The organism is Clostridium sp. MSTE9, assembly GCF_000277625.1.
Taxonomy (GTDB): Bacteria; Bacillota; Clostridia; order Oscillospirales; family Acutalibacteraceae; genus Faecalispora; species Faecalispora jeddahensis.
In genome coordinates this window covers 1-57,482 of the sequence record NZ_AKFU01000032.1, presented here as the reverse complement: position 1 = coordinate 57,482, position 57,482 = coordinate 1, and the positions used below count along the sequence as shown (strand labels likewise).

53 protein-coding genes and 1 tRNA gene (1 of these 54 running past the window's edge) are annotated in these 57,482 nt (G+C 52.5%); 25 read left to right on the top strand and 29 right to left on the bottom strand.

The window, feature by feature from the left end; all coding sequences use genetic code 11:
- The 6 genes from HMPREF1141_RS07050 to HMPREF1141_RS07025 all read left to right on the top strand — a co-directional run.
- On the top strand, positions 1-664 hold the end of the coding sequence (locus HMPREF1141_RS07050) for an ABC transporter ATP-binding protein (protein ID WP_009062722.1). 878 nt of this gene lie to the left of the window's left edge; 664 of the gene's 1,542 nt are visible here — the last part of the coding sequence; its start codon lies beyond the left edge, outside the window; the stop codon is at positions 662-664.
- Positions 648-1,775: an ABC transporter permease gene (locus tag HMPREF1141_RS07045; protein WP_009062659.1), complete on the top strand. Its 1,128-nt coding sequence runs from the start codon at positions 648-650 to the stop codon at positions 1,773-1,775. The genes HMPREF1141_RS07050 and HMPREF1141_RS07045 overlap by 17 nt, the downstream gene beginning before the upstream one ends.
- Positions 1,765-2,691 carry an ABC transporter permease gene (locus tag HMPREF1141_RS07040; RefSeq protein ID WP_009062736.1) on the top strand — a complete coding sequence of 309 codons (927 nt, stop codon included), beginning with the start codon at positions 1,765-1,767 and terminating at the stop codon, positions 2,689-2,691. Before HMPREF1141_RS07045 ends, HMPREF1141_RS07040 begins: the two co-directional genes overlap by 11 nt.
- Positions 2,692-2,706: 15 nt before the next feature.
- Positions 2,707-3,375 carry a deoxyribose-phosphate aldolase gene (gene deoC / locus HMPREF1141_RS07035; protein ID WP_009062605.1) on the top strand — a complete coding sequence of 223 codons (669 nt, stop codon included), beginning with the start codon at positions 2,707-2,709 and terminating at the stop codon, positions 3,373-3,375.
- A gap of 10 nt (positions 3,376-3,385) precedes the next feature.
- The gene (locus HMPREF1141_RS07030) at positions 3,386-3,874 is read left to right on the top strand and encodes a cytidine deaminase (protein ID WP_275051686.1); all 489 of its coding nucleotides are present in this window, start codon (positions 3,386-3,388) and stop codon (positions 3,872-3,874) included.
- 142 nt (positions 3,875-4,016) lie between these two features.
- Positions 4,017-5,333 (top strand): pyrimidine-nucleoside phosphorylase, encoded by a 1,317-nt coding sequence (locus HMPREF1141_RS07025; protein ID WP_009062679.1) that lies wholly within the window; start codon positions 4,017-4,019, stop codon positions 5,331-5,333.
- 151 nt (positions 5,334-5,484) lie between these two features.
- Here HMPREF1141_RS07025 and HMPREF1141_RS07020 read toward each other — a convergent pair whose 3' ends face one another.
- From HMPREF1141_RS07020 to HMPREF1141_RS06985, 8 genes are all read right to left on the bottom strand, one after another.
- Positions 5,485-6,291, bottom strand: a complete 807-nt coding sequence (locus tag HMPREF1141_RS07020) for an ABC transporter ATP-binding protein (protein WP_009062556.1) — start codon at positions 6,289-6,291, stop codon at positions 5,485-5,487.
- Complete coding sequence (locus tag HMPREF1141_RS07015; protein ID WP_035316710.1) at positions 6,288-7,304, bottom strand: iron ABC transporter permease; 1,017 nt, start codon at positions 7,302-7,304, stop codon at positions 6,288-6,290. The genes HMPREF1141_RS07020 and HMPREF1141_RS07015 overlap by 4 nt, the downstream gene beginning before the upstream one ends.
- Positions 7,301-8,449, bottom strand: coding sequence for an ABC transporter substrate-binding protein (locus HMPREF1141_RS07010; RefSeq protein WP_009062530.1), 1,149 nt, complete (start codon positions 8,447-8,449; stop codon positions 7,301-7,303). The genes HMPREF1141_RS07015 and HMPREF1141_RS07010 overlap by 4 nt, the downstream gene beginning before the upstream one ends.
- A gap of 107 nt (positions 8,450-8,556) precedes the next feature.
- Complete coding sequence (locus HMPREF1141_RS07005) at positions 8,557-9,708, bottom strand: nitrogenase component 1 (RefSeq protein WP_009062783.1); 1,152 nt, start codon at positions 9,706-9,708, stop codon at positions 8,557-8,559.
- Positions 9,709-9,714: 6 nt separating this feature from the next.
- The gene (locus tag HMPREF1141_RS07000) at positions 9,715-10,977 is read right to left on the bottom strand and encodes a nitrogenase component 1 (RefSeq protein ID WP_009062730.1); all 1,263 of its coding nucleotides are present in this window, start codon (positions 10,975-10,977) and stop codon (positions 9,715-9,717) included.
- Positions 10,970-11,728, bottom strand: coding sequence for a nitrogenase iron protein NifH (locus HMPREF1141_RS06995; protein WP_009062805.1), 759 nt, complete (start codon positions 11,726-11,728; stop codon positions 10,970-10,972). The genes HMPREF1141_RS07000 and HMPREF1141_RS06995 overlap by 8 nt, the downstream gene beginning before the upstream one ends.
- A 254-nt stretch (positions 11,729-11,982) precedes the next feature.
- A complete protein-coding gene (locus HMPREF1141_RS06990; protein ID WP_009062594.1) occupies positions 11,983-12,522 on the bottom strand; it encodes a methylated-DNA--[protein]-cysteine S-methyltransferase in 540 nt (179 codons plus the stop codon).
- Positions 12,523-12,537: 15 nt separating this feature from the next.
- Entirely contained in the window at positions 12,538-13,998 is a 1,461-nt protein-coding gene (locus tag HMPREF1141_RS06985; RefSeq protein WP_035316708.1) for an AlkA N-terminal domain-containing protein, read from the bottom strand.
- A gap of 510 nt (positions 13,999-14,508) precedes the next feature.
- Between HMPREF1141_RS06985 and HMPREF1141_RS06980 the strand changes: the two genes are divergently transcribed.
- A complete protein-coding gene (locus tag HMPREF1141_RS06980) occupies positions 14,509-15,252 on the top strand; it encodes a glucose 1-dehydrogenase (RefSeq protein ID WP_009062573.1) in 744 nt (247 codons plus the stop codon).
- Positions 15,253-15,438: 186 nt separating this feature from the next.
- Here the strand turns inward: HMPREF1141_RS06980 and HMPREF1141_RS06975 are convergent, their stop codons facing one another.
- The 15 genes from HMPREF1141_RS06975 to HMPREF1141_RS06910 form a co-directional block, all read right to left on the bottom strand.
- The gene (locus HMPREF1141_RS06975) at positions 15,439-16,083 is read right to left on the bottom strand and encodes a hypothetical protein (protein ID WP_009062578.1); all 645 of its coding nucleotides are present in this window, start codon (positions 16,081-16,083) and stop codon (positions 15,439-15,441) included.
- A 237-nt stretch (positions 16,084-16,320) separates the two neighbouring features.
- Positions 16,321-16,602 (bottom strand): hypothetical protein, encoded by a 282-nt coding sequence (locus HMPREF1141_RS06970; protein ID WP_009062811.1) that lies wholly within the window; start codon positions 16,600-16,602, stop codon positions 16,321-16,323.
- Positions 16,603-16,746: 144 nt separating this feature from the next.
- Positions 16,747-17,079, bottom strand: a complete 333-nt coding sequence (locus tag HMPREF1141_RS16875) for a hypothetical protein (protein WP_051044285.1) — start codon at positions 17,077-17,079, stop codon at positions 16,747-16,749.
- A 152-nt stretch (positions 17,080-17,231) separates the two neighbouring features.
- A complete protein-coding gene (locus tag HMPREF1141_RS17510) occupies positions 17,232-17,408 on the bottom strand; it encodes a hypothetical protein (RefSeq protein ID WP_009062833.1) in 177 nt (58 codons plus the stop codon).
- A 325-nt stretch (positions 17,409-17,733) separates the two neighbouring features.
- Positions 17,734-18,321 (bottom strand): hypothetical protein, encoded by a 588-nt coding sequence (locus HMPREF1141_RS06960; RefSeq protein ID WP_009062671.1) that lies wholly within the window; start codon positions 18,319-18,321, stop codon positions 17,734-17,736.
- A gap of 345 nt (positions 18,322-18,666) precedes the next feature.
- The gene (locus tag HMPREF1141_RS06955; protein WP_009062444.1) at positions 18,667-19,269 is read right to left on the bottom strand and encodes a helix-turn-helix transcriptional regulator; all 603 of its coding nucleotides are present in this window, start codon (positions 19,267-19,269) and stop codon (positions 18,667-18,669) included.
- Positions 19,270-19,499: 230 nt separating this feature from the next.
- Positions 19,500-20,645 carry an MFS transporter gene (locus tag HMPREF1141_RS06950; protein ID WP_035316706.1) on the bottom strand — a complete coding sequence of 382 codons (1,146 nt, stop codon included), beginning with the start codon at positions 20,643-20,645 and terminating at the stop codon, positions 19,500-19,502.
- Entirely contained in the window at positions 20,635-21,084 is a 450-nt protein-coding gene (locus HMPREF1141_RS06945) for a MarR family winged helix-turn-helix transcriptional regulator (RefSeq protein ID WP_009062752.1), read from the bottom strand. Before HMPREF1141_RS06945 ends, HMPREF1141_RS06950 begins: the two co-directional genes overlap by 11 nt.
- Positions 21,085-21,667: 583 nt before the next feature.
- A complete protein-coding gene (locus HMPREF1141_RS06940) occupies positions 21,668-22,015 on the bottom strand; it encodes a 2-dehydro-3-deoxy-phosphogluconate aldolase (RefSeq protein ID WP_009062519.1) in 348 nt (115 codons plus the stop codon).
- Between the two features lie 206 nt (positions 22,016-22,221).
- A complete protein-coding gene (locus HMPREF1141_RS06935) occupies positions 22,222-23,502 on the bottom strand; it encodes an SLC13 family permease (protein WP_009062698.1) in 1,281 nt (426 codons plus the stop codon).
- 153 nt (positions 23,503-23,655) lie between these two features.
- The gene (pdxA, locus tag HMPREF1141_RS06930; RefSeq protein WP_035316705.1) at positions 23,656-24,744 is read right to left on the bottom strand and encodes a 4-hydroxythreonine-4-phosphate dehydrogenase PdxA; all 1,089 of its coding nucleotides are present in this window, start codon (positions 24,742-24,744) and stop codon (positions 23,656-23,658) included.
- A 16-nt stretch (positions 24,745-24,760) separates the two neighbouring features.
- On the bottom strand, positions 24,761-25,669 hold the full coding sequence (gene dapA / locus HMPREF1141_RS06925) for a 4-hydroxy-tetrahydrodipicolinate synthase (RefSeq protein ID WP_009062625.1): 909 nt from the start codon (positions 25,667-25,669) through the stop codon (positions 24,761-24,763).
- A 27-nt stretch (positions 25,670-25,696) separates the two neighbouring features.
- Positions 25,697-26,860 (bottom strand): iron-containing alcohol dehydrogenase, encoded by a 1,164-nt coding sequence (locus HMPREF1141_RS06920; RefSeq protein ID WP_009062807.1) that lies wholly within the window; start codon positions 26,858-26,860, stop codon positions 25,697-25,699.
- Positions 26,861-26,913: 53 nt separating this feature from the next.
- Complete coding sequence (locus HMPREF1141_RS06915) at positions 26,914-28,077, bottom strand: sialidase family protein (protein WP_009062600.1); 1,164 nt, start codon at positions 28,075-28,077, stop codon at positions 26,914-26,916.
- 15 nt (positions 28,078-28,092) lie between these two features.
- Entirely contained in the window at positions 28,093-29,352 is a 1,260-nt protein-coding gene (locus HMPREF1141_RS06910) for a four-carbon acid sugar kinase family protein (protein ID WP_009062814.1), read from the bottom strand.
- A 246-nt stretch (positions 29,353-29,598) separates the two neighbouring features.
- On the opposite strand from HMPREF1141_RS06910, the gene HMPREF1141_RS06905 reads away from it, so the two are divergent.
- A complete protein-coding gene (locus HMPREF1141_RS06905) occupies positions 29,599-31,383 on the top strand; it encodes a PrpR N-terminal domain-containing protein (RefSeq protein WP_009062613.1) in 1,785 nt (594 codons plus the stop codon).
- A gap of 356 nt (positions 31,384-31,739) precedes the next feature.
- Here HMPREF1141_RS06905 and HMPREF1141_RS06900 read toward each other — a convergent pair whose 3' ends face one another.
- Positions 31,740-32,339, bottom strand: a complete 600-nt coding sequence (locus tag HMPREF1141_RS06900) for a hypothetical protein (RefSeq protein WP_035316702.1) — start codon at positions 32,337-32,339, stop codon at positions 31,740-31,742.
- Between the two features lie 348 nt (positions 32,340-32,687).
- Positions 32,688-32,763, bottom strand: a tRNA-Pro gene (locus tag HMPREF1141_RS06895).
- Positions 32,764-33,089: 326 nt separating this feature from the next.
- Between HMPREF1141_RS06895 and HMPREF1141_RS06890 the strand changes: the two genes are divergently transcribed.
- From HMPREF1141_RS06890 to HMPREF1141_RS06875, 3 genes are all read left to right on the top strand, one after another.
- Positions 33,090-34,364 carry a HAMP domain-containing methyl-accepting chemotaxis protein gene (locus tag HMPREF1141_RS06890; protein ID WP_009062433.1) on the top strand — a complete coding sequence of 425 codons (1,275 nt, stop codon included), beginning with the start codon at positions 33,090-33,092 and terminating at the stop codon, positions 34,362-34,364.
- Between the two features lie 285 nt (positions 34,365-34,649).
- Positions 34,650-36,596 (top strand): 2-dehydropantoate 2-reductase, encoded by a 1,947-nt coding sequence (locus tag HMPREF1141_RS16870; RefSeq protein ID WP_009062655.1) that lies wholly within the window; start codon positions 34,650-34,652, stop codon positions 36,594-36,596.
- A gap of 27 nt (positions 36,597-36,623) precedes the next feature.
- Positions 36,624-37,982: an MATE family efflux transporter gene (locus HMPREF1141_RS06875; protein WP_009062830.1), complete on the top strand. Its 1,359-nt coding sequence runs from the start codon at positions 36,624-36,626 to the stop codon at positions 37,980-37,982.
- 139 nt (positions 37,983-38,121) lie between these two features.
- On the opposite strand, the gene HMPREF1141_RS06870 is transcribed toward HMPREF1141_RS06875, so the two are convergent.
- A complete protein-coding gene (locus tag HMPREF1141_RS06870; RefSeq protein WP_009062677.1) occupies positions 38,122-39,708 on the bottom strand; it encodes a peptide chain release factor 3 in 1,587 nt (528 codons plus the stop codon).
- 406 nt (positions 39,709-40,114) lie between these two features.
- Here HMPREF1141_RS06870 and HMPREF1141_RS06865 point away from each other — a divergent pair, with 406 nt between their 5' ends.
- The 5 genes from HMPREF1141_RS06865 (at position 40,115) to HMPREF1141_RS06845 (ending at position 42,928) form a co-directional block, all read left to right on the top strand.
- The gene (locus tag HMPREF1141_RS06865; protein WP_009062536.1) at positions 40,115-40,489 is read left to right on the top strand and encodes a demethoxyubiquinone hydroxylase family protein; all 375 of its coding nucleotides are present in this window, start codon (positions 40,115-40,117) and stop codon (positions 40,487-40,489) included.
- A gap of 26 nt (positions 40,490-40,515) precedes the next feature.
- Entirely contained in the window at positions 40,516-41,331 is an 816-nt protein-coding gene (locus tag HMPREF1141_RS06860; protein WP_009062825.1) for a family 1 encapsulin nanocompartment shell protein, read from the top strand.
- 190 nt (positions 41,332-41,521) lie between these two features.
- Entirely contained in the window at positions 41,522-42,109 is a 588-nt protein-coding gene (locus HMPREF1141_RS06855; RefSeq protein WP_009062590.1) for a nitroreductase family protein, read from the top strand.
- A gap of 203 nt (positions 42,110-42,312) precedes the next feature.
- Positions 42,313-42,669 carry a GIY-YIG nuclease family protein gene (locus tag HMPREF1141_RS06850; RefSeq protein WP_009062793.1) on the top strand — a complete coding sequence of 119 codons (357 nt, stop codon included), beginning with the start codon at positions 42,313-42,315 and terminating at the stop codon, positions 42,667-42,669.
- The gene (locus HMPREF1141_RS06845) at positions 42,656-42,928 is read left to right on the top strand and encodes a DUF2087 domain-containing protein (protein WP_009062727.1); all 273 of its coding nucleotides are present in this window, start codon (positions 42,656-42,658) and stop codon (positions 42,926-42,928) included. The genes HMPREF1141_RS06850 and HMPREF1141_RS06845 overlap by 14 nt, the downstream gene beginning before the upstream one ends.
- Positions 42,929-43,049: 121 nt before the next feature.
- Here the strand turns inward: HMPREF1141_RS06845 and HMPREF1141_RS06840 are convergent, their stop codons facing one another.
- Positions 43,050-44,369, bottom strand: a complete 1,320-nt coding sequence (locus tag HMPREF1141_RS06840; protein WP_155863549.1) for a hypothetical protein — start codon at positions 44,367-44,369, stop codon at positions 43,050-43,052.
- Between the two features lie 320 nt (positions 44,370-44,689).
- On the opposite strand from HMPREF1141_RS06840, the gene HMPREF1141_RS06835 reads away from it, so the two are divergent.
- The 6 genes from HMPREF1141_RS06835 (at position 44,690) to HMPREF1141_RS06810 (ending at position 50,295) form a co-directional block, all read left to right on the top strand.
- A complete protein-coding gene (locus tag HMPREF1141_RS06835) occupies positions 44,690-45,568 on the top strand; it encodes a phosphate ABC transporter substrate-binding protein (protein WP_009062584.1) in 879 nt (292 codons plus the stop codon).
- A gap of 88 nt (positions 45,569-45,656) precedes the next feature.
- Positions 45,657-47,012, top strand: coding sequence for a phosphate ABC transporter permease subunit PstC (pstC, locus tag HMPREF1141_RS17095; RefSeq protein ID WP_009062552.1), 1,356 nt, complete (start codon positions 45,657-45,659; stop codon positions 47,010-47,012).
- Complete coding sequence (gene pstA, locus HMPREF1141_RS06825; RefSeq protein WP_009062708.1) at positions 47,002-47,934, top strand: phosphate ABC transporter permease PstA; 933 nt, start codon at positions 47,002-47,004, stop codon at positions 47,932-47,934. Before pstC ends, pstA begins: the two co-directional genes overlap by 11 nt.
- Positions 47,935-47,949: 15 nt before the next feature.
- On the top strand, positions 47,950-48,705 hold the full coding sequence (gene pstB / locus HMPREF1141_RS06820) for a phosphate ABC transporter ATP-binding protein PstB (protein WP_081487990.1): 756 nt from the start codon (positions 47,950-47,952) through the stop codon (positions 48,703-48,705).
- Positions 48,706-48,776: 71 nt separating this feature from the next.
- Positions 48,777-49,439: a phosphate signaling complex protein PhoU gene (gene phoU / locus HMPREF1141_RS06815; RefSeq protein WP_009062774.1), complete on the top strand. Its 663-nt coding sequence runs from the start codon at positions 48,777-48,779 to the stop codon at positions 49,437-49,439.
- Positions 49,440-49,596: 157 nt separating this feature from the next.
- Positions 49,597-50,295 carry a response regulator transcription factor gene (locus HMPREF1141_RS06810; RefSeq protein WP_009062509.1) on the top strand — a complete coding sequence of 233 codons (699 nt, stop codon included), beginning with the start codon at positions 49,597-49,599 and terminating at the stop codon, positions 50,293-50,295.
- 85 nt (positions 50,296-50,380) lie between these two features.
- Here HMPREF1141_RS06810 and HMPREF1141_RS06805 read toward each other — a convergent pair whose 3' ends face one another.
- Both HMPREF1141_RS06805 and HMPREF1141_RS06800 read right to left on the bottom strand, forming a co-directional pair.
- Positions 50,381-50,971, bottom strand: coding sequence for a hypothetical protein (locus HMPREF1141_RS06805; RefSeq protein ID WP_035316736.1), 591 nt, complete (start codon positions 50,969-50,971; stop codon positions 50,381-50,383).
- A gap of 172 nt (positions 50,972-51,143) precedes the next feature.
- Complete coding sequence (locus HMPREF1141_RS06800) at positions 51,144-51,674, bottom strand: transcription repressor NadR (RefSeq protein ID WP_009062711.1); 531 nt, start codon at positions 51,672-51,674, stop codon at positions 51,144-51,146.
- A gap of 166 nt (positions 51,675-51,840) precedes the next feature.
- On the opposite strand from HMPREF1141_RS06800, the gene HMPREF1141_RS06795 reads away from it, so the two are divergent.
- The 3 genes from HMPREF1141_RS06795 (at position 51,841) to HMPREF1141_RS06780 (ending at position 56,848) form a co-directional block, all read left to right on the top strand.
- Positions 51,841-53,646 carry an ATP-binding protein gene (locus HMPREF1141_RS06795; protein WP_009062668.1) on the top strand — a complete coding sequence of 602 codons (1,806 nt, stop codon included), beginning with the start codon at positions 51,841-51,843 and terminating at the stop codon, positions 53,644-53,646.
- A gap of 751 nt (positions 53,647-54,397) precedes the next feature.
- A complete protein-coding gene (rlmD, locus tag HMPREF1141_RS06785) occupies positions 54,398-55,777 on the top strand; it encodes a 23S rRNA (uracil(1939)-C(5))-methyltransferase RlmD (RefSeq protein ID WP_009062616.1) in 1,380 nt (459 codons plus the stop codon).
- Between the two features lie 120 nt (positions 55,778-55,897).
- On the top strand, positions 55,898-56,848 hold the full coding sequence (locus tag HMPREF1141_RS06780) for an NAD(P)-dependent oxidoreductase (RefSeq protein WP_009062539.1): 951 nt from the start codon (positions 55,898-55,900) through the stop codon (positions 56,846-56,848).
- Positions 56,849-57,482: the final 634 nt, after the last annotated feature.

The following is a 57,482-nucleotide window of genomic DNA, read 5'->3' as shown; positions in this document are numbered from 1 at the left end:
TGCCGGCGTTGACGGAAACGGTCAGAAAGAGCTGGTAGAGGCAATTACCTGTCTGACAAAGGTGGAAAGCGGCACCATTCGGATCAATGGAACCGAAATCCAGAATACGACTCCGCGCAATGTCATTGAACATAAAATTTCAACCATACATGAAGACCGTCAGCGCCGTGGACTGGTGATGCCGTTCACCGTGGCGGAAAACACCGTGCTTGAAAAATACCGCAGCAGTCAGTTCAGCAGACGCGGCATGCTGCTGCTGGATAAAATCACAGCCTTTGCAAAGCGCCTTGTGGAGGATTACGACATCCGCCCGGCCGACTGCGAGGGGCACCCGGCGCGCGGGCTTTCAGGCGGCAACCAGCAAAAGGTGATCATCGCAAGAGAAATCTCGAACGACCCTGATCTGCTGATCGCCGTGCAGCCCACCCGCGGTCTCGACGTGGGCGCGATCGAGTATGTACACAAAATGCTGGTACAGGAGCGCGATAAGGGCAAGGGCATTCTGCTGGTTTCGCTGGAGCTGGATGAAATCCTGAATGTGGCCGATACCGTCTGCGTGATTTACGGCGGGGCGATTACCGGCACCTTTACACAGGAGGAAGCCGACGAAAACACGGTTGGACTATTAATGGCGGGAGGCAAGCGGAATGAAAACGCTGGTTAAGATACTGAAAAAACCAATCACCTCCACGCTGATTGCCGTGCTGTTCGGCTTTCTGGTAGCGGCGATTGTTCTGATTCTGGCGGGATATAATCCCATACAGGCGTTCGGCGCCCTGTTCAACGGGATTTTCTCCAAGCCCAAGTACATTTCGAATGTCATCATCAAGGCGACGCCTATTATCCTGACGGGCCTCTCTGTGGCGTTTGCCTATAAAACGGGCCTGTTCAATATTGGGGCCGAGGGGCAGTACATTGCAGGCACCGTGTTTTCCGTCCTTGTGGGCGTCAAGCTTGATCTGGCCCCGGTGTTCCAGATTCCGATCGTTGTGCTGGCCGGTGTGCTGGGCGGCGCTCTGTTTGGCGGGATGGTCGGTCTGCTGAAAGCAAGGTTCGGGATCCACGAGGTCATCACCAGCATCATGCTGAACTGGATCGGCCTGTATCTTTGCAATTTTATCGTGAATTCAGAGGCGTACCATAAGCCGAATTCCACCGCCAGCCTGCCGGTGAATGCGTCGAGCTACACGATGCTGCTTCCGCAGTGGAAAGCCTCCCCTGAGGGGATAGCAGTGCTGAAACCCCACCAGTGGCTGTACGATATGCTGGTGCGCACAGACGTGAATTTCGGGATTTTGATCGCGATCGTGATGGTCGCGGTGATCTGGGTTCTGCTGTACCGTTCCACAAAGGGGTATGAGCTGCGCGCCGTTGGCTTTAACCGCGACGCGGCGGAATTCTCCGGCATCAATGTCAGCCGCAACATCATCGACGCCATGCTGATCGCCGGTGCTCTTTCGGGCCTGGCGGGTGCGCTTGCAATTACGGGCACGGCGCCGCACGGCATCTCTACGCTGGCTGCGTTTGAAAACAACGGCTTCAACGGTCTTTCGGTGGCCCTAATCGCCGGTTCCTCTCCGGTTGGCTGTGTGTTTGCCGGTTTGCTGTTCGGCGGGCTGCTGTATGGCGGGCAAAGCGTTCAGCAGGTGGTTGGCGCACCGACCGAAATTATCAATATCATGATCGGTACGATTGTATTCTTTGTGGCCCTGACTCGGATTGTTCCGATTCTGGCAGACAGACTGGGAAAGAGGGGTACCGAACATGCTAACTAGTATTTTGCTTTTGGTTGGAATTACGATGATGTATTCCACCCCTCTGGTGTTCGGCGCGCTGGGCGGCGTGATTTCGGAGCGTTCCGGCGTGATCAACATCGGTATTGAGGGCATGATGACGATGGGTGCCCTGACCGCGGCGTCCGTCAGCTACTATACCGGCAACCCCTGGCTTGGCTTTCTGGCCGCAGGCGCAGCGGGCGCGGCGATTGCTCTGCTGCACGCCATCGCGTCCATTACCTTCAATGCGGATCAGACGATTTCCGGTATTGCTATCAACCTGCTCGGCCCTGGATTTGCGCTGTTCTTCTGCCGCCTGCTGTTTGACAATGCGGCAATGACGCCTCCCGTAAAAACGCTGCCGAAGCTGTTCGGCGAAAACGCGTTTCATGGCACACCTGCAGAGAGCCTGAATGTGGATGTCACCGTTCTTCTCGCTCTGATTGCTACGGTAGTCATCTGGTTTGTGCTTTACAAAACCAAATGGGGTCTCCGCATCCGCTCGGTCGGTGAATACCCGGCGGCGGCGGATACCCTCGGAATCAACGTCACCCGCACGCGGTATCTCTGCGTTCTGATGTCCGGCGTGATGGCGGGCTTCGGCGGCGCTTCCATGACGCTGGCGATTATCTCTCAGTTTAACCAGACAGCCATCAGTGGCCAGGGCTTTATTGCGCTGGCGGCGGTGATCTTCGGCAAATGGACACCGTATGGCGCGTACGGCGCTTGCATGCTGTTCGGCCTCGCGCAGGCCCTTACGGTCGTGCTTGGCGGCAGCGACAGCAGCGTGACCCTCCCAAGCCAGATTCTGGCCATGCTGCCGTATGTATTAACAATTATTGTGCTGGTCCTCTTCGTCGGTCGTTCCGTTGCCCCGAAGGCAGACGGAGTGCCCTACGAAAAAGGCGAACGCTGACAGAAGGAGAAACGTATGGAACTTGCTAAAATTGTCGGTACGGTAGACCATACCCTGCTCAAGCAGGTGGCCACATGGGAGCAGATCAAAGAGCTTTGCGACGATGCGATGCATTATCAGACGGCATCGGTCTGCATTCCGGCTTCTTATGTGAAACAGGCCAAGGAATATGTGGGCGACGCTATGCGCGTCTGCACGGTCATCGGCTTCCCGAACGGTTACTCCACCAGGGCGGTAAAGGTGTTCGAAACACAGGACGCCGTTCAGAACGGTGCGGATGAAATCGATATGGTCATCAATATCGGATGGGTCAAGGATGGGCTTTACGATCAGGTCACGGAAGAAATCAAACAGATCAAACAGGCCTGCGGCGGGCGTATCCTGAAAGTGATCGTGGAAACCTGCCTCCTGACGGAGGAGGAAAAAATCCGGATGTGCGAGGTCGTCACACGCTCCGGCGCGGACTTTATCAAAACCTCCACCGGTTTTTCCACCGGCGGCGCAACCTTTGACGATGTGGCGCTGTTTGCAAAGCATGTTGGCCCCGGCATCAGGATTAAGGCTGCCGGCGGAATCGCAAGCATGGAGGATGCGGAGCGCTTCCTTTCGCTCGGCGCTTCCAGACTGGGAACCAGCCGAATCATCCAGATCCTGAAAAACGAAGATTCCAGCGGGCAGTATTAGTACGGTCTGAATGTTTTTTCAGCAGGCAAAGGGCGGATCACAATCCGCCCTTTGCCATCACAGCAGAAAGAAGGAGCCTTACATGAACGACAAAGAACTGGTGAAAGCGGCGATCGAAGCGCGTGAAATGGCCTATGTGCCGTACTCCGGGTTTGCTGTGGGCGCAGCGCTTCTGACTGCCGACGGGAAGCTGTACCAGGGCTGCAACATTGAAAACGCGGCCTATACCCCCAGCAACTGCGCGGAGCGTACGGCCTTTTTCAAGGCGGTGAGCATCGGCGAGCGGGACTTTGCCGCGATCGCGATTGTCGGCGGGAAGCACGGGGCGCCCATCAGCGAGTACTGTGCGCCCTGCGGCGTATGCCGGCAGGTGATGATGGAATTCTGCGACCCGGACACTTTCCGGATTCTTCTGGCGAAAAGCCCGGAGGAATGGCAGTCTTACACGCTGAAAGAGCTGCTTCCGCTTGGTTTCAGCGGCAAAGACCTTGACAGATAATACGGATTTTCCATCAAACAGGCAAACAAAAGTGTTGTCTGCTATTTCGTGAGAAATCAGCATCAATATCGTGCTCCACTTTCAAAGTGATGCAGCGATCAGTCCGACGATTCGATTTGGAAAAGGGTGACCCACAGTGAGAATGTATGATATTATTGAGAAAAAGCGGGACGGCGGGGAACTGACCAGGGAAGAGATCGAGTTTTTCATCCGCGGCTATGTTTCCGGCGATATTCCGGATTATCAGGCCTCCGCGCTTTTGATGGCGATCTATTTTAAAGGGATGACCGAGGAGGAAACCGCCACGCTGACGATGAGCATGGCGAATTCCGGCGATACGGTCGATCTCTCTTCCATCCCGGGCATCAAGGTGGATAAGCACAGCACCGGCGGCGTTGGGGATAAAACCACGCTGGTCATCTCGCCGATCGTGGCGTCGCTCGGCGTTCCGGTTGCGAAAATGAGCGGACGGGGCCTTGGGCACACCGGGGGAACGGTCGACAAAATGGAGTCGATCCCCGGCATGCAGACCTTCCTTGACCGTGAGCGCTTTTTCGATATCGTCCGCAAGGTCGGCGTCAGCGTGATCGGTCAGTCGGGCAATCTGGTGCCCGCCGATAAAAAGCTGTATGCCCTGCGCGACGTTACCGCCACGGTAGACAGCATCCCGCTGATCGCCTCGAGCATCATGAGCAAGAAGATTGCGGCGGGCTCCGACTGCATCCTGCTGGATGTCAAGGAGGGCAGCGGCGCGTTCATGAAAACGGTGGACGATTCCATCCGACTGGCCGAAGCGATGGTCTCCATCGGCGAGCATGTTGGCCGTAGGACGGTCGCGCTGATCACCGACATGAGCCGCCCGCTCGGCAATGCCATCGGCAATTCGCTCGAAATCTGCGAGGTGTGCGATACGCTGAAGGGTCACGGCCCTACCGATCTGACGGCGATCTGCATTGAGCTGGCCGCCAACATGCTGTATCTGGCGGGCAAGGGCAGCATTGAGGAATGCAAGCGCATGGCACAGGGGCAGCTTCACAATGGCGAAGCCTATGAGCGCCTGAAAGAGATGGTGGCGGCGCAGGGCGGCGACATCGCTGTTCTGGACGACAACAGCAAATTCCAGCAGGCCAAGGTGCGCCACGAGGTTTACGCCCAGCAGGACGGCTGGTTCTACGCCATGGATACCGAGAAATGCGGAATTGCCTCTGTAGAGCTTGGGGCCGGGCGCGAGAAGAAGGATGACCCCATCGATTACAGTGCCGGAATCATCCTGAAAAAGAAGGTGGGCGACAAGGTGCAAAAGGGTGAGCCACTCGCCGTGTTTTACACGTCCGATCCCTCCCGCTGTGCACAGGCAGAGCGCCTGTTTGAAAGCGCCGTCACGATCCGTGACGGGGCGCCGGAAGAGATTCCGCTGATCTACGCGCGCGTTACGCGCGACGGTGTGGAGCGGTATTAACAGAGGCGGCCACGTGTAAAAAATCAATCTGGTCTGCAGGTGTTTGACAAGTTCATCATCAGATGATTTGCATTTGCACCTGGCAGCGCAAAAAAGGCTGAGAAACGAGATCTCGTTTCTCAGCCTTTTGCTGTGTTTAGAATATTTGGTTTCATTGTGCGGCCGCAGACCTTGAACTGATGGGAATCACACAGTGGAAGGCTTCGTTCTCCACCTCCACGCTGCGGATGCACACCCGAACCGAAAAGGCCCGGTTCAGGTTTTCCTCACTGATGACCTCGGTGCTTTCCCCGTAAACGCAGGTGCCGTCGCGGTTTAAAATCAGCGCGTCGTCTGCAATCTGCAGGGCGTGATCGGGGTAGTGTGTGTTGATCACGGCAGAAATCCCGCGCTGGCGCGACAGCTCCTGAATGCAGTTCAAAACGGTGAGCTGGTTTTTAAAGTCGAGATTCGATTCCGGCTCGTCTAAAATCAGCATGGCGGGGTTCGAGGTCATGGCGCGGGCAATCAGCACCATCTGCAGTTCACCGCCGCTCATTTCGTTGCACTGTTTGTCTTTCAGGCCGAGAATGCCGATCGATTCCATGCAGGCGAGTGCCAGCTTTTCATCCTCCGCGCTTGGCAGCTCGAACATCTTTAGGTGAGCCGACCGGCCCAGTGTGACCATTTCTTTCGCCGTGTAAGAAAATACGGAGGTTTTCGCCTGCGGGACATAGGCGATTTTCTGCCACAGCTCCCGTTCCGGTATTTGCCGCAGAGGGGTACCGTCCAGCAGGCTCTCGCCGCTGTTCCATTTCAGCATCCCCATCATGCAGCGCAGCAGAGTGGTTTTTCCCACTCCGTTTGAGCCGAGAATGCTCAGAACCTTGCCGCTTTCCACATGCAGGCAGATGTTTTGCAGCACCTGCCGTTCTGTACCGGGGTAACGGTAGCAGCCGTTTTTCACTTCAAAAGTCATAGCTGAGTTCCTCCCGTCTTTCTCAAAAGAACAATAAAGAACGGAGCGCCGATGACGGCGGTCAAAATAGAAATCGGAATTTCGGCCGCGGTGGCGCTGCGGGCCAGGGTGTCGATCACCACCAGAAAGATGGCGCCAAAGCTGATGCTGACCGGCACCACATTTTTATTGTTGCTGCCGAACAGCATTCTGGCAACGTGCGGAACAAGAAGCCCGACCCAGCCCACCTGCCCGCACATGGAAACACACGACGCGGTGACAAAGGTAGCGGCAAACATGATCATCAGCCGGATTCGCTTGACGTTGACGCCCAGAGAGCGGGCTTCGTCGTCGCTGAGCGCCATGATGTTCAGCCGCCAGCGCAAAAAGAAGATGACCAGCGTTCCCACAAGGATAAACGGCAGCCCCAGCATCAGGCTGGAATAGCTGATTCCCGTTAGACTGCCCATTAGCCAGTAGGTGATGCTCGGCAGAACATCCTGCGGGTCAGCCACGTATTTCACAAGAGATACCAGGGCCTGAAACAGCGACGAAACCACCATGCCGCTCAGCACGACCATGATGATCGTGCTTTTGCCCTTCTGGCGGCTGATGAGGGTGGTCAGTATGATCGCGCACATGCCGAAAACCAACGCAGAGATTTGAACCGCAAGCAGATTTTTCGAGAACATCAGGGCCAGCGCCGCGCCGAAGGAAGCGCCGCTCGCAACCCCGAGCGTATCCGGGGTCGCAAGCGGATTGGTGAACAGCCCCTGAAAGGCCGCGCCGGAAACAGCCAGTCCCGCGCCGATGAACATCGCCAGTATCACGCGCGGCAGGCGAACGCCGAACAGCACGGAAAGCTGTGTGGAGTCCATTTCCGCGGCAGTTCCTGTCAGGGGAGAGAACAGAACCCTCACGGTATCCGGAACGCTAATGTAATACCGCCCGATGCCAAGGCATATGACTGCAACCACAAAGGGAAACAGCAATAAAAGGAGTTTGCTGCGAATACTCAGCGTTGCCCTGCTCATTTCTTCAAACCGGAAGCCTCGCTGGAGGGATTGAAAATCTGCTGGAGCTCTTCGTCACTCAGATCGTAGCGATAGAATCTTTTATAGTACTCCTTGACTTCCTTCTCCATGTCGACATCCTTGAACAGCTCCGGCTGGTTTTTCGTGGCGAGCCACTTCATGGCCAAAGGCGTGTCGGAGGCCGGCGGGAACCAGCGGTACATGCCGAGCGGGAATTTGTAGACCTTTTTGTCCTGAACCGCCTTTACCTTGCTCCAGTCAAAGCCTTCGATGGAGTTGTTGTACAGGTCGTCGGGCTGGTAAGGGGAAAAGTTCGTGATGTAAATCATATCAGGGTTCCACTGATAGATCTGTTCCATATTGATTTCTGCCTGGCCCTTCAGGTCTTTTGCCACGTTTTCCGCGCCGGTGGTGTCAAGCCAGTACTGGCCGAAGAAATTGCTGCCAGAGGTTTTGATGGTGCCGTTGTCATAACGGAACAGAATCAGCACCTTCGGCTTTTGGATAGAGTCGCCAGCCGCCTTGATAACGCTGGTAACCTCGTCCTCCACCTGATAGCCGTAGTCCGCGATCTGTTTGGCTGTGTCGGCCTGGCCGAGCACCTCGCCGAGCAGCGTGACCCAGTTGTCGAAGGTTTCTACCGTGTTAAATTTGAATTTGCTGGTGCTGAAACCGACTGCGGGAATCCCGGCCTTGGTCAGCGCTTCGTAGTCCGCTGTGTTATCGGCGGAGTAGAATACAACGTCGGGCTTCAGCTTTAACACCTCTTCAATGTTGAGGTTGCCGTCCTTCAGAAAATCAGTGGTCGCATTCAGAATTTCAGGATGGATATTCGGCAGAATGGAGTTTTTCGCCGCCGCCATGGAGGAAGGGTCCATGCCGACCACCTTTTCCGCTGCGCCGTCGAACAGGGCCACAACAGAGGGGAGGGGCATGATGGAGGAAATGACGATGCGATTGACTTCAGCGGGAAGCTCGATCGCATTCCCCGCGTGGTCTGTCACCGTGCGGGTACCGCCTGTCTGTGCGGAGGAAACCGCCTCAGAGGAGGTCTGGTTTGCAGTGCCCGCGCAGCCCCCAAGGGCCGAGGTCAGCATAATTGCGCTGACTGCCGCAGAGAGGATTCTTTTTGAGAACTTGAACATGTTCTACCAACTTTCCTGACCGGTGCCTGCCTGAATGCAGAGTGAGGAAATGCGTTCAGGCCGTCGCCGGTTTCTTTTTTATTATAATAAACGCCTTTCGGCGATCATTATCGTATTTCAGCAAGGAACGCGTTGAACCGTTCCCCAATGCAGCTGACCGGCGGCATGCCGGACATTTTACTGGAGATGCAGTACGAGGGCAGATCGAAAAAATCCACCTCAGTTTCCGGATGAATCAGCATGCGCAGCATCGGGTCGCCAATAATCCTGCGGTATTTTCCGCAGTTGATGGCCTCTTCGATTTTCTGCTCGTCCTCTAAATTCAGGATGTTTGTTTCCGAGAGTTTGGATTCTGTGCCAAACAGACAGCCGCAGTCTGCGGTAAGGCCAAAGTCGGCTTCCAGCCCCAATTGAACGCTCCGGCAGAGGATTTCGTCCCCCAGCACGAGGATATCAGTTTCTCCGCCCGCTGCGCACGGAACCAGGGATTTCTGTTCGTTCAGGCAATTATGTACGGCTTCAAGCCAATTCTCCTGCGCTTTTCTCCCGATTGGGATTTGAACAAGGTAAGGGATGCCGAACCGCTGTTCCATAGAGCGGGCAGGCTGCAGGCCGGACTGCGAAACCACCAGATTCAGAGAAGCCTGTGCGGCATTTTGAATTGTCTCCATCGTCAGGCCGTCGCAAAAGCTGGAGACAAGCTCCAAACCATTCTGCGTAAGGGCTGCTTTGAGGTCGCTCGCCGCACTGCTCCCAAAATCCAGCGGGGTCAGTCCCAGCAGATTTACTCCATTCGGTATCTTCTGCTCCGGCATTCGAGTAAAGCGTTCCATCAGCGCAAGGCAGGCCTCTGCAATTCCGTCGGAATAATATCTGGTTCCGGTGGTGTCAAAGCCAAGGCACGGAATCCCGGTGCGTGCCTCAATATCGGCGGCAATTCCCTTCATGTCCGTGCCGATCACCATCGGAACCGGGCTGCCGATCAGCACGATCAGCTCCGGATTCAGGCTTTCGGTAGCGTCCAGAACCTTTTGGATCATTTTTTCATCGTCGCCCAGAATCGCATCGATTTCGCGCAGGCCGGAGCAGAAGATCGCGGTTTTCGATCCATACCAGCGCGGCTCGTCATACCCGGTATAATTGCCGGTGCAGCCGGAAGCGTCGTGGATCACCGCAACGCAGTTCAGATCAAAAATCGCAGAGCACACCCCCGAATAATCAGGTGAAAATGGGGGGAGCTTCACGCAGAGTTTACCCAATTCTGATTACACCACCAATCCATAGTCTTCAATCAGCACGCGCAGGTCAATCACAGTATCCGCGGCCTCTTCCATCAGCTCCATCAGCCTTCGGATGCCGTAATACCCGAACAGACCCTCGTCGGCAAATAAATCGACCACATGCTCAGAGCCGGAAATGTAAGCGGCATTCACGCCGATGGAAAGGCTGTCCGGAAAGCGCCTGTCGAATTTTACGATGTCGTTGTGCTCCGGCTGTAAAATCTCCACCGTGGGCATATGCTCCGTTACCCATTCAAAGGCTTCGCGGTCAGACGGAATAACCTCCTGCGCAAAGATTCTGTGAACGGTAAAGCCGTATTTGCCGAGCGCCTTTGCCAGACTGAACGGGCGCACCACGGCGGAGGAATCGAGAATCAAGGGCAGCTTGCCCAGCTTTTTTACCGTATGTTCAACGGCTTTTTCGGCAGCTTGTCTGTCCGTAGTCAGATCATAAGCGGCAGAGGTGTTTGGGCGAAGGAACTCGTGAATGCCCCGATATTGCTCAGCAACCATATCCAGATCGTAACTGACCGGGAAAAACCGGTAGGGGATTCCACAGCGCGCTTCCATTTCTTTTGCGGCCTTCATTCCGGGAGGCATTAATACCAGATTGGCGGAGCTTTTGGCCATTTCCTGCCACTTGTCAAAATCCTGATACTGGCTGACGTGACGCAGGCCGGAAACGCCCTCCTGCGCCAGCATTTTGTGCAGCTCGCATTCTGGGTCGACCGCAACCAGATTGCCGATGCTGTTGACCCCGCCGTCACGCTCAGGCTGTTTTGAGAGCAGGCTGTAAATCCTTTTTTGAATCCCGATCGGCGGCGGTTCGTCCGAACCAAGAGTGATCGGGTTCATGTGCGCCATGCGGAACTTGATATCGGGGTGGCGCAGCTCCAGCTCGGCTTCTGCTGCATCGCAGTCCGTGCCGATCAGGTCGTCCAGGCAGCTGACAAATACGAACATGGCGCGCGGGCGTTTTTTCAGCACGCGCAGCAGTTCCTCCACCGCGTTTAGAATCAGATCGTCGTACCCGTTGATGATGTCGCTCTGATCCACATAATAGTAAGAAATCCGGTCTTTCAGTCCCTGCTTGAGTGCGCCCAGCGCGCCGTGCCGGCCGCAGGCAAAGGGACAGATGAAAAGCTGGTAGCTTTCTGGGGCGAGCATCCCCATGCGGACAACACCCCATCCGCCGTGGGCAGGGGTGGCATAATGCAGCGTGGATTCAAAGCACCCGCAGCTATTCATGGCGGCACACCTCCATTACCTTTGAAGCAAGGTCTAAGTATTCCTTTGCCATTTCGCAGTCGGGGAACGCCTCAATCACTGTTTTTCCATCGTTTTCGGCACGCTGTACATCCGGGCTGCGCGGAACCACTTTTACAATGTCGGTTCCGATTTCCTGGGCCGCTTTCTGTACCAGCTCCAGCTCGTTTTCAATGTTCCGTGAATTGAGAATTATGCCGGAAAATTCCGCGTAACCGCGATTCCCGAAATTTTTGATCGCCTGCGAAATATTGCAGGCGGCATATAAAGACATCATTTCACCGGAGGTCACAATAAAAACGCGGTCTGCGTATCCGCCGCGGATGGGCATGGCAAAGCCGCCGCATACCACATCTCCCAGCACATCGTAGAAGACGATATCCGGCCGATACACCTCGTAGGCGTTCAGCTCCTCCAGCTTGTTGAAGGCCGTAATAATGCCGCGGCCCGCGCATCCGATGCCCGGAGTCGGCCCGCCGGATTCCACACAGATCACGTTGGAAAATCCGGAGAACGCAATGTCCTCCAGCTTCAGGCCATTCCCTTTTTCACGAATCTGATCAAGCACGGTAGGGATCCGGCGGCCTTTCATCAGGTTTTTCGTAGAGTCGGCCTTGGGGTCACACCCGATCTGCATGACCCGGTAGCCTTGCAGAGCCAGTGCGGCGGAAAGGTTCGAGGTTGTTGTGGATTTCCCGATTCCGCCCTTGCCATAAATGGCGATTTTATACAAGTCTGTCACATCCAATCCTGCACATCACTGGGTTAGTTAAAACTAACATTCGGACACAATAAAATGAAACTGTGTCCGCCCTCATAATCAGAATGGATAGAAGAAAATCAATTCAGATGAATTTTGTTAGCTATACCTAACTTTATAAATTAGCATAGCAAAGCGTTTTTTGAAAGTCAATGTCCAAATCAAATAAATTCCATTTTGACTATTTTTATCCAGATTTGGAGAGCGGATATTAGATAATATGATCATCAGAGCGCGCTTCCCTTGACAGGGATAAACAGCTTCGATAGATCTGCACCTTCGTGCTCCAGCAGCCGGATTTTTTTATCGATGCCGCCGGCGTAACCGGTCAGGCTGCCGTTTGACCCCACGACCCGGTGGCAGGGGATGATGATGGAGATGGGGTTGTGACCCACAGCTCCGCCGATTGCCTGCGCCGACATGTGCTTCTGATTCATCCGGGCCGCCACTTTTTTGGCAATCTCTCCATAAGTGGTGACTTCGCCATAGGGAATCTCGCAGAGAATTTCCCATACCGCTCTGCGGAAGTCGCTTCCGTTTGGGGCCAGGGACAGCTCGGCAATTGCGGGTTTTTGGCCGGAAAAATACTTGTCCAGCCATTCTTTTATGGCGGTGAAGATCGGCAGATCGGGGCTTTCGATCATGGCTTGCGCCACGCTGCCGCCAAAGTACTTTTGATCCTGTATCCACAGGCCGACAAGGCTGTTGCCGTCGCTTGCCAGCGTAATTGTTCCTACGGGTGATGAATGCTGTGTTGAATAAAACATATTTCCCTCCTGTTTTTAGAAAGAGTTCCATAGATTCACCGTCGCATAGCTGCGCCAGGGCCGCCACGTTTCAGCCAAATCCAATATTTCCTTTGATGTACGGGGGGCGAGTGCTTTTTGAATGCCGTAATCCGTGTGCGGGAAAGCGTCGGTCCATCCCATCGCGCGCATGGCAATGTACTGTGCCGTCCATGGCCCAATACCGGAAAGTTCCATCAGCTTTTGCAGCTCTGCTTCCGGCTGAGGGCAGAAGCTGAAATCGATGGTTCCCAGCACAAAGGCCCGCGCCAGCTCCAGAATCGTATTTGCCCGCGCTCCGGTAATTCCGAGCGGGCCGAGATGGTCGCCGATCGTTCCGTCAAAAGCAAGCATTGCTTCCGGTGAGGGAAAGGTATGAGTCAAGCCCTCAATACCGGTCTGAATGGAGGTGCCGTAAGCCGCCACAAGCCTTGCGGCTAACGTGCGCGCGCCTTTTACGGTAATCTGCTGCCCAAGCACTGCCCGCACAGTCATCTCGAAGGGGTCAAAGCTGCCGGGTACACGGGTGCCCCGAACGCAAAGGCCGGGACGGATCTGGTTCATGGAAGCAAGACCTTCGTAGACCGCATCCGGGTCACAGTATAAGTCGAACAGGTGACGAATCCGGGAAAGCACTTGTGGCAGCACAGGCAGCAGGGAATCGTTCAGTGAAACAGTCAGCACGTTTTTTTGCGGCTGATGGCCTATCCGCACCCAGCCATACACCTGCCGGTCACCGGTTTTCAGGCGCACGGTGCGCAGATACTCCCCGTTGCTGACGATTTCCACACCGGGGATCGCGCGCAGCGCCAGAAAGTCCAGTATCTGCTGCCACTGATAGGGTGGGCGGTACCCTAACGCTACGGTCACATCGCTGTGCGGTTCTTTTTTGCCCGCAGCCTGCCGGCGAAGTGCGGTAGGAGCAAGCCGGTAATGCTTTTGGAAAAGGTCATTAAAGCGCCGTAAACTGCCGAAGCCGGAGGCCATCGCAACGTCGATGACCGAAAGCTCTGTGTCCGTCAGCAGATTTTTAGCGAGCAGCAGTCGGCAGGTTTGCAGGTATTGAATGGGAGTGACATGGTATTCGGCCGCAAATGCCCGGCGCAGGTGGCGGTCTGTGCAGCCAAGCTGCCCGGCCAGCTCCGCCATGCTTTGCTCGCTCCCGCAGTTTTCTTCCAGCAGCCTGGCAGCCCGGTGCGCAAGAGAGGAAACGGCGTCCACACGAGCGCTGCCTGGGGCAAGCTCCGGGCGGCATAAAAGGCAGGGGCGAAAACCGGCCTGTTCCGCCGCGGCCGCGGTGGTATAAAAAGAGCAGTTTTCGGGCTTTGGCAGCTTTGCCCGGCACACCGGGCGGCAATAAATGCCCGTCGTGGATATTCCCACGAAAAAGCGTCCGTCAAATCGTGCATCTTTGGATTCAAATGCCGCATACCGAGCCCTGTCTTCAGCTGTCTGCATCATCACACCTCCTTTTGACTGGAATGAATATCATGAATTTGAAATTGCTCTTCAAAGAGCCTTGAAATCATCGCGATCACCAAGATGATTCAATGCTCTCTCAGGTGCCCAAAGCTTTGCTTTGGTTTGCACCGTGAGGTTATTATATCATCTATTTCTTCAAAAGCCAGCCATTTTCGGACATGCATATACAAAGATTTCGATTGTACCTCCGGCGTTCACAGCCCTGTGCAGGATACAGCCAGAGTGCACGATTTCAGTGAACTGCAGTATTAAGCCAAAAGCATTCCTGTTTTTACAAAATTTTAAAAAAATGATAAAGTGAAAAAGAGTAAGTTTGGTAAAATTAGGCAATATAAACAATGGCGAGGATCCAAAATTCTATCTTCTGAAAACGTTCCATATATTGAAATCCTTTTGAAAACAATATACTATAGTGAGTAAATGGATTGTTATAAAAATATCCATCACAGACTACCAAAATCATATCGAGATAAAGGAGAGAAGAAAATGGGCAGATTAGACGGAAAAGTAGCAATTATTACCGGAGCGACTTCAGGCATGGGCAGAGATACCGCTTATGTATTTGCAGAAGAGGGCGCGAAAGTCGTAATTACCGGAAGAGATGAAGCGAGAGCGAAAGAAGTCATAGAGACAATCAAAAAAAGCGGTGGAGAAGCATCCTATGTCATCGCTGACCTCTCCGACAGGCAGTCGTTGGATCAGATCGTGGACGAGACACTTGAAAAATATGGAACGGTGGACATATTATTCAATAACGCCGGGCTGCTCAGTATCAAGAGCTCCATCGATGTTCCCATTGAAGAATGGGATAAAATCATGCAGGTCAACCTGACGGCCGCTTTGCTTTTATCGAAGAAGGTTGCCCCCATCATGAAAGCGAAGGGACAAGGCTATATCATCAATACAGGGTCTATCGCGGGAACCTCGGCACGGTGGGGCGCGGCGGCCTATTGCACCTCTAAGCACGCGATGAACGGATTGACAAAAGCACTGGCCCGTGAATTGGGGCCGGAAATCCGGGTGAACGCCATTCTGCCCGGAGCAATTAGCACGGCGATGCTCGACAGCGCAGGCGGGGAAGCCGCTGTAGGAGGGATGAAAGAGATGTCCCCCCTGAAACGGATTGGTCAAGGCAGAGAAATCGGAACCGTGGCGCTGTTTTTTGCGACGGAGGATTCCTCCTTTGTCACAGGGCAGCTTTTGCGGGTTGACGGCGGAGTCGATTGCTGATGTAAACCACAAGAGCGGTATTTTATCCAAATCAAATGGTTCCGGCCGCTTTTTCAGGATGTTGAACTTTTCAGAATGACGGTGGAATCAAGATGAGAGGGGCCAACAAGAGAATTCTCTTGTTGGCCCTTGTGTTATTTGTGCTTCTGTAAACGGTTTAGCAGCAGTCGGCAAACGGCATTCCTTTCAGCTGTTCGGTTTATATGTGGATACGAGATAGAACAGCCGGTCTTTCACGATGTTCTTCACAGGGGTCGGCACTTTTTTACACTCTTCAATCGTATTGAGTACCACGTTTTTGACGCTGATGCGGGAATGCCCGACTTTTTTCATCGCTTCGATCGCGGTGACCTCTGAACGCGAGCTTCGAATCAGCGATTCCATCAATCTGGGAAAGGAATCGATGTATTCCTTCCGGATTCCATAATTCACATCAATGGCGACATAGTTCTGAAAGTTCAGAATTTTGCTTCCATTGGGGTTGCTCTGAAGAACGATCAATTCGATTTCGCCGGAGTATTTCCAGTTCAGCCGGCCTTCCAGATTGTTTTTAAAGTCGACAAAGGCTTTATCGCTGAAATACCAGTCGGCGCCGTACTTTCGGTCCAGCTTGCGATACCCGTTCGTCTTGGCCAGCTCCGAATCATTGGTGTATCCCACTGCGTAAATCGAGCAGAGCTTCCCGGAATTGTAATGGATATAATCAAATTCATCGATGATCTCTTTGGCGCCCTGCAGGCTCGGCCGGACAAACAGCAGGATCACGATGTGCTGTTCCCCAAGCTCGCGCTCTATTTTTTCGATCTGTTCATAGGTGTTGACTGCAAACATACGCTTCCTCCGACCAAGTATGTTTTTTGATGCCAGGGGCTTTGTTCCGCTTTGGAAAAACGGGGATTACCCAAATTGTACCATAGAAAGGCGGGCCTGTCACTTCATTTTGCTAGGGAGTAGCCCTGCGGGATTTGCGGCCCGAACCCGCACCGGGTTTGAGCCTCTCATCTGCCTAAGAGCGAATCAAAAGCCCCAAAACGAAGGTTTCGTTCCGGGGCTTTTCCTGAATCATTTCTATGCGACGCCCTGATAGATCAGCAGTTCCAGCAGAGAAGATAATACATTGCCCTGCGTGATCAATTCAAAGTTGGGCCCGTGCTCCTCGCGGTAAATGCGCAATGCCTGCAAAATAGCGATTTTGTTGTGCGGCTCCGGCTGAACCTTAACGGCATACTCCGCGCCATTGATGGTCATCGTGACGGTATAGCTTGCTTCCAGCGGTTCGGAACGGGCTTTTCTGATCAGGGAGCTGTGAAGGCTTTCAAACTGGTCTTTCTTTAGCTGCCGAATAATCATTTTGATACTTCCTTTCTGTATGTCGCCCGACATTGCTTGAAAGGAGTTGCAGTGTATGGTACAATATTTACACTGCATTTGCCCTTGGGCATTTGTCGGTTGGGGAAGTGGCGTGTTACTTTGCTGAGTGGGCGCCGCTTCCTTTCATTTTTTGAGGTCATCCTTCAACTTTTTAATCCCGCGCCGGGCAGCTTCCATTTTGTTGACGTTTTCCTGCTCACAGTAAGCGTCTAAAATCTGTTTGCACTCTTCGTCATACTTTACTGCCATTCGGTACAGCTTTGGATTATCTGTTTTGGGGCCTCTCTTTTTACCCGTTTCCAGTATAACACCTCCCAGTAGAATAGGGTTACCTTGATTATAAGGGCGGGTGACCCTATTTGTCAACTGTTTATTTGGAATATTTTGAAAAAAACAAAAATCCGAACTACTCGCTAAAGGGAGACCGTGTTGGAGAGTGATTTCTTTCGCTGCCAAATCATCCTCTTTCTCCTTCCTTTCTGTATGTCGTCCGACATTGCTTGAAAGGAGTTGCAGCGTATGGTACAATATTTACACTGCATTTGCCCTTGGGCAATTGTCGGTTGGGGAAGTGGCGGCTTGCTTTGTTGAGTGTGCGCCGCTTCCTTTCATTTTTTGAGGTCATCTTTTAACTTCTTAACCCCGCGCCTGACCGCTTCTGTTTTTGGAACATTCTCCTGTTCGCTGTAAATCTCGAGGATTTTGATACATTCATCGTCGAACTTAACGGTCATTTGATGCGCTTTGGGGTTGTCCGTTGGACGGCCCATCTTTTTTGTTCCCAAATTATCACCTCGCTTCGGGACTCCCTAAGTATAGCATTTGCGGAGTCCGAAAGTCAAGATGATAATAGGATAAATTTGGAAAAAAGAATCCCGTTTCTTCGTGGGTGATTCGGGCTTTATGTATTGTAAATTCATATGTGATATCTGCCGTTGAGAGGGATGGATATAGCACAAAAGACCGCCGATGAAATCGGCGGTCTTTTTCTTTGCTTGGGGTGGGGGAATAGGACTTGAAGAAATCCATTCAAGGTTTTCGGGCGACATCGACAGGGGCCAACGATCCCTTTTTGAAAAGACGGGTTAAAAATGGATCAACAGCCTTCTGTCATACCATCCCCAATTTTGACATGGCTTTGAAAAAGAGATCTGCTTCCCCGTTAGGATTGGCATTTCGTGTAGCTTGAATATCGTACCATGCATATTCAAGTCCATGCACAATAATCGGGATGCTTTTGCCAAATTTGTTTTTTAGAAACAGTTCTTCCTGCAGGCTTCTTGCTACATTGCTTACTATAGTCAGCAGCTCATAATGACCGACAGGCCCTTTTCCTATGTATTTAAAATCGGCGTCATAACAGTTTTCGTCTTCATATCCAATATTTTTAATACCATTTTCTTTATACCACTCAAATAAGATTTGGGCTCCTTGATTTTTTTCATAGGTGTCGATAATAGGGTGTTCGTTTTGGCGCCAAAAAGCATAATTCCATCTTTCTTCACTCAGTTCGTCTGCTTCTTCACAGTCGGCTTCGGTGTTGTAACTGATTACAAAATCGGTTACATTGGAATAACCGCCATATTCTTTCGCTTCATTGGATTCCACACAGAAAGAAATTGCATAGATGGATTGATCGTCCCAATCAGATAGAATGCTTTTCACTTGTTCGTAGAGGTACTTTTCTATATCAATCATTATGATCCCTCCGTAATATCAAGAAATAAACTGCCATTTTACAATACGGTATCACATCGTGTCAAAGGAAGTCAACTGCCAAACATTTGAAAAGTATCTGATTCGAGAGGCAGGGTTCAGCTATGGGCACGCTCAGCCCGCATTCCACAAATCCCTCCGTTTTTTCCTGTACGGTGGTTCCCGTTCGGTTTCTCCACATCTGTAGCAGGGTTCGACCCCTTTACCACGTGGGAGCAAATATCTTCACAAGCCCAGTAAACGCCGAACAACCGCCATTTCTGGCGGCTGTTCAAAGAAATTTGATTGTATTTACAGTAAGATCGATTGAAATTTGCAGCACGCCTGCTATTCTTTTTTGGCCTTCCTTTTCAGAATCACAAAGCTCAGTCCGGCCGTAATCAAATATACTGCTGCAAACACAACGCCGGTGGTGATCTCTGTCGGATACGGCGCGGCGATACTTCTGAAACAAACGGCGACAATCAGACTGAGCGGCATAAATACGGCCAGCAGAATATTCAGCCAATTTATCGCAAACGACGCTTTTGCGCCTGATAACAGCGTGCCGATGAAATATCCCGCCACGCCAACGGCCTGAATAATCATAGATCCCCAAATAATGTCCGCCGTCTGCTGTTCATACCAACCGCCGAACGCGCAAAACAGGCCGATCGCAAGAAAGGCAGTGGATGCGATGTACAGGATTTTGCTGGTTAAAACGGCGTGCGCTCCCTGGTCATTGACCGCCGGCTCGATGCCTCTAAGGATATAATCCGTCGTCACATCGAAATATTCACTCATAATGATGACCTTATCCAAATCGGGGACGCTCTGCTCGCTTTCCCATTTGGATACGGCCTGACGCGATACGCCAACCTTGTCTGCCAGCTCCTCCTGTGAGATTCCCTTTGCTTTTCTCAAGTTTTGAATTCTGTCCGCGATGTTCATGACTGACACCCCTTTCGTTTGGTAATGTCATTATAAGAAATCCGGCGGTTGCGCCGCCACCATCTGCACTTGGAGATCTGTCAACCGGTGGTTGCAACGGCGTTTTTATGCCGGATGATCATAAATCCCGGCTCAAAACTGCTCGACAAATTTTATTTTGTCCGTATCGTATGGTTATATTAAGCTGACATGTATCATCATACCATACGACCGGCTGCTCTACATTGCGATCATACGCTTTGCCCCCGCTTGAGCCTTGAAGTGACAAAATACAGAATGCCTGCCAGTACAGGGAATATTGCCGTAAAGCCAAACATCCCGCCATATCCAAAAATGGTAGAGATAAATCCGGCCAGAACTGCTCCGGCACCGATTCCACCGTCGAAGCCGGTAAAAAACGTCGCGTTGGCTGCGCCTGTTCTATCCTTGGGTACGTTTACAATCGCCATGGTCTGCAAACTTGCCTGTGCCGCACCGATCCCGATTCCATAGATTGATCCGCAAATCAAAAATAAGACAAGGCTGTTGCTCACAGAAAGCAAAATCAGGGCGGCAGGAACCAGGATAACCCCCGGCCAGATGCCTGCGCCAAATCCTTTGTTGTCAATCAGTTTCCCGAAAAGGGGGCGTGTCACCAGCATGGCAACGGCATATACCGTGAAGAACAGTCCAACGCCTTCAACGGATTTCTGCGCCGCATACAAAGCGATAAAGGTCAGAATCGCGCCATAGGTAATCGTGAAAAGCAGCATTATGGCGGACGGCAGGATGGACTCCTTTGCATAAGGGGCCATCCTTTTTTTCGGTTGCTCCGTCTGAGGCTTCTGGTATTTCATCAAGAAAGCCAGGATGAAAGCGACCGATAAAAAGGCCAATGCCAATAGAATATTATTCTGCATCCCCAGTGACAAGGCAACGGCAGGTGCTACCGCCATCGCAACGCTGCTGGCAAGACTGAAATAGCCCATGGATTCGGCGAAGCGGCTTTTTTCGATATTGTCGGTAGCGATCGTACTGCAAGCGGTATTCGATACCCCCCACATCATTCCGTGTACAAACCGGATAATGAAAATAATGCCAATAACAGGGAAGAACCTGTATGCAGCCGTTGTTAACAGCATACCGACAAGACCTGTAATAAAGATTCCCTTTCTTCCATACCGGTCAAGCGCAAGTCCTGCGAACGGCCGGATCAGCAAAGTGGCGATGGTCATAATCCCCTGCAGCCAACCCAGAAGATGGTCGGATGCGCCTAACGATTTCAAATAGGGAGGCAGCGCTGATGGAAAAAGCTGAAAAGCGAAAAACATAAAAAGGTTGGTAATGGTGATGATAGTGAAATTCCAGGTCCAGAGTTGCGATTTATTAATCTTCATTGCGGCCCCCTGCATATGATTCGTTATTTGCTACAAAATTGTTGAGGACCTTATTCATGAGGAACAAAAGCTGATCGCGTTCCGCTTCCGTCAATCCTCTCGCAGCCACACGTTGATTTTCCTCAAAAATCGCCTCAACAAAGGGGGCTTCTTTTCGTCCCTTGTCGGTCAGGAACAGATGGTCAACCCGTCCGTCCTTTTCATCCTTCTGCTTTGTTACATATCCTTTGCTGACCAGATTTTTGACGGCCTTGGCTGTCGTGGATTTGCTGATGTGCAGATGCTCACTCAACTGTTTCTGTGAAATCCCCTCATTCAGGGAAATCACAAGAAAAAAGTCGTATTGTCCATTTTTGATATCCAATCCAGACAGCTTATTACCCAGAAAAATCTGCATATTGCGGTAAATAGCTGCGTTAAGCTGCCCAATCTTGTGCATGCGCCCTCATTCTCCTCTAAATAGTTTCCCTTGCAACTATTATAGCGCGATTTAGTTTCTTGTGCAACTACTTTGTTCAAAATCTTCTCGGACGATTTGGCGCTTCAAGATCGGAAGGCAACGCAATCCATTCTTACGCGGTTCGATTTTCCAGTGCCGACAAAATGGGATAACGATGAAAAGGGGTACGGCGTCACGCGCCGTACCCCCTGGATATGTTACAAAAGCTCGACAACTTTTAACACCTGTTTAAGAGAAAGAGAACGGCATTTTAGTCCGCTTTTGTTTTCGGTTTGACAAATACAATATCGGCAGGATTGTTTCATGAATTTCTCCCAATCCTCCAGGGGAATATCAATGGCTTGAACGCGGCCGACGAGTAGTACTTCCCCAAAAACAGCAGAAAGCTATGCGGGAATCATGCCGTCGGCGCGGCCGGCCGGGTCAAAAAAGAAATTTCTTTCTTTTATGAGGAGGAAAATCGTCAGCACAAAGCCGAAAAGCACGTTCCGTAAAAAGAATGCAAAAAGCAGCCCCCATCCGGGACTGCTTTTTTGCTGAGTGATTAGAAGGAATGTTATCTTTATTTTTGCATGATATGGATGGCAAAGCCGCCAAACTCGCCGTCCAGGTAGACGTTCTTCAGCTTGCCCTCCTCGGTGTATGCGGCAGTATCCATGTTGAAGGAGAAGCCCTTCTCTTTGAGCTCTTCCACGGCAGCGGTCAGATCCGGCGTGCGCATAGCGATATGACCGTTTGTCCCCAGAAAGGGAGCCTTCATACACTCGAAATAAGGGCCGCTGAATTCGGACTTCTGTCCGTGACGAGGTTCCAGGTTAAACATCATGCTCAGAAGCTGGGCAAGCTTTGCCGCCTCCTCCGCATTGGGGGTGTTGATGCCGATGTGTTCCAGTTCGAATTGGTTGTTCATAATCATACCTCTTTCTCCGAATGTCGGAAGATGATCTTTTTATGTAAAGCTGGATATGATTTTCGATATACCGCAAAAGCGTTTGGTCACCGCCGGTTTGGCCGGCGATTCACTTGGGCGATATGTGGAGGACCTGTAGGGCCCTCCTATGCAGGAAAGAAGAGAATGGATCAGAAGATTACTGTTCGTTGCAGTCATTCAGAAGCTTACATGGGGAACATCAGCAGAGCTCCGGCAGACAGAGCCAGCAAACGGATAAAGTACATCGGAACGGTGAATTTCCAGAACTCGGTCAGCTTGTATTTGCCTATGCCCATGATCATAGCGGGCATGCCGTCGATGGGCAGGAAGTGTCCGTTCCAGCCGGAAACCACGATGGCGGCAGCGGCAGCGGTAGGATTCAGCCCCAGGCTTAAGCAGGTGGAAATGGCCAAAGGAGCGAAAACATAAACGGTACCCAGAGTGGACCCGGTGAGGGTTGCCAGAACACTGGTCAGCACACAGAAGGCGAAAACCAGAACGAAGGGATTGATGCTGTTGCCGAGCATATTCGCTACACTCTCACCGACCAGAGCGGTCAGGCCGGTATTGCCCAGTGCGTCGGCAACACCGATCACACCTGCGGACATCAAAATGATAGGAGAGCAGATGGCGTCACGGATCTCTTTGAAGTCCATGGCGCCAACGGCCAGCAGCAGAACAACAGCCAGGCCGGGAACCACATAGCCCGCATCGCCGACCTTGCTCTGAAGGATCATGCCGACAACGGCAGCCAGAAAAGCAAAATAGGTGGTGTACTCTTTCCACTTGGGCATTCCAGCAACGTTTTCGCCCTGGGCCTTGGCATCCTCCGTTGTCTCTGCAATGGGATGGTCCGGCAAAGATTTGTACGCAACCAGGCACCATGCCAGAAAAGCCAGAGAAAGGATGAGGTTGACAATTGTGAATCTTACGATGTTAACCTCGCCCACAGCAGCGCCGGCACTTTGCAGAACAGCGACAACGATGCCGTACTGCAATGCCACATTCAAAGGAATCAGGGGATGGTTGGCAGCGAAGCCGGCAGACATGATGATTTTTGAACTGGGCAGATTGGGATTGTAAGGGATGGCGGAGAGCAACCCCAGGGTCAGAACATAGTATGCGGTGGAGCCGGTGCCGAACAGGCTGGTCCCCAGCATAACCACCAGAACCAGCAGTACATAGGACTTATAGCCACCCTTGCTTGCCATGTTGTACATTGTGTTCTTAAAGGCAGTAATAAAGCTGGTCTTTTGCAGAGCGGCTATGATTGCCATAAAAGAGGCAAGCATAACAATCGTGGCGTTAGAGAAGCCCGCGAAAGCTGTTTTGATATCGGCTACGCCGAAAAGTACCAGAAGCAGGCAGGCGAGCAGGGGAGGTGCACCGAAGGGGAGTTTCTCTGTCATGATCAGGATAATCATGAGCACAGTGATTGCAAGAGCAATAATCATAGGGACTGTCATTGTTTAATCTCCTCTCTACTATTTTGGATTATTTTTGTGGGAGACACTGTATGAATCCAAGCTTCCAGTTCGGCGAGATGCTTGATCACTGACTGAGAGAAATAGTGGGCTGCCTGATTTTGCAGCCCACAGCAGAACATAGACTGTAAAATATTAGCGTTCTTTCTTAGCATTGGCTATGCGGATGGCATAATCCATGGCATTGATCAGGCTCAGCTCGTTTGCATGGCCGCTGCCTGCATGGCCGAAGGCGGTGCCGTGGTCCACGCTGGCGCGGATGATGGGCAGACCTAGGGTCACGTTAATCCCGGCGACAGCCTCCCAGTGCTTTTCCTCCCGGTTATAGACAAAGCCCTTCACCTTCAAGGGGATGTGCCCCTGGTCGTGGTACATGACCACAATGATGTCATACCAGCCGCCTAGTGCCTTAGAGAACACAGTGTCAGCAGGGACGGGCTTCTGATCAGGAATATGGATGCCCTCAGCCAGGGCGATGTCGATGGCAGGCTGAATCTCCTCAATCTCCTCCATGCCGAACAGGCCATTCTCGCCGCAGTGGGGATTCAGGCCGGCGACTGCGATCTTGGGCTCTTTGATTCCCAGCGACTTGCAGCCTTCGTTGGCAATGCGGATACACTCCAGAACACGATCCTTTTTCACCAGATCGCAGGCCTGACGCAGAGACACATGAGTAGAGACATGGACCACTCGCAGCTCATCGTGAGCCAGCATCATGCTGTACTTGGGGGTTTTCGTGTAATCCGCATAGATCTCGGTGTGACCGGAGTAGTGGTGACCGGCCATATTGATTGCTTCTTTGCTCAAGGCATTGGTCACCGTAGCGTCGATCTGACCGTCCATCGCCAGCTGAATCACTTTGACGACATACTGGAAAGATGCTTCGCCGCCCAGCGCACAGGCGCCTACGCCAAAGGGCTTTGGCTCTTTCAGTTCGGAGGTATCCGGGATTTTGTCTGCGGGCACCAGTCCCAGATCCATCAGGTCGATGGTGCCGCAGGTGTATTTGCCTTCGGCGGGGGAGGAAACCACATTCAGCTCCAGATGGATACCGTGAAGCTTCTCGGCTACCTTCAGAGCGTAACGCATGGAGGTCTCGTCGCCCACCACCAGGGGTTTACAGCGCTGGTAGATTTCCGCATCTGCCAGTGCACGAACAGTGATTTCGGGGCCATTTCCATAGGGATCACCCATAGAAATACCAAGAACAGGTCTCAATTGCATCATGATATTCTCCTTATTAGCGCATACCCTTGTCGGCATTTTCCTTTAAAACCAGTTTCAGAGCTTCAATGCCTTCGTCGCACAGGTAATTGAAGGGACGGCGGCAGTCGCCTACGGGATAACCCAGCAGGGAAACAGCCTTCTTGACAACGGTGTTGGGGTTGCCGTACTTGAATACGGCACGGAAAGAAGCGATGGAATCCTGAGCGACCTCGGCTTCTTCCAGCTTACCAGCCTGGAACAAATCATAAATGGATGCCAGAACATGGGGATATACGTTGGCGCATCCTGCGATGCCGCCTGCACCGCCTGCTTTCAGGCAAGGCAGAATCAGGGAGTCGTTTCCGGACAGGATGCGGAAGTCCTTATCCAGCTCCTTCGTCAGGGTGATGTAGGCCAGAAGGTTATCCCAGTCACCGCTGGAGTCTTTGGCGCCCATGATGACGTCTACATCCTTCGCCAGCTTGGCAACGGTTTCGGGCAGCAGCTTGTTGCCGGTACGTGCAGGAATGTTGTACAGCACGATGGGAATATCCACATGCTTGGCAACCTCCACATAGTGGTCGTACAGCTCTTTCTGGGATGCCAAAGCGAAGCTGGGGGTGATGATGGACAGTACGTCGGCGCCCAGCTCCTGAGCCTTTTTGCTCATGCGGATGGTATCGATCGTAGAAATGCAGCCGCTGCCTGCGTAAACAGGAACACGCCCTTTCACCTGGTCGATGGTAGCCTCCAGAACCTCAATCTTCTCATTTTCGTTCAGGATGTAGCCTTCGCCGTTGGTACCGAAGGGGAACAGGCCGTGAACACCGCCCTCCAGCAGACGGTCGATCTGGTTGCGCAGCTCGTCTAAATGAACCGATTCATCGGAATTCATGGGGGTCAGAATAGGAGTAATAATGCCTTTCAGTTCAACATGCTTCATAGTAGCGCTCTCCTTCTTAAAAATTATTTACATGATTTCCAAGTATAGATTTCTCGCATCCTCGGCGGTGACAGGGCGCATGTTGTTGCTGAGCAGACGCTGCACCTGCATACCGGCCGCAACCAGGCCATCCAGATCCTCACGCGGAACGCCGAATTCTTTCAGGCTGGTGGGAATGTCCAGATGACGGACAATGCGCTCCAGTTGCCCGATAATCCATTCTGCCTTTTCCTGCGCGGTATGGCAGGTCTTCACGGTGTCGTGGCAGCAGCGGTCGTAGGCCTGAGCCAGACGATCCTGGCAGACGGGCGCGTTGAAACGCATCACCGGCGCCAGCAGGATGGCGTTGGAAACGCCGTGGGCAATGTGGTACTTGCCGCCCAGAGGATAGCTCAGGGCATGAACAGCGGTGGTACCGGAAGCCGTGATGGCAAGCCCGCCGTAATACGCGGCGATCTGCATCCGGTTTTTTTCGGCCATCGCTTCGGGGTCGTCGCAGGCTTTTTCGATGTTATTCAGGATGAGGTCGAGCCCTTCCAGTGCATACAGGTCGCTGAAAGGATTGGCCTTGTTGCTGGTAAAGCACTCAATGCAATGCGCCAGGGCATCCACTCCGGTAGCAGCGGCAATCGGTCTGGGTAGGTTTTTAATCATCCGGGCGTCCAGAATCACATAATCGGCAATCATATTCTCATTGACAATGCCGACCTTCAGCTCCTTTTCCGGAACGGCGACGATGGCGTTGGGGGTTACCTCCGCACCGGTACCGGCGGTGGTGGGAATCAGAATGATGGGAACACACTTTCTGGCACGGCCGGGCTCATCCAGCAGCTCTTTTACGCCGTATTCCTCGGTGACAAGCACGCTGGCCAGCTTGGCGGCATCCATGACACTGCCGCCGCCGCAGGCAACGATCATATCTGCGCCGCTTGCCTTGAACTGATCCACAATGTTCTGCACCGCAGTGTAAGAGGGTTCGGGAGGAATCTCATCCAGAACATAGTAATCGGCTCCCGCAGCCTTCACCGCAGCTTCCGGCAGAGCAAACAGGCCAGTGGCCTGAATTCCCTTATCGGTGAACATGGCCACACGCTTCACCTGATCATTTTTCAGGATGGAGGTAATATTGTCTATTGCATTTTCGCCGCCGTAAACAGCGTGGGGCATTTTCAAATTGTATACAGTCTGCATCTTATATCACTCCTTAGTAACAATTGCTTTTTATCCCTCCGTGCGGTGCCGTCTTATTTTGTTCCCTCGCCGGAGGTGGGATTGTACACGCCAACGCGCTCTCGCTTTGTACCGATGACATCCTCTTCGGTGAAGCTGACGTACTTAATGCACTTGCGGGTGTAAGCTGCGTAGGTCAGATGCAGTCTGCCGTCGGTGCTCTGCATCAGGTAGGGGTACTCGTACTGCTTATTGTTGGTCTTGTTTTCCTCACCGATGTATCCCTCTCCGCGCTCCATCCAGCGGATCAAGGGGAAGGTCAGGCCGCCGTCTTCGGACAGTGCCACGGCAACAGGGCAGCGCAGACCGGGCCACGCAGCCTTGCCGGGAACAGGAGAGGGCGTGCAGGTGGGATTGTATGCCACAGCAACACGACCACTCTTGGTGCGGATAGCGCTGATGGAGGAATTGTTGTTGGGCAGAGGGGTGGATTTTGGCTCAGACCAGGTCTCGCCCCAGTCCAGAGACTCGCTGCGGTAGACGTTGTCGGCCTCACGGCTGCGCATGAAAGCGACTAGGTGACCGTTATCCAGCTCCACAACGGTGGGGTGGACGCGGCCGCGGCTGTTGGGCATCTCTACCATGCGCCAGGTCTTGCCCTGATCATCAGAGAGCTGAAACACGCTGGGGTCACCGGACAGGCCTTCCTCAGAGTCGGTGCACAGCCAGTTGCCGAAGATCCAGCGGCCATTTTTCAGAACCTGAATGGGCTGGCGGCAGAAGCTGCCCTCTCTGGGGAACACGGTTTCGTAATCGCTCCAGGTCAGTCCGCCGTCAAAGCTCTTCTGGCAGCGGATTTGAGAGGTGAACTGCATGTTGTCCTTGCCCGCAACACGATCCAGCTGGGCGGTGTACATACACCAAACAGCGCCGTCGGGACCATAGAACAGAGAAGGATTCTGCTCGCTGCGCCGGGGATCACCGGAAACGGCGACCGGCTCCGTCCAGCGATCGGCGCCCTTGGGAAGGCGGGCGCAGACGATGTGCACGTCGGCATCCCCTTCATAAGTACCTGCAAACCAGCAGCACAGCATGTCGCCGCCCGGCAGCTCCAGCATGGCGGGGGAATGGCAGGTAGCGAAGGGTCCGGGAGGCACCATGGATTCCACAGTACCCATTTCTTCGTTGCGGAAGATTCGTCCGTCCAAAGTCAGACCGGGGAGAGTAGGATAATTCATAAGATGTACCTCCAGTTAATATATTGTGGATTTCCGGGAAATCCTTTTTGCCAATGTTACAAATAAATCCTGGTCGCCGAAACCGCCGGATTTTGAAATAATATGGTAGGTTTTTTCTTTGTAAACAAATTCGGTCAAAACAACGCCGGTTGCCATTTCACAAATGGGCGTCAGCTCCGAAACGCCGACCGCTCGCATCAACGCCAGCAGCGTGTCACCGCCGGTGCACAAAAGAGTGGCCTTCAGGCCGTCATCCAGCATTCGCTTCATCAAAGCTGCCAGGTTCTCCGGAATCCGCACCCGAACCTGTTCCGGCGTCAGCCCCTGTTCCCGGGCGTAGAGTTCGGTATCCTCACACCCTTCCGGATCGTTTGCATCCAGAATAAACCGCTTTTCCGCAGATGCCTGTGCCAGCCATTGCCGAACACATTCTCCGGCTGAATCACTGTCCACCCAACTCCGTTCCAGCTTCTGAACCGGGTTCAAATTGACATGGGGGAAGCCCTGTTCCCGTGCCGCCTTCATCTGGCGGATGGTGACCGGGTTGACGCTGCCGCAGGATATGAACAGCGTGCTTTCCAGCTCAGGCAGTTCCGGAGCCTGCCCCTTCAGATTCAGCAGATCTGCCAGAACCGCCGCAAATCCGGCGCATCCTGCACAGAATCGCAGCCGCTCCAGCCCCAGCTGCCTGCCGATGCGCCTCAGATCGGCATCCGTTTCCGCATCGAATATCTGGATGCCTGGATTCGAAATCCCATTGGTCTCCATCTGTGAGTGCATCACCACCGGTACAGCTGTCTGCCGTCCAAGAATCTCTGCCACCTCCGAGTCTAAAACCGGTTCAAAGGGATCCTGGCCGAACACGCTCTGGGCTACAGGTACGCCGTCGATATAGTGAATTCCCGCTTTAGTGATCCGGTTGAGCTTCGGAAGGGCCGGGAGAAACGGAAGGGCATCGACGCCTGCTGCATCCATCAGCGCCGTCAGTTCACTGCCTACGTTTCCCCGCAGCGCGGAGTCCGTCTTTTTATAAATGTAAGGAATCCCGGCTTGCAGTGCCTTGCGCACTGTGTGATACACAATCTCATAGGCCTCCTGCGGCTGCAGGTGTCGGGTTTCTGCCACCATTACCAAAACTTCCGCTGTTTTTCCAATTGACCGGAAATCACAGGTCGAATCTGTGACCACGGTTGTGGCTGCTCCTTTGGCTGCAAACTGCACGCCGGTGTCAAATGCTCCTGTGAAGTCATCTGCAATGATCAGAAGCTTTACCATATATGCACCTCCCGGTCGTTTTATTTTGAAACAGATTAGAAGGTTTCATTCCATCTTTTGTTTATTTTGAAAATTATAAATCCTTATTGATCTGCTTTTGTGTTTATTTTACATATTTAACGTGTACTGCGCAATCTTTTTTAATTCCCATAATCGTTTATATTTGAAACAAACAGAAAAGTATTGCTTCATTTTTGTATGTTTGATATAATGTGTCCATAATTGAAACGCATGATGGAGGCGTCCATGAAGAAGCATATTCGTGTTTTAGGCATTGCGCCCTACGAGGGAATGAAAATCCAAATGCTCAATCTGGTGGAAGAGTATCCCCAGATCGATCTGACCGTCTATGTCGGTGATCTGGAGCAGGGTCTTGTCATCATTCAGAACAACTTTCATGGAGATTACGATGTGGTCATCTCCCGTGGTGCTACGGCACAGATGCTGCGGCAGCACCTGACCATCCCGGTGATTGAGATTGACATTTCCATGTATGACATTCTCTGTGCCATCAAGCTGGCCAACGGGCTGAAAGAAAAGACCGCCATGATCTTCTTCGCCAACATCCGAAACCAGGTGCTGTCCCTGTGCGATCTGCTGGAATGCGACATGGATATCTACACGGTAGATACCGTTGAGGCCGTGGAGCCGACCCTGCGCAGTCTTCAGGAGAAACAGTATCACGCCATTCTCTGCGACGTGATTGTCAACACCACCGCCCAGCGGCTGGGGATCAATTCCTTCCTGATCACCTCCGGTATCGACAGTATCCGAAATGCCTTTCACCACGCGTTGCTGCTGTGTGACAGCCAGCAATACCTGCGGGATGAAAACCTGTTCTTCCGGGAGCTGATCCGAGGACAGATTGGACAGACCGTTGTCTTTGACAGTCAGGGAAATCTGTTTCTGTCCACCCTGGACGATCTAAAACCCGAACTATTGGAACTGCTGCGCGAGGAGCTGTCCCAATCTTTGCAGGAGGGGGATCGGCGGATCAGCCGTTCCCTGGGGGGCATGCTCTATTCCATTCGTGTCCGGCAAATTAGGAGTGGCGCTCTGCACTATACCGCCTTCTTCTTCGATGCCAGAAAATTGCCCGTATCCCCCAACCAGGTGGGGATACGTTTTTCCAGTCAGGCCGAGGCAGAGGCGGCTTATTACAACAGCATTTTCAGCTTCGCCGGGAACCTGCACGGTTCTCAGCAGGAAATTGACCAAATCAATCAAAGCACCGCCCCGGTCATTTTCACCGGCGAGGACGGTACGGGCAAGGAATCCATCGTCCGCATGCTTTACATTCGGGGGTCTCTGCGGAATAACCCGCTGGTATCCATCAACTGCAGCCTGCTGAACGACCGCAGCTGGGCCTTCCTCATGGAGCACCACAACTCCCCCCTGGCAGATGAGGGAAGCACTATCTACTTTGCCAATGTGGATGTGTTGTCTCGGGAGCGGCAGTACCAGCTCATCGCCGTGCTGACGGAGATGGATGTATGCCGGCGAAACCGGGTGATGTTCTCCTGTGTTTGCCAGAGCGGCGAGTATATTTCTAAAGTAGGTGCTCTGTTCCAGGACAAACTCTCCTGTCTTTCCCTGTATCTGACGCCTCTGCGGCAGATTTCTCAGCAGATTCCCACTCTGGTAAATCTGTGCCTGAGCCATATGAACGTCAACATGCCCCGGCAGATTCTGGGCGCAGACCCAGAATCTCTGTCCCTGCTGCAAAATTACCACTGGCCCCATAACTACACCCAGTTCCGCCGGGTCATTGAGGAGCTGGCGGTGACGAGCGCCAACCAGATCATCACCGCCGACAACGTCCGTCGCGTGCTGCGGAAGGAGCGGCACGTCGGTGCCTTCTCCTCCCAGAAGGAAAATGCCGCTGCTCCTCTGGATCTGAACCGGACGCTGACAGAAATCAGTCAGGACATCGCCATCCGGGTGGTCGACGAAACCGGCGGCAATCATACCGCCGCCGCCAAACGCCTGGGCATCAGTCGTACCACCCTGTGGCGACTGCTGCAAAAATAAAGCGCAGCGAGAGAGCATTCTATTAAGCCGGATAAAGAAACGGTCCAAAGAAAAAAGATATTGCTTTGCGGAGGGCTGCGGCCTGTATATGAGATATTTTTTAAAAAAATATTCATTTTACTCATTTCAGAAAAAAATCGGTTTGCTAACGAAACTGTTTACAAATGGGAATAGCCCCAAAACGAAATCTTCGTTTTGGGGCTATTCCCATGGTGCCAGTATTCATAAGAAACAACTTGGAAACCCGCATAAAATAAAGGCTCTTGACATCAGGCAAACAGACATTGCATCACTATATTAGCCAAGCAAACCGACGAATTGAAGTTTGTCAGATTCTCATTATGCTTACACTCTTATTATTGATTTTTGAAATGAAGGAAGGATAGAATACTAACCGGTGTAAAATAAACACACCAAAATACCAATACTGCGGTTCCAATCCATTCAGCACCTTCCATACCAGTACGAAATAAACCTATTATCGGCAAAATAAAGCAGACAATCGCAAAAACTCCATGAATTAGCAACAACCATTTCAGCCATTTATCTGGCTTTGTTTTAACCTCTACGGCCAGTCCCGTGAAAAATGTTGATATGGCCATTAACCCATAGCCAAGTAAATCATAACTAAAAAATAAACCAAACTTTGGATAAGAAAGGATTTGTATTGCCTGTTCATTCAGGTTATCAAGTCTCACTGTCGTCACTTGCGCAAAATAGACTAATAAAATAAATACAGCGTACATTCCTGCAAATACCATTGCGGTATTTCCAGCAACTTTCTTTTCGAAACTGCTATAAAAAGTAAAAGTACAAATCATTGGAACAAAGCTAAATGCAATGAACATACAAACAAGGTAACTTCCGAAGTCGTTTCCTATCAGCATACAGAAAGTAAATGCTATTACTGCACATACATTTATTATGGAAGCATACATTCCGATTTTCTTGTTCATTCTTTTACCCCTTACTTCGCCTAATATACATAAACGATAATTCAATTTCTATTTATATCAGTAACATTATAACTGATTGAAGAGCAATAAGAAAGAAAGGCATAAAAGAAATATATGTAAACAAAAACGGGCTGACATGTCATCAACTTTTTTTGTCCTTATGAACACGTTTTATATTGCTCCGAGTGACAGGGTTCGGGTGTTGGAGCGCTGAACCCGCGTTCCGCGAGTCCCTCCATTTTTTTCATATAAAGTCGTCCCTGTTTCGTTTCTCCGCACCTGCACTAAGGTTCGCCCCCAGCCACGTGATACCAAAAGAAAAAGACCCCCTTGAGGGTCTTTTTCTTTTGGTCCGAGTGACAGGGTTCGAACCTGCGGCCTGATGGTCCCAAACCACCCGCGCTACCAGCTGCGCCACACCCGGAAATATTTGATCAGGATATTAGAAAGCATACTTGCTTCGAAATTATAGCGGAAAATGAACGATTCGTCAAGCCATTCGGCGTAATGCGAAAAATGAAATCTTAAAAAAGAGTCAATAAATAAAATCTTGTGTTTTTAAAGTGGTTTTTATTATTTCTTTTTCAAAATCACTAAATTTTTTCGCAATAGGGACGAAATTACTAAATGAAGTTCTATTTTTTTCTATCCTTTTTGTCGACTTGTGCATGAAAGCCTATATCAAGGATAATCGGAACGAATTACATATGGAGGTTTTCCCCCACAACATCAGGTTAAGGGAGCTGGTTTATGATGAAAAGCATCCGTTTCAGAATCGCCTCAATTCTATTGGCAATTATTGTCTTGCTAAGCGTATCTTTTGGTACTATCAGTACTTTGGTAATCAAATCCGGGGCCGACGAAATTTTTTGGATCATTATTTTGACTGTGGTGTACTGTCTGGTAGGTGTTGTGGTTTCCTTTTGGATTGGGGGTAAAATTGCAAAACCGATTTCCATTTGTGCGGATCGCCTATATGCGCTGTCGGAGGGCGACTTGAAGTCTCCTGTGCCGCAGATACATACCAAGGATGAAACGGGACGCCTGGCCGACGCGACAGAAGTGATTGTCTCGAATCTGCGCGCCATCATTTCAGATCTCGTTTCGCTGCTGGAAGCTCTTTCGCGCTCGAATTTCAATGTGAGATCTCAGGCGCAGGATGCATACCGCGGAGATTTCAAGCCGCTGTCCGACCATTTTGAGAGAATCGTACTTTCTTTGAACGATACCTTGAGCCAGATCAATCAATCTGCCGGTATGGTGTCCAATGAATCCGAGCAGGTATCTTACGGTGCGCAGAATCTGGCGCAGGGCGCTTCGGAGCAGACGGCTTCCATTGAGGAGCTGGCCGCGGCGATCCACCATTTGTCCGACAAGGTGAAGGAAAACGCCCTGAATGCGGTTCAGGCCGGTGAATGGGCTACCCAGACAATGGGTGAGGTTGGTCAGTGCAACGATAAAATGCAGAGCATGGTGCAGGCCATGAAGCGCATTGAGCAGACCTCCTCTCAGATCAGCAACATTGTAAAGGCAATTGAAGATATCGCGTTCCAGACGAACATTCTGGCGCTGAACGCCGCTGTTGAGGCCTCCCGTGCGGGAGAAGCCGGCAAGGGCTTTGCTGTTGTTGCGGACGAGGTTCGCAGCCTTGCGTCGAAGAGCGCGGAATCCGCGAAGAGCACTTCCGCTTTGATTTCGGACTCTTTGAACGCTGTCTCAGAAGGCTCCAGAATGGTGGGAGAAGCGCTGGATGCCCTGCAGGCCGTGACAAAGAGCATGGCAGAAACGCAGAGAGAGCACCGCGAGATTGCGGAGGTCACCGAAGAGCAGTCCACTGCGGTAGATCACCTGACTACGGTAATGGATCAGATTTCTGCGGTGGTGCAGACCAACTCTGCCACAGCGGAAGAAAGCGCGGCGGCGAGCGAGGAGCTTTCCAGTCAGGCCCAGATGATGAAATCGCTGGTGTCTCAGTTCCAGCTTCGCTCTTCCTCTTCGGCACCGGCCAGAAATACCAAAGCGTAATTCCGTGCAAGACAGCAATCAGATTTTAGATCAAAGCGGGGCGGGACTATCCCGTCCCGTTCTTTTTCTGGAATCGCATCCCTGCCTGATAGCAGGTTCTAATCCGCGACGAAACAGTGAAAAACAGGTGCCTCTTCCCGCCTTCAGCAGGGAAGAGACAATCGTTGCCATCCAGTAAGTGCGGGGCGCTTTGCAAAGAGTCGGAAAAGGTGCTATGATAAGGAAAAATCGCTGAAGAATCCGGCTCTTCGGGGCCGGCGTCATTTTATCACCGGAGGGATTTCCATGAAGTACTTGATTGTAGGAACAGGAGGAACAGGGGGCGCAATCGGCGGATTTCTGGCCGCGAGCGGCAAGGATGTTTCGTTCATCGCCAGAGGCAGTCATCTGGAAGCGATCCGTCAGAACGGGCTGGTAGTCGATTCTGAGCTGCGCGGACGGCTGCACATTGAGAATGCGCAGGCGTTCGATATGGAAAGCTACGAGGACAGCCCCGATGTGATTTTTGTATGTGTCAAAGGGTATTCGATGGATGAGGTCTGTCCCTTCCTCCGCCGCGTCGCACGATCGGATACCATGATTGTACCGATTTTGAACGTGTACGGCACCGGCGGAAAACTGGCGGTGCGCATGCCGGGCCTTACGGTGGCGGATGGCTGTGTTTACATCGTGTCCTACATTTCAGCCCCCGGCGAAATCACGCAGAAGGGCCCGCTGTTCCGTGTTGTGTACGGCAACCGCGATTCGAGCTGCCCCGATATTTTCTATGACATTGAACGCGACCTGCGCGAGAGCGGGATCGACGTGATCGTATCCACGAATATTATCCGCGACGCGTTTCAGAAGTTTTCCTGTGTTTCTCCCATGGCGGCCGCGGGTGTGTTCTTTCAGAATACTATGGGCGAGATCCGAGAAAACCCCAGAAAGAGAGCGGTGTTTGCCAGCCTGGTGGGGGAGATCGGCCAGCTTGCGCAGGCGATGGGAATTCCGTTTTCCACCGATGTGGTTCAGGAAAATCTCGAGATTCTGGATCACTCCGCACCGGACAGCACGACCTCTATGCAGAGAGATCTGCAAAAGGGCGGCCCGTCCGAAATCAACGAGCTTCTGTTTGAGGTGGTTCGCCTGGGCAAGCGCTATCAGGTGGAGCTGCCTACCTATGAAATGATCGCCAAGAGCATGGGCTACTCCGAAGCGCTTGAACCCATGTGGCTGGGGAACCTGCAGCTGCGGAATCATCTGGTGCGTTCCGCTACGCGCGACGGCGTGGAGAACGAGGACGGCACCGTGAGCGAACGCCAGCTGCAGATCATGCGCACGTTCGCATCGCATGAGGTGGGCATGATCATCACCGGGCATTTCTATGTGCACCCGCAGGGACAGGCCTCCCCCTCGCAGAACGGCATCTATGACGGGCGCTTTCTGCCTGGGATGCGGCGGATGACAGATGTGGTTCACATGGAAGAGGGCTGCATCGTAGCGCAGCTGAACCACGCGGGCGGCAACGCGGATGTGGAGGAGCCCGTGGCCCCGTCGGAGCGGGTGTATTCCAAGGGACGACTTGCACGCGCGCTGACAAGGGAAGAGATGGACGAAATCTGCGAGTGCTTTGCCGAAGGGGCTTCCCGCGCATATCAGGCAGGGTTCGACGGTGTGCAGATTCACATGGCGCACGATTATCTGCTCGGCGAGTTTTTAACGCCGATGATGAACAACAGAACCGACGAATACGGCGGTTCCGCTGAAAACCGCTTCCGTTTTTGTGCGGAGATCATCGAGGCGGTACGGCGTGCTACCTCCGAGAGTTTCCCGATTCTTGTAAAGATCAACAGCAATGTTCAGGTAAACGACCGCCAATATGAAGAGGACCTGCTGTATTATCTGCAGCAGATGGAATCGCTTGGGGTTGCCGCCGCAGAGCTTTCGGGCTGCGATTTTACAAAGAAGAGCGCCAACGAGCGGACATACTATCTGGAAAGGGCGACGCGGATGCAGCAGCAGCTCAGCATGCCGCTGATTTTGGTCGGCGGGGTGCGCTCGCTGCAGGATATTGCCAAGGTGATCGATGCCGGCATCCCGATGGTTTCGCTCAGTCGGCCGCTGATTTGCCAGGGCGATCTGATCCCCCGCCTGCTTTCGGGGGAGAGGGCGCGGTGCATCAGCTGCAACCAGTGCTTTGCTCTGCCGCGCACCAGGGGAATCCGCTGTGTGTTCCATGCGCAGCAGCGCTGAACGATCAGCCGTTTGAAAGGGTAGGAAATGAATCGTAGACTTGAAATTATGGAGAGCGCGCCGGTCAGTAAGGCGCTGGCTTATTTGGGGTTGCCGACGATCGTCGGGCTTTCCGTAACGGGCTTTTACCAGCTGGCCGTCAGCTTTTTTGTTGCAAAAATGGGGACGCAGGCCATGGGGGCCATCTCCATTGTGTATCCGCTGATTCTGATTATGCCGGGCATCGGGCTCTTGTTCGGCAACGGCGGAGCGGCCTACATGGCGGAGCTTTTGGGCGCAGGGGAAAAGGAAAAAGCGGAAACCGTGCTGGCCTCCACTGCGTTTTATTGTATTCTCTTTAGCATCATGACCCAGCTACTGCTGCCGGTGATGCCGGTTCTGCTCGTTCATATGGGCGCGTCTTCCGGGGTTCTGCCGCTTGCGGTGCAGTACGGTCAGATTCTGGTGATCTCGTTTTTATTCCACATCCCTTCCGTCTGTATGAATAATCTGGTGCGGGCCGAGGGCAACGCGTCGCTGAGTATGATCTCCCAGATGACCGGCGCGGTGCTGAACGTGGTGCTCACGCCGATTTTTCTGTTCGGCTTCGGTTGGGGAATCCGCGGGGCCGCAGCTTCGGCGGCGGTGGCACAGTTCACCGCGTTCTGCATTTTAGCGCAGTATTATCTGCGCGGCAAAAGCTATTTAAAGCTCGACTTCCGCAAGGTGCGTTTCCAGTGGTGGATTCTGGAGCCGGTTCTGAAAATCGGTGTGCCGCTTCTGTGCATCAACCTGTTCCAAAGCATTTCGATGGCGGCTGCAAACATCGCCGCTGCGCCGTATGGTGACGCGGTGGTGGCAGGGCTCGGAATCGCCAACCGGGTGATCGGCATGACAACACTGGCGGTAACAGGTTTTTCCAGAGGGTACCAGACCTTTATTTCTTATTGCTATGGCGCGGGCCGGCCCGACCGCATCCGGCAGGCCACCAAAACGGCGTATCTGTGGGGCATGCTGGGCGGTCTCGCGATTGCCATTGTACAGATCGGTTTTTCCGGCGGAATCGTGTCCGCCTTTTCGAACGACGCCGAGGTGATCTCCGTGGGCGTTCAGGCGCTGGTCGCGGGCAGCCTGCTGTTTTTCACTTATGGCTTTCAGTCGATGGCGACGGTGTACCTGCTCTGCATTCGGTACAGCAAGGCGGGTTTTGTATTCAGCATTTTCCGGCAGGGGCTGGCGTTTCTGCCGCTGCTGTTCCTGTTTGACCGCCTGTTTGCGGTAACAGGAATCCTGTACACGCAGGCTGTGGCCGATCTCGTTACCACGGCGCTGCTTCTGCTGTTTTTGGGGGTTACCAAACGCAATCGAACAACCGCTCTGGCACAGGCCGCTGAAAAAGCCGCATAGCATAAACACCGCTCTGATTTCTCCCTGATAAACAGGGGAAAACCGGGGCGGTGTTTTTTCATAACCGGCTGTTTTGATTCCCCACGAAAAGCGGAAAATCACCGGCAGTTGATTTGAATCTTTTCAGACGGTAGGAGCCTTATCCGCGGCTGAAATCGGTCAGCTCCAGTCCTTCGTTGCGCTCAAGCGCCCAGCGGATGTTCCATTCGCTGGTGAACAGCAGCAGGTGATGTCCCTTGAGGTCCTGTATCTTTTTCGTGTCGGAGGTAACCGTCAGCGTTTTGGGGTCGACAGCGTCGTTCGAAATCCAGCGGATATACTGATACGGCAGAGACTCCAGTCGGATGTCCACATTGTATTCGTGGTTTAAGCGGTATTCCAGCACATCGAACTGCAGAACGCCGACGACGCCCACGATCACTTCCTCCATGCCGCCCTCGAGTTCCTGAAAAATCTGAATAGCGCCTTCCTGCGCAATCTGCGACATGCCCTTAACAAACTGCTTGCGCTTCATAGTGTCCATTTGGCGCACGCGGGCAAAATGCTCCGGCGCAAAGGTGGGAATGCCCTCAAACAGGATTTTTTTGCCGGGCGCGCACAGCGTATCGCCGATGGAGAAAATACCCGGATCGAATACGCCGATGATGTCGCCGGCGTAGGCTTCCTCAATGATCTCGCGCTCCTGCGCCATGATCTGCTGGGGCTGTGACAGCTTGATCTTTTTGCCTTCCTGCTGATGCAGGACTTCCATGTTCTTTTCGAATTTACCGGAGCAGATGCGCATAAACGCGATTCTGTCGCGGTGAGCCTTGTTCATGTTGGCCTGAATTTTAAACACAAAGGCGGAGAAATCCGGGTCAAAGGGGTCTACCTCGCCGTCGGTGGTTTTGCGCGGCAGCGGCGAGCTCGTCATGCGAAGGAATTCCTCCAGAAACGGCTCCACGCCGAAGTTGGTCAGGGCGGAACCGAAAAATACGGGGGAGAGACGCCCGTGGCGCACGGCGTCCATATTGAATTCATAGCCCGCGCCGTCAAGCAGCTCGATGTCGTCGCACAGCTGTTCATGCAGGTACGGCCCGATCAAATCCTTCAGGCCGGGGTCATCGAGGCCCGATACGGTGGCTTCAGCCTCATGCTTGCCGCTGTCGCCGCGGAATGAAATGATCTGGTTGCTGTTTCTGTCGTACACGCCCTTGAACTCCTTGCCGCAGCCGATCGGCCAGTTCATCGGGTACGTTTTGATGCCCAGCTCCTGCTCGATTTCCTCCAGCAGATCAAAGGGGTTGCGCGCCTCGCGGTCCATCTTGTTGATGAACGTAAAGATCGGGATATCGCGCAGCAGGCAGACCTTGAACAGCTTTCTCGTCTGCGCCTCAACACCCTTCGAGGCGTCGATCACCATCACGGCCGAGTCCGCGGCCATCAGCGTGCGGTACGTATCCTCCGAGAAGTCCTGATGCCCGGGGGTGTCGAGAATATTGATACAATATCCCTCATATTGAAACTGCAGAACGGAGGAGGTAACGGAAATTCCTCTCTGCTTTTCGATTTCCATCCAGTCAGAAACCGCATGCCGGGAGTTCTTTTTTCCCTTTACCGAGCCGGCCAGCGCAATTGCTCCGCCGTACAGCAGGAATTTTTCGGTCAGCGTTGTCTTGCCGGCGTCAGGGTGCGAGATGATCGCAAAGGTTCTCCGCTTTTGAATCAAAGATCGATAGTCACTCAAGTCAGGTTCCTCCGTCTATCCAGTATAGTAAATGAATTTTAAAACAGTATGATACAGGCACGGCAATCTCTTCCCCCGTCTGTGGTGAGGGAAGAGATTCGCACTTTTTAATTGAATTGACTACAATGTTGAAAATACTTTGACAGTATACCACGCGCCGCGTAAAATTTCAATTTTTCAACAGTTAAATGAGAAATTTATCGCGCTATGGCCATCAGTCGGAAAGGTCCGCAATGATTGACAGATAAAAAGTTCAGTGCTAGAATAAAAACACAAAATTTTAAATGAATCCCGAGTGTTCATTATGCAGAATCCATTCGGATGGATCACGGCCAAATGCAGGTGATTCGTTGAAAAAACACCGATGACAGCTTTGTCAGCAGAAACTGATAGGAGGATGATACACATGCCGGCTTTTGCAAATCCATTTCAAGGGAATGTCGACCGTAAACTGAACAAAGAGGAACTGATTCAGGCGCTCCGTTTGGATATCGCGGGCGAGCTGGAAGCAATTTATCTGTATGATGCGCACGTTCAGGCAACCGATATAGAAATCGCCAAAAAAGTACTTGCGGATATCCGTGATGAGGAAAAGGCCCACATCGGCGAGCTGATGACGCTGCTGCGTACGCTTGATCCTCAGGAAGCGGAGCTGTTTGCATCCGGCGAAGCGGAGGTTCGCGAAATGCTGAGCGAATTGGGGATCGCCGTTCCCGAGGACAAATCTGGTTCCGGCTTTTCTGCGCCTGCAACCGTGGGCAGTCTGCTCGATAAATCCTGAACGTATCGCTGAAGGAGGTTTTGACAATGAGTTACTTATCCAGAGAGTCTTCCCCGTTGCCGGAAGAATTATGGGAAAAAATTGACGCCACCGTCGTAGCGTCGGCGAGAAAAATGTTGACCGGAAGAAGATTTCTTTCTGTGTTCGGGCCGCTTGGCGCCGGCGTTGCGGATGTCGCTCTCGACGACATTGACGCGGTGGAGGAAGCAGAAACGGATGGTCTGATCACGACCAGGGGCCGAAAATTTGTTGAAATCCCGATGGTCTATGCGGATTTTACCCTGCTTGCGAAGGATCTGGAACGAGCGGAAGCATCCTCTCTCCCTTTGGATCTTTCCAGAGCGGCCAAGGCGGCGCAGGAATGCGCCATCAAGGAAGACAAGCTCATCTTTTTGGGGAATGAAAAGCTGGGATATGAAGGCCTTCTGACCGTGTCGGGCGCAAATCGGATCAAAAAGAAGGACTGGAGCGCCGGCGAAAACGCTTTTGAGGATATCGCCGCCGGGATCGCTTATTTTGCGGAAAAGGGTATCTACGGCGATTACGCACTTGTGGTGAGCCCCCGCCTTTTCATGCAGCTGCAAAGGCTGCAGCCGGGAACCGGGCTTCTGGAAGCCGACCGGATTTCCAGGCTTGTGGGCGGCCGTCTTTACCAATCTCAGGTTTTGGGCGCGGATCAGGCGGTGCTGGTCGCTTCCGACGAAAAGAACATGGATCTTGTGATCGGCCAGGATATGGCGACCGCTTATCTGGAGCAGAAAGATCTCAATCACAGCTTCCGCGTGCTCGAAACCGTTTTGCCGCGCATCAAGCAGAAACAGGCCGTTGTTGTTTTTGCGTGATTCGGGGTTTCCGTCCGGAGCCGGAAAGCTGCTTCTAACGCCATTTCCGGAACAAGCGGATTTTATGGGTGCCGTATCGCGGGTTGCCCGATCCAGCCAAACGTGTTTTTAACAAACGGACGGCCTTTTTGCAGCCGTCCGTTTTTTGCCTGAGGGCCGAAACAGAAACCGGTAAAGGAGAGAATGATTCATGGAGTTCAAGGAATGGAAAGACCTGCTGAAAAGCAGCCGCAGTACGCGCGGGTATGACGAAAGCCGCAAGGTCAGCCGTGAGGAGCTCGCAGAGCTCGTCGACTGCGCGCGGTATGCGCCGTCCAGCATGAATATGCAGCCCCTGCGCTACCGTTTGGTATTTGAGCCGGACGAGGTGGCAAAATTGCAGTCGCTCACCAAGTGGGCCGGTGCGCTCAAAGGGCTTCACCTGCCGCATGAGGGGCATTGTCCGCCCGCGTTCGTCGTGGTCTGCCACGATACGCAGATCGCTGCGGCAGGCCCGGGCTTTGTGCGCGACGTGGGGATCGTCTGCCAGACGATCATGCTCTCCGCCCGGGTGATGGGGCTTAGCGGGTGCATTTTGGGCGCGTTTTCCACCGATGCGGTGAAGGAGGCACTTGGCCTGCCTGCTCACATGATTCCGATGCTGATCGTTGCCGTCGGCAAGCCGGAGGAAACCATCGTGCTGACGGAAGCGGAGAAGGGCAAGAGTGTCGCCTATTACCGTGACGAAAACGATGTTCATTATGTTCCGAAGCGCAAGCTGGAGGATGTTCTCATCTGATCGTAATGAAAGCTGAATGATTTCCGGGGCCTCTTTCTAAAAAAAGAAAGAGGCCCCGGTTTTTGATTTTTTTTCTGTTTGGCGCATACTCTACGGAGCGTTGATTGCGCTGCAAGACAAGGCGCGTTACAATGATCCTGTACCGCTGGGTGAATTTGACCCGCGGGGAGCAGGGTGCATTGCGAGGATACGGAGGGAGAAAGATGAAGGAAGCATCCAGAAAAGAAATGAAGAACCAATATAAAAACAGCAAGCAGATCGGCGGGGTCTATCGAATCCGCTGCGATCAGGCGGGCGAAAGCTGGGTTCGCGCGAGCGCAAATTTACAGGGAGCCAAAAATCGCTTTGCGTTTCAGTGCACCACCAATCTGTGCCCCGAAGCAGCCATGTCGCCGGCCTGGAAGCGTTACGGAGCCGCCGGCTTCACTTTTGAGATATTGGAAGAAATCGAGAAAAAGGAGACACAGACGCCGCGCGAATTTTCGGAGGATGTTTCGGCTCTGCTGGAGCTTTGGAATGAAAAGCAGGATGATGGGAGGGAACGCATTGGAACAGAATAAAAAGATTGCCCCTTTCCTGAATTCAGAGGGGAAGATCACGCAGCTGCCCCAGAAAAGCAGTGTGCGGTTCGCGGTGCTGGAGGTTTTGGCGCAGCAGTTTGAGCCGGAACGCAGCTACACCGAGCGGGAGGTCAACGATATCTGCGAGGCCTCACATACGTTCGGGGATTACTTTCTGATCAGAAGAGAGCTGATCGATTACGGTCTTTTGTGCCGTAAGGCGGACGGTTCCAGCTATTGGAAAGCGAAGGCCGAATAAAACACCGTCTTTCTGCTACGGCTGCAGAAAGACGGTGTTTTCACATCAAAGAGAAAACCTCCTTTTGTCACAGAATACGGCTTGTCTGCCGTTTGATGGACAAAGGGAGGTTTTTTATTTTTTACAGCGCATTGCGAAGAGAATCGGCTGCCGAAAGATTGCTCGTCGAAGCGGAGAATCCCTGCATTTTGCGTTCGGTTTCCAGATGAGAAACCAGCTTGCGCCAGATTTCAATCGTCTGCTGGAACTGCTGGGCGTGAAGCTCTACGTTTTGATGATAACGTTCCAGCTCGTCCGCAATACTCAGGAATTCCTCGCGGCCCAAATAGGCGGCCAGCTTCGGCAGAGTCGTCGCCAGCTGGCGGCGCATTTCCTCGATCCGGCTTTCGTAATTTTCCCGCTGCGTTAGGTAAAGCAGCAGGGGCTTGTAGCGCACCCAGCCCACGCAGGCGCGGCAGAAGCGGTCGGTCACAAAGTCCAGGTCGGCGCAGACGGGCTTAAGCCGAATCGGCAGCACGCCGTCCATCAGGTGATCGTACGCGGAGAAGCCGTCGTGGAACGTGTAGCAGGGGATGCGAAGCACTTTGCTGTTTTCCAGCAGGGTGCTTAAAAAGGTGTCTTCGCCTCTGGCCCCGGGCGGGTTGTAAAAGGGATGGACCCGGGCGCTGTCCGTTAAGTTGATGCACAGATTGGAGCCGGAGATAAATTTGCAGCGATTGACCGGAAAAACCTCCTGCGGCTTGTTGCTGGTCAGTATGGCAGTATCCGCGTAAGTAACGCCGCCCTGCTGCATCAGCGATTCCAGCGACTGCCAGTTGATGATGTCGTTGCTGATTGCTTCAATAAAGGTCCGAAAATCCTCTTTTGTCAGCGAGCTGCTGAATTCTATGGACGGGATCGGTGAAATATAACCACAGTGGTGTCCGTGGGTGATGTTGGCTCCGGTGTCCATCATCTGCTGCAGGTGAGAGAGCAGAACATGCTGCCCGCTCCAAATGGCCCAGTTGCGGGTGTTGGTAACCGCCATAGGGTATTCGTCGTCGTCCAGGAACAAGAGATAATCCATTTGGTTTTTCATCGCCCAGTAAAGGACGGTGTTGCGCTGCCCTGCATAGCCTGCGCAGAAGAAGAGGTTTGCCTCTTCCGGCGACAAAACGCCGCCGCGCACCAGGCTGCGTATTTCGCGGGCCTGCGCTGTCTTCCCCAGAAAAAAGGTGCCGTCAAGGTCTTTGAGCAGGTATGGAGGAATGCTGGTGTAGTCCGTTACCTTGGTATTCGCATATTTCAGGTCATACGCTACAAACAGATTCAGGTTGAATTTCGGATTCTGTGTCAGTCCGCATTCCTGCCAGCTCAGTATGTTGGTTTTCAAAACCTTTCGAAAGCTCTTTCGCCCTGTGGCGAATCCAATTCCTACGTTCACGGTATCTTGCTTCAACAATGCTCTCACTCCTTTTTCTGAAAATAATCGTAAGCGATTGAGAATGACCGGCAGTGAATTGGTCATTCCTGTCAAGTAACAACTTATATTATAAATACAAGTTGGCTATTTGTCAAATGCTTCAAAAATGGAAAACAAATTTTAGCCTCTTTTCCTTTTTCAGGGACAGATCAATTGGCTTTAAAAGGAAGCTTACCAAAAATCAATCTCTTTTTCGTTTTTAACGACTTCTAAATCGCGTTTAACCTAAACTTAACAATCGTGATTTAAGATAAGAATGTGCAAAAGAGAAATTGAGAAATTCAGGAGGAAATCAGAATATGAAACAAAAAATGATGGCGTTGCTTGCAATGCTGTTGGTGGGAGCCACTGCGGCGACAGGTTGTTCTTCCACGGTTGAAGGAAAAAGTGATACATCGTCCACCGCACCTGCGCAGTCCGCGGCATCCAATGCAGAGTCTACCGCATCCCTGAGCGGCAAGCTGACACTGAACGGTTCTACTTCCATGGCGAAGGTATGCCAGGCGCTGGGCGAAGGATTTATGGAGAAATATCCGCAGGTTACTGTGGAAAAGGGCGGCACGGGTTCCGGTGACGCGGTTAAAGCGGTCAACAACGGTACCGCACTGATCGGCGATCTTTCCCGCAACCTGAAGGATGAGGAAAAGCCTGCCGACTTCGAAATCGTAGAGATGGCGATCGACGGTATTGCCATTGCGATCAACCCCGAGAACAAGGTTGATGCTCTGACCAGCGAGCAGATCGCAAAGATCTACACCGGCGAGATCAGCAACTGGAAGGACGTTGGCGGCGCGGATCAGAAGATCACCGTAATCGGCCGTGAAGCGACCTCCGGTACCCGCGACGGCTTCGAGTCCATCTTGAATATCAAAGAGAAAACAAAGCTGTCGGCTGAACTCTCTTCCACTGGTGAAGTGATTTCCAAGGTCAGCAGTGACCCCGCGGCAATTGGTTATGTTTCTCTGGATTCTGTGAACCAGTCTGTAAAGGCTGTCACTGTCGACAATGTAAAGCCTTCGGAAGAAACCATCAAAGACGGTACTTACAAGCTCCAGAGACCCTTTATTGAAATCTACAAAAAGGGCAGCGATAACGAGCTGGTAAAAGCTTGGTTCGAGTTCATCGACTCCAGCGAAGGACAGCAGATCATCAAAGACGCCGGTCTGGTAATTAAATAAATGACTGACCCTGATTGAAAACAAAAGCACCCGGTGTATCTGTACGGATACCCCGGGCTGCTTTGGCATCAGGCGAAGGAGGGTGCAAATGGAGCGTACGATGGACGGCCAGGAGGGCCGGGAGCGGGAGAAAAGGCGTAACGCGGTATACCGGTGGATCGCCGCCGGGCTGGGAGCGGTAATGGTTTTATCTTTCTTTTTACCGTATATCACCTTTGTGTTCCGTGGATTAAAATATACCGTCAGCGGGATTCAGCTGGCGTTTGTAAAAGGATTCTGGGTGGTGGGCCCGCAGCAGAGCGGCCTTGTCACCATCCCCCTGGCAGTGCGGGCCAGCATTGTGCTGGGACTGCTTTGCGCGGCAGGCGGGTTTGTCTTGATCTTACTGAAAAAGAAACCGATCACAGCCGGTCTGCTGTTTTTACTGTCCGGTATATCTCCGCTGCTCGTCATGGCGGCTTCGGGAGCGATTCAGACTGCGGTGACGAGCCTGAATGTCAGCCAAATTGAAATGCGGTTTTTATGGCCCTTTTTCTGCACGCTGCTGGGCGGGTTTGTATCGTCCATTCTGTCGCTGCGCACACAGGGCACGGAGCGGCTTGCGGAATCGGTGTTCCAGGTGTTTGCCTGCGTTTCCATCGGTTCTGTGATCTTGCTGACGGTTTACATTATTTCCGCCGGTCTGCCCGCGATCCTGCAGATCGGTGCGGTACAGTTCCTGTTCGGGGAAAGCTGGAGGCCGGCATCCGATATCTTCGGGATTCTGCCGATGATCCTCTCGTCGATCGCCGGTACGGCCGGAGCCATCGTGATCGGCGTGCCGGTCGGAATTCTGACGGCGGTGTTTTTGTCTGAAACGGCAAGCCCCCGGCTGGCCATGCTGGTGCGTCCGGCTGTGGAGCTGCTGGCGGGCATCCCGTCCGTCATCTACGGATTTTTCGGAATGCTCGTAGTGGTTCCGGTGATCCGGAACATGTTCCCGGAGCATACGATCGGCGACAGCCTGCTTGCAGTTATTCTGATTCTGGCGGTCATGATTCTGCCGACGATCGTCAGCGTGACGGAAACCTCCCTGCGGGCGGTTCCGCGCGCCTACCGCGAGGCTTCTCTGGCGCTGGGCGCCACGCAGACCGAAACCATTTTCAAGGTGACGCTGCCCGCGGCAAAATCCGGAATTCTGGCGGGCGTGATTCTCGGCGTGGGGCGCGCCATCGGCGAAACGATGGCGGTCATCATGGTGGCCGGCAACGTGGCCAATATGCCGTCTTTGCTTGGCACGGTCCGCCTGCTCACCACCGGTATTGCGATGGAAATGTCCTATGCGTCTGGCCTGCACCGCGAGGCGCTGTTTGCCATCGGCTTGGTGCTGTTTGTGTTCATTATGATCGTCAACCTGCTGTTTAACTATATTTCGAAGAAAGGGGTGCAGATTCATGCCGAATAAATCCGGAGTATTGGAGCAGAACGCTCCAAACGCGAATTTTGTCATGGAAGGCAAATCCCTTTACAACCGCCGTTCCAAGCCCATGGACGTCGTTTTGAAGCTGCTGATCAACGGCGCAGCCTTTCTGTGCGTGGTGGTTCTTATCGGTATTCTGGGCTATATTCTTGTGAACGGCCTCGGTTATGTCAGCTGGCAGTTCCTTTCCACCCCGTATTCCGAAACGAAAGCGAATTTGAAGGGCATCCTGCCCATGATCATCAATACGCTGTACATTGTCGTGATCACTCTGCTGATCGCGGCGCCGATCGGCATCTGCTCTGCGATTTATCTCACGCAGTACGCAAAGCAGGGTAAACTTGTAAAGGCGATTCGCTTTACTACCGAGATTCTCTCCGGCATTCCGTCCATTTTGTTCGGGTTGTTTGGGTATACTGTGTTCTGCATCCTGTTCCGGCTGCAGATTTCGATTCTGGCCGGCTGCCTGACCATGACGCTGTGCATTCTGCCGACGATCGTGCGCACCACAGAGGAATCCCTGATTTCGGTCCCGTCCTCTTATAAAGAGGGAGCGTTTGCGCTCGGCGCGGGCAAGCTGCGCGTGATTCTGGGGATTGTGCTGCCGTGCGCCATGCCGGGTGTATTGACGGCGGTCATCCTTGCCATGGGGCGAATCGTCGGCGAATCCGCCGCTCTGCTGTTTACCTCGGGCCTTGCATACCAGATGCCCAAGGGCTTTTTCCAGCAGATTTTCAGCAGCGGCCGTACGCTGACTTTGCACCTGTACCAGACGGCCCGCGAGGCCACCACTCCCGACGCCATGAACATCGCCTTTGCCACCGCGTCGGTTCTGCTGATTCTGGTATTTCTGCTCAATCGCTTGGCAGGGCTTTTATCGAAAACTCTGCAGAAAGGAACCGAATAATTTATGGCAACAAATATGGCGACAAAAATTTCGATTCAAAATCTGGATCTGTTTTATAATGATTTTCAGGCGCTGCACGGGATTTCGCTCGAAATCCCCGAAAATCAGATCACGGCGTTTATCGGCCCGTCCGGCTGCGGAAAATCCACCTGCCTGAAAACACTCAACCGCATGAACGATATGATCACCGGCTGCCGTATCGAGGGGAAGGTCTCCATCGACGGGGAGGATATCTACGATCCCCGCACCGACGTCAACCTTCTGCGCCGGCGCGCCGGCATGGTGTTCCAAAAGCCGAATCCGTTCCCCATGAGCGTATATGACAATATTGCCTACGGCCCGCGCGTGCACGGAGTCAAGAGCAAGAGCCAGCTCGACCAGATCGTTGAAAAGTCGCTTCGCAGCGCCGCCTTGTGGGACGAGGTGAAAGACCGCCTGAAAAAGTCGGCTCTCGGCCTTTCGGGCGGCCAGCAGCAGCGCCTTTGTATTGCTCGCGCGCTTGCGGTAGACCCCGACATTCTGCTGATGGATGAGCCCACCAGTGCGCTCGACCCGATTTCCACACAGAAAATCGAGGACTTGCTCGACGAGCTTCGCGGCCAGTACACGGTGATTATCGTTACCCACAACATGCAGCAGGCCGCGCGTATTTCGGACCGGACGGCGTTCTTTCTGCTGGGTGAGGTGGTGGAGTTCACCGAAACCAAGTTAATGTTCGAGCAGCCTAAGGATGAGCGCACCGAGCGCTATATCACGGGTCGCTTCGGTTGATTTTTCCAGGCCGGTCTGATACTATGAAAAGAGACAAGCGCCGGCGGCCTGCGGCGGAAAGAGAGGAATAGATGGCGAGGAAAATGTTTGAGCGCGAGCTGCAGGAGCTGGCGCAGGAAATGATCTCTATGGGAAACGACGTGGACGGCCGTCTGCTGGAAACGATTGAGGCCCTGCGCACGCTGGATCTGGAAAAAGCCCAGCAGGTGGCGCAGAGTGATGAACAGATCGATATTCAGGAGCATCAGATCGAAAAAATGTGCCTGAACCTGATCGCCCTGCAGCAGCCGATCGCGGGCGATCTGCGCATGATCGCGGCGTGCCTGAAAATCCTGACGGATATGGAACGTGTGGCCGACCAGTGTGCCGATATCTGCGAGATTGTCGCGGGCGGCGATTTCAACGGCAACAGCCTGGCGCTGTCGCACGTGGTGCGCATGCTGGAAGAGGCGCGCGGCATGTTCCGCCGCTCGATCGACGTGTTTATTTCCCGTGATGTGGAAGAGGCCAAAGCGATCTGCCAGTACGACGACGTGGTGGATTCCATGTTTTCCAAAATCATTCTGGAGGTCTGCGACATCATCACGCAGAATCCCCGGAATGTGATGTGTGAGGTCGACATGATTTTTATTACGAAATATATTGAGCGCACGGCGGATCACGCTACGAATATTGCCGAATGGGTCATCTACATCGAAAACGGCGTGCACCCTGAGCTGAATGAAAAGATATAAATGAAAAGATATAACAGATAGAATCACCCACGGAACCGAATCGTATTTTCGGGCGGCTGAAGAGCATTGGATCATCGGCCGCGTGATTCCGGGAAACGGGCGGAACCGTTATGAGTTTGTATCGGAATTTATCCTAAAACCGAGAGGAGAACAAGGAATGGCGCTGGTTTATATCGCCGACGACGAACCGAATATCCGCAAGCTGGTGGCCTTTGGCCTGAGAGACGCGGGGTACGAGAGCGCGGAATTTGCCGACGGAACCTCTCTGCTGGCGGCGGTGCGGCAAAAGAGGCCCGACGCCGTGATTCTGGACTGGATGATGCCGCCCCCGGACGGGCTGGCGGTATGCCGCATCCTGCGGGAAAGCCCCGAGGGAAAGCATCTGCCGATTCTGATGCTGACCGCCAAGGGAGAGGAATTCGACCGTGTGCTGGGGCTGGAAATCGGCGCGGATGATTATGTTGTCAAGCCGTTCAGTATGAAAGAGCTGGCTGCCCGCGTGCGTGCCGTGCTGCGCCGCAGCGAGCGCGCAGCGCAGGATGTAGAGGAAGAGGTACTTACCGGCGGCGGACTGACAGTGGATATCGCACGCCACACGGTGACCAAAAACGGCGAGCTGCGCGAGCTGACGGCGAAGGAGTTTGATCTTCTCGTCATGCTGATGAAGCACCGGGGCCGGGTGATGACGCGTGACGCCTTGCTCGACAAGGTGTGGGGCGTGGAATATTACGGCGATACCCGCACGGTGGATGTTCACGTTCGCTACCTGCGGCAGAAAATTGAGGAAGACCCCGAGTCCCCCCGTCTGGTGCAGACGGTGCGCGGCGTCGGCTATAAATTCACGGAGCAGGAGTGACCCTTTTGCCCAAATAGAAACGCCCGGTAAATCCTTTGGAATCAGATTTACCGGGCGAGATATTTTGTTTTGGGGGTTGTGTTCCTTATAGCGCCGCGCGCTTCTGAGAGGAAGCCATGGGGGCGCTGACGGGAATCTGGATCACACGGCTGACGGGCTTCCACACGACCAGCGCGATGCCGAAGTCGATCATGCTGTGTGCAATCGTGCCCACACCGACCATCAAAAGGACGGAGAACGCGAAGCCCTTGTTGTAAAAGCCGCTGTTCAGCATGCCGCCAAAATAGAACAGTGTGACGACGAGCGCCTCACAAATGGCGTGAACGACCGCCAGAATCGAGTTGAACAGCACGGTAGACGCGGGCCGCAGAAGAACATCGGGGTGCTTTTTCAAAATCAGGCAGCCGACTGCCACAAAGCCGAGGTGGCTCAGCGCGCGCAGCGCAATCACCGGCGGCAGGCCCGCAAAGAAGAAGCCCACACTGGTGCCGAGCGTAACCGCCACCGCTACCGGCGGCGAAATGAACATCGCAATAAAAATCGCCACGTGACTGGCCAGCGTAAACGACATGGGCTCCAGTACGATTTTCGGCGCAAACATGGGGATCACAATACCCACCGCGCAAAGCAGCGCCGCGATCACCATCGTCAGAATTTTTTGATTCGTTTGTTTCATTTCAATCACCTCAAAAGTTTTTACAGGGTTGCCGCTTTCCAAAAGCGTTTGCTTTCCTCCCCGTATAGCCACTTCCATAACAATTGACTATACATGTGTCTTGACAGTATTCTAGAACAAAAAAACAAAGGTGTCAAGACACCTTTGCAAAAAAATTTGTTTTTCAAATCATTTAGTCGGATTCCCGCTGCTCAAGCAGATACCCTCTTTCAGTCAGTGCGGCCAGTGTGCGGTCACGGTCCTGCAAATTGGAAAACGCGACGGTATGCAGGTGGATGCCCCCGGTCAAGTCGGAAAGCGGGGCGGAATTGCTGGCGCTCAGGCGATTGATAAAATCCTGTACGTCATGGCGCGAACCAATGCGGAGCTGGCCGCTCAACTGCCCGTAAACGGCGTGCTCCACCGTTACGTCCAGCACTCTGCCGCCGTTGTCCACAATCGTGGTCAGCTCATCTTCCATCTCACTGCCGTTGTGGCGGCAGGCGATGATCACACGGTATTCCCCGGCCGGAACATCAGATTCCAATACATAGCCCCGGGGCGTGGCCGCTATTTTTTCGTTGGCGGCGCGCAGCAGGGCAATATCCCCAACAATGATCTGCCGGCTGACCTGAAACTGCCGGGCGATGGCCCCGGCGCTGACCGGCTGGCGGCTGTGCTGCAAAAGCTGTAGGATTTTTTCACGTCGTTCGGCTGAAGTCATCGGACCACCCTTTCTCATTGTCATTCGCACATAAAACCGTATCTCTTTTCCTCTTGCCGGCAGCAAGGGAAAAATAAATACTTTCGCTCTTTCGGCTGAATAATATCATAGCATATTTTCGGGAAAAGTGATATGCTTTTCCCAATAGAAAAGGAGGGATTTGCGGGTGAAACATAAGAACCGCATTCGTATCCATTTTTCAAGCGGCTCTGTCAAGCAGCGGCTGATGCTGTCGAGCTCCATCATCCTGTGTGTGGGCTTTTGCCTGGCGTTTGCGCTCGTGGCGCTGCTGGTACAGAAGCAGTATCAGGAGGAGTTCACCAAGCGGCTCGACGCTTCCCTTGCGATTATGGAGACGCAGGGCAGTAAAATCTGGGCGAATCCCCAGAAATATGCCCGGGAGGAAAGCGACCGTCTTTCCGCTGTGGGGCAGCAGATCCGCATTACGGTGCTTGATTCCAAAGGAAATGTGCTCGGGGACAGCGAACAGCCGGGAGATGTGGACGACGATACCGTCAAGGGAAACCACCTGAGCCGGCCTGAAATCCTTCAGGCGGATCAGTCGGGGCGCGGTTACGACGTCCGCCTTTCTGAAAATGCCGGCGAGCGCTTTTATTACGCGGCGGTGCGGCTGCCGGATCAGGGATATCTGCGCGCGGCGCTTTCGATTGCAGATCTTGACCGTGTAACGCGGAAATTCTGGGTCGGCTCTCTGCTCAGCCTGCTGCTGGGCCTGATTTTGATTTGTACTGTCACATGGTTTATGGCAGACCGCTTTACCCTGCCCATCCGCAGTTTGACCAAGGTGGCGCGGCGGATTTCCGAAGGCGACCTTTCGGGACGCATGCAGGGACAGTATACCGGCGAAATCGGCGATCTGACCCATTCGTTCAATATCATGGCGGAAAGCACCGAGCAGGCGGTGCTGCAGACGCAGAAGAAGCAGGAGCAGCTGGAGGGCGTGCTTCAGGGAATGGATGACGGCGTGCTATGCGTTGACCGCAATAACCGGATCGTGTTCCTGAACCAGCGTGCGCGCGAACTGCTGAATGCCCGCGACCTCAAGGAAGGCGGTATTCTGGATGGAAGCCTGCTCATCCGCCAGCTTGCCGACCGGATGCGCAGCGCCGGAGAGCAGGGGGAAGAGGAGGCCGCGCGCCGTGAAACGCTGACGACCGGAGGCCCCAAGGAGCAGCAGTATAACGTGTATATCGCGCCGATCCCCGGGAAGCGGGAGGATGGCGAGGTGCTAGCCGTAATTGCCGATGTGACCCGCATGCGCCGGCTGGAGCAGCTGCGCAGCGAATTTGTGGCCAATGTGACGCATGAGCTGAAAACGCCGCTGACTTCGATCCGCGGAAGCATCGAGCTGCTGCGCAGCGGCGACAGGGATGAAGAGACCCGCCAGTACTTTTATGATGTGCTGGATATTGAGGCAGAGCGCCTGCACCATCTGATCGACGATATGCTTGTGCTTTCCCAGATCGAAAACGCGAAAGAAGATCCATCCGCCCGCCGCTGCAATCTGAAGGAGGAGCTGATGGCCACTATAGAACGGCTGCATCCCGTTGCCGAAAAGGCTTCGGTTACGCTGGAGCTGGACGCAGACCCGTCGCTGTACTGCGATTGCTCTCCCACGCGCATTGGGCAGCTGTTCATCAATCTGATTGAAAATGCGATCAAGTATAATGTTCCGCAGGGCAAGGTTACTGTAACTGCCCGGCAGCAGCGGCATATGGCGATTGTGCGCGTGCGCGATACGGGCATCGGCATCGCTCCGGAGCATCTGGACCGGCTGTTCGAGCGCTTCTATCGGGTTGATACCAGCCGTTCGCGCGAAATCGGCGGCACGGGCCTGGGGCTTTCCATTGTAAAACACTTGGCAGCGCTGTATCATGGCGAGGTGAGCGTAGAGAGCGAGGTCGGTAAAGGCAGCACATTTACGGTTCGCCTGCCGCTTTCCCCGGAATAAGTGGCTTTTCTTCGTCACTGCGTTTCGCGGCATGCAGAGTGAATTCTGCATGCCGCTGTTGTCATCGTTTGTTTTTTGCAGTTTGCCCGGTTTCGGATTGTGCAAATGATGATAAAATTTGAGAATTAATCCTATTCTTGCAAATTTTTGCAGGAAACGGGTCAAGTTTCATGCAAAAAAATATCGATTATTAAAGTTTCTTCTAAAAAGAATAAGTACAAGATACAGTGCCTTTGTTTGGCGAAAGCGGCGAGGCGCAGGAAAAAACGACAGATGGCATGATAAAAAGGCTGAAACCGGTAAAAAGTTACCGGTTTCAGCCCTTTTGGGGAGGAGTTGTATTGAAAAAGGTACGGCATCCGCCGCGGTCTTATAAGCAAATAAAATTTGGATATGGAAATATCTTTTTTCTTTATCCTTAGTATAAACCACTAAATACAGCAAAGTCAAGAAATTAACAAAAGGTTAATAATGAATCTGCTTTTTTCATAAATTGCATGGGGAAGCGATTTAATATTTATTATGATTGACACAATAGATTAGAATATTCAAAAAGGAAAAAATTTTTACAGAATTTTCTTTTCTTGTATTTATAGCATGAAAATGCTAAACTTTTGAAAGAATCTATTTGCGATCAAAAAGTGAAAACAGTGATATCTCCCTCGCCGAAAGCGAGGGAGATATCACGATTATGATTTGTTGTTTTTATTAGAGATCGGTATCAGAGCCAAAAACGATCGGAGAGAAAACGATGCTTCTGAAAAAGAATGAGATAGTTGAAATAGAAATCACAGGCATGACCGCGGAGGGCAGCGGCGTGGGCCGGGTAGAGGGAATTGCCGTATTTGTTCCCGGTGCGGCGGCCGGCGACCGTTTAAAAGTCCGTATCCTGAAAACGGCAAAAACATATGCCTTTGGAAAGATAGAAGAAATTCTGGAGCCGTCTCCCGAACGGATCGAGTCGGACTGTCCCTGTTCTGCGCAGTGCGGTGGCTGCGCGTTCCGCCATATTACCTATGCCGGGGAACTGCGGGCAAAGGAGAACCGTGTGCGCGACGCCATCGAGCGGATCGGCGGGCTGCAGAATCCGGATATCCGCCCGATTGTGGGGGCGGAGCATGCCGACGGTTACCGCAATAAGGCGCAGATTCCGATCGGGCAGGACAAGCAGGGCAATCTGATCGCGGGATTTTATGCGAACCACAGCCACCGCATTGTTCAGTGTGAGCGCTGCGCCTTGCAGCCAAAGCCGTTTGAGCAGGCGCTGGATACATTTTTGGAATGGGCACGTAAAAGCGGAGAGAGTGCCTATGACGAAACGACGCATAAGGGGAAGCTGCGCCATTTATACCTGCGCATGGCTGAAGGCACCGGCGAGGTGATGGTCTGCGTGGTCGTCAATGGGAACGGCCTCAAAGGAGAGGATTCTCTTGCGGCGCTGCTCCGCGAGAGAGTGGACGGCCTGAAAAGCGTTTTGATCAACAGTAACCGGGAAGACACCAACGTTGTGCTGGGCAGGCGTTTCCGCACGGTTTGGGGGCAGGATTTTCTGACCGACCGGATGTGCGGCCTGCAGTTCCGGATTTCTCCTCTGTCCTTTTATCAGGTGAATCATGCCCAGGCCCAGCGGCTGTATGCGCTGGCGGGCGAGTACGCCGGTCTCACCGGCAAAGAAACGGTACTTGATTTGTACTGCGGTACCGGTACGATCGGCCTTTCGATGGCGGGCCGCGCCGGACGGGTCATCGGAGTTGAGGCTGTAGCGCAGGCCGTAGAAAACGCCCGCGAAAACGCGGCGCTCAACAATATTGAAAACGCGGAATTCTTGTGTATGGACGCTGCCGAGGCGGCGCAGCTGCTGGTACAGCGCGGCGAGCACCCCGACGTTGTGGTGCTCGATCCCCCCAGAAAGGGCTGTGCGCCCGAGCTGATCCGCACGGTGGCCGACATGGCTCCTTCCCGCATCGTTTATGTTTCCTGCGATCCCGCTACCCTTGCGCGCGATCTGAAGCTGTTCCGCGAGCTCGGCTACGCCGCCGGGCCGATCACGCCGCTTGATCTGTTTCCGAGGACAAAGCATGTGGAGTGTGTGGTGCTGCTCCAGCGTTATAGTTCGGAAAGCAAGACGTAGGGTGTGACCACAAAATATTATGGGTTGAGGACGATTTTGAGGTGAAAAAGAAGCTAAAGGAGCTGCTTTTTACCTCCTAAAAATAGGTGAAAATATAGATCACATGAAGGAGACAAAATTATGAATGATAAAACTGTGGTATTAAATGCCGGCCTGGTAAATTATGATGGGAACGTTGATTACTCAAAAATTGCATCCGAAGTGGTAATCTATGATGAAACGTCCGAAGATAAAATTTTGGAGCGAGTCAACGGTTTTACAATCGTTGTAACGAAAGAAATGAAAGTCACAGGTGACATTATCAGAAAATTCCCTGATAGTGTGAAGATGATTTGTGAAGCCGGAACCGGATATAATAATATCGATTTGGACGCAGTACGTGAAAAAGGAATCATATTATGCAACATCCCTGCGTATAGCAGTGAACGAGTGGCCCATACAGCAATCCTTATGATTTTAAATCTGGCAAGCTCAATGCAAAAACAAATTCGTATGCTTTCAGAAGGGAATCATGATAATTTCCATAAACATTTAATGGTGGACCATGTAGAAGTAAACGGTAAAACACTGGGAGTTATCGGTTATGGAAATATTGCGAAAGAAATAATCAAAGTAGCGCAGGCACTGGGAATGAAAATTTTAGTAACGACCAGAACTCCCAGAGCAGATGTAGAGAATATTCACTTTACAACAAATGAAGAAGTTTTCATGCAAAGTGATTTTATTTCTCTTAATTGTCCTTTAAACGAATCAACAAGACATATGATCAATAAAGAAACATTGGCAATGATGAAGCCGACAGCATATTTAGTCAATACTGCACGGGGAGCATTGGTCGATGAAAAAGCGTTGATTGACGCATTGCAAAATAATGTAATTGCAGGCGCAGGATTGGATGTGCAGGAAGTAGAGCCATTAGATGATGCAAGTCCGTTGTATACAATGGATAATGTTATCATTACTCCGCACATGGGATGGCGGGGATTAGAAACAAGACAACGCTTGGTTTCATTGATCCAAGATAATATCAGAGCTTTTTCCAAAGGACAGCCGATCAATCGAGTAGACTGAAAAGTAAATTGAAACTGATATCCTTATGAGCATAATGGTATGATGTTAAATTCCAATTGATAAAGAGAAATAATAAACAGGAACGGAGAGAGCGGTTTTTATCAAAAAACTATTAAGACGAAAACTCTCAGTACGCTGAGGGTATTTTGTCTTAATAGCTTTTATCTTTACTAATAGATATCCCAAAAGGGGCGTTGCCGTGTTATAATTAATATAGCTATTAAAAACAAGTGTTAAATGTTACAATTATTGAAATGTACCCTGACGCCAAGGGGGATTAAGCTCAATGGCTATTAGAATTGCAGCAACAAGGCATGTGGAATGTTGCTTACTTACTATATCGAGAGGAATAATGAAAGTTAATCAAAAAGGAGTTACAAGTTTTTATATCTTCAATATATGGATTTACAAGTTGAAAGACAACAAGCTGTACAAGCTATGTAAGATACTGGTCATATGCCAGCAGAATGGAACTTTTTAAAGCAGGTAGTAGATTATCATTATCTGTTAAAAAATGGATTAATGATTCTAATGTATATACGTTGATTTTAAGTGGCTATTACGGGACTATTGATCCTATTGCAAGATGAGCGCCCGAGGGAGGCTGATATTTCAGCCTCCCTCGGGCGCTGTT

Bases quoted from the DNA above. Each gene is read 5' to 3' on its own strand.
- HMPREF1141_RS06985 (WP_035316708.1), bottom strand. From the start codon at position 13,998: ATGCAGACAGCTGAAGACAGGGCTCGGTATGCGGCATTTGAATCCAAA.
- HMPREF1141_RS06955 (WP_009062444.1), bottom strand. From the start codon at position 19,269: ATGAACATCGCGGACAGAATTCAAAACTTGAGAAAAGCAAAGGGAATC.
- HMPREF1141_RS06875 (WP_009062830.1), top strand. From the start codon at position 36,624: ATGAATCGTAGACTTGAAATTATGGAGAGCGCGCCGGTCAGTAAGGCG.
- deoC (WP_009062605.1), top strand. From the start codon at position 2,707: ATGGAACTTGCTAAAATTGTCGGTACGGTAGACCATACCCTGCTCAAG.
- HMPREF1141_RS06805 (WP_035316736.1), bottom strand. From the start codon at position 50,971: ATGAAACAAACGAATCAAAAAATTCTGACGATGGTGATCGCGGCGCTG.
- HMPREF1141_RS06940 (WP_009062519.1), bottom strand. From the start codon at position 22,015: ATGAACAACCAATTCGAACTGGAACACATCGGCATCAACACCCCCAAT.
- HMPREF1141_RS06915 (WP_009062600.1), bottom strand. From the start codon at position 28,077: ATGAATTATCCTACTCTCCCCGGTCTGACTTTGGACGGACGAATCTTC.
- HMPREF1141_RS06855 (WP_009062590.1), top strand. From the start codon at position 41,522: ATGGAGTTCAAGGAATGGAAAGACCTGCTGAAAAGCAGCCGCAGTACG.
- HMPREF1141_RS07020 (WP_009062556.1), bottom strand. From the start codon at position 6,291: ATGACTTTTGAAGTGAAAAACGGCTGCTACCGTTACCCCGGTACAGAA.
- HMPREF1141_RS06935 (WP_009062698.1), bottom strand. From the start codon at position 23,502: ATGACAGTCCCTATGATTATTGCTCTTGCAATCACTGTGCTCATGATT.
- HMPREF1141_RS07030 (WP_275051686.1), top strand. From the start codon at position 3,386: ATGTTTTTTCAGCAGGCAAAGGGCGGATCACAATCCGCCCTTTGCCAT.
- HMPREF1141_RS06905 (WP_009062613.1), top strand. From the start codon at position 29,599: ATGAAGAAGCATATTCGTGTTTTAGGCATTGCGCCCTACGAGGGAATG.
- pstB (WP_081487990.1), top strand. From the start codon at position 47,950: ATGGCGACAAAAATTTCGATTCAAAATCTGGATCTGTTTTATAATGAT.
- HMPREF1141_RS06780 (WP_009062539.1), top strand. From the start codon at position 55,898: ATGAATGATAAAACTGTGGTATTAAATGCCGGCCTGGTAAATTATGAT.
- HMPREF1141_RS06960 (WP_009062671.1), bottom strand. From the start codon at position 18,321: ATGATTGATATAGAAAAGTACCTCTACGAACAAGTGAAAAGCATTCTA.
- HMPREF1141_RS06810 (WP_009062509.1), top strand. From the start codon at position 49,597: ATGGCGCTGGTTTATATCGCCGACGACGAACCGAATATCCGCAAGCTG.
- HMPREF1141_RS06835 (WP_009062584.1), top strand. From the start codon at position 44,690: ATGAAACAAAAAATGATGGCGTTGCTTGCAATGCTGTTGGTGGGAGCC.
- HMPREF1141_RS06890 (WP_009062433.1), top strand. From the start codon at position 33,090: ATGATGAAAAGCATCCGTTTCAGAATCGCCTCAATTCTATTGGCAATT.
- HMPREF1141_RS06800 (WP_009062711.1), bottom strand. From the start codon at position 51,674: ATGACTTCAGCCGAACGACGTGAAAAAATCCTACAGCTTTTGCAGCAC.
- HMPREF1141_RS06900 (WP_035316702.1), bottom strand. From the start codon at position 32,339: ATGAACAAGAAAATCGGAATGTATGCTTCCATAATAAATGTATGTGCA.
- HMPREF1141_RS07025 (WP_009062679.1), top strand. From the start codon at position 4,017: ATGTATGATATTATTGAGAAAAAGCGGGACGGCGGGGAACTGACCAGG.
- HMPREF1141_RS06920 (WP_009062807.1), bottom strand. From the start codon at position 26,860: ATGCAGACTGTATACAATTTGAAAATGCCCCACGCTGTTTACGGCGGC.
- HMPREF1141_RS07015 (WP_035316710.1), bottom strand. From the start codon at position 7,304: ATGAGCAGGGCAACGCTGAGTATTCGCAGCAAACTCCTTTTATTGCTG.
- HMPREF1141_RS16870 (WP_009062655.1), top strand. From the start codon at position 34,650: ATGAAGTACTTGATTGTAGGAACAGGAGGAACAGGGGGCGCAATCGGC.
- dapA (WP_009062625.1), bottom strand. From the start codon at position 25,669: ATGAAGCATGTTGAACTGAAAGGCATTATTACTCCTATTCTGACCCCC.
- HMPREF1141_RS07000 (WP_009062730.1), bottom strand. From the start codon at position 10,977: ATGAATAGCTGCGGGTGCTTTGAATCCACGCTGCATTATGCCACCCCT.
- HMPREF1141_RS06975 (WP_009062578.1), bottom strand. From the start codon at position 16,083: ATGTTTGCAGTCAACACCTATGAACAGATCGAAAAAATAGAGCGCGAG.
- HMPREF1141_RS06865 (WP_009062536.1), top strand. From the start codon at position 40,115: ATGCCGGCTTTTGCAAATCCATTTCAAGGGAATGTCGACCGTAAACTG.
- pdxA (WP_035316705.1), bottom strand. From the start codon at position 24,744: ATGCAATTGAGACCTGTTCTTGGTATTTCTATGGGTGATCCCTATGGA.
- rlmD (WP_009062616.1), top strand. From the start codon at position 54,398: ATGCTTCTGAAAAAGAATGAGATAGTTGAAATAGAAATCACAGGCATG.
- HMPREF1141_RS06850 (WP_009062793.1), top strand. From the start codon at position 42,313: ATGAAGGAAGCATCCAGAAAAGAAATGAAGAACCAATATAAAAACAGC.
- phoU (WP_009062774.1), top strand. From the start codon at position 48,777: ATGGCGAGGAAAATGTTTGAGCGCGAGCTGCAGGAGCTGGCGCAGGAA.
- HMPREF1141_RS06990 (WP_009062594.1), bottom strand. From the start codon at position 12,522: ATGTTTTATTCAACACAGCATTCATCACCCGTAGGAACAATTACGCTG.
- HMPREF1141_RS06910 (WP_009062814.1), bottom strand. From the start codon at position 29,352: ATGGTAAAGCTTCTGATCATTGCAGATGACTTCACAGGAGCATTTGAC.
- HMPREF1141_RS07010 (WP_009062530.1), bottom strand. From the start codon at position 8,449: ATGTTCAAGTTCTCAAAAAGAATCCTCTCTGCGGCAGTCAGCGCAATT.
- HMPREF1141_RS06980 (WP_009062573.1), top strand. From the start codon at position 14,509: ATGGGCAGATTAGACGGAAAAGTAGCAATTATTACCGGAGCGACTTCA.
- pstA (WP_009062708.1), top strand. From the start codon at position 47,002: ATGCCGAATAAATCCGGAGTATTGGAGCAGAACGCTCCAAACGCGAAT.
- HMPREF1141_RS06860 (WP_009062825.1), top strand. From the start codon at position 40,516: ATGAGTTACTTATCCAGAGAGTCTTCCCCGTTGCCGGAAGAATTATGG.
- HMPREF1141_RS06945 (WP_009062752.1), bottom strand. From the start codon at position 21,084: ATGCACAAGATTGGGCAGCTTAACGCAGCTATTTACCGCAATATGCAG.
- HMPREF1141_RS06950 (WP_035316706.1), bottom strand. From the start codon at position 20,645: ATGAAGATTAATAAATCGCAACTCTGGACCTGGAATTTCACTATCATC.
- pstC (WP_009062552.1), top strand. From the start codon at position 45,657: ATGGAGCGTACGATGGACGGCCAGGAGGGCCGGGAGCGGGAGAAAAGG.
- HMPREF1141_RS06970 (WP_009062811.1), bottom strand. From the start codon at position 16,602: ATGATTATTCGGCAGCTAAAGAAAGACCAGTTTGAAAGCCTTCACAGC.
- HMPREF1141_RS07045 (WP_009062659.1), top strand. From the start codon at position 648: ATGAAAACGCTGGTTAAGATACTGAAAAAACCAATCACCTCCACGCTG.
- HMPREF1141_RS07040 (WP_009062736.1), top strand. From the start codon at position 1,765: ATGCTAACTAGTATTTTGCTTTTGGTTGGAATTACGATGATGTATTCC.